General features: G+C 70.2%; 67 protein-coding genes (2 of these 67 cut by a window edge). 52 read left to right on the forward strand and 15 right to left on the reverse strand.

The window, feature by feature from the left end; all coding sequences use genetic code 11:
• A protein-coding gene (locus tag JN535_RS03945) for a hypothetical protein (protein WP_205202386.1) crosses the window boundary here: on the forward strand, positions 1–326 show its 3' portion. It extends 271 nt beyond the left edge of the window; the window shows 326 of its 597 coding nt (coding positions 272–597); the start codon falls outside the window, past its left edge; the stop codon is at positions 324–326.
• Positions 327–345: 19 nt separating this feature from the next.
• On the opposite strand, the gene JN535_RS03950 is transcribed toward JN535_RS03945, so the two are convergent.
• Positions 346–948: a pyridoxamine 5'-phosphate oxidase family protein gene (locus JN535_RS03950; protein ID WP_205202388.1), complete on the reverse strand. Its 603-nt coding sequence runs from the start codon at positions 946–948 to the stop codon at positions 346–348.
• 116 nt (positions 949–1064) lie between these two features.
• A complete protein-coding gene (gene rlmC, locus JN535_RS03955) occupies positions 1065–2189 on the reverse strand; it encodes a 23S rRNA (uracil(747)-C(5))-methyltransferase RlmC (protein ID WP_205202390.1) in 1125 nt (374 codons plus the stop codon).
• 198 nt (positions 2190–2387) lie between these two features.
• On the opposite strand from rlmC, the gene JN535_RS03960 reads away from it, so the two are divergent.
• Entirely contained in the window at positions 2388–4037 is a 1650-nt protein-coding gene (locus JN535_RS03960) for a glycoside hydrolase family 64 protein (protein ID WP_205202392.1), read from the forward strand.
• A gap of 84 nt (positions 4038–4121) precedes the next feature.
• On the opposite strand, the gene JN535_RS03965 is transcribed toward JN535_RS03960, so the two are convergent.
• From JN535_RS03965 to JN535_RS03975, 3 genes are all read right to left on the reverse strand, one after another.
• Entirely contained in the window at positions 4122–4409 is a 288-nt protein-coding gene (locus JN535_RS03965; RefSeq protein ID WP_064316845.1) for a DUF4287 domain-containing protein, read from the reverse strand.
• Between the two features lie 73 nt (positions 4410–4482).
• Positions 4483–4722: a three-helix bundle dimerization domain-containing protein gene (locus JN535_RS03970; protein WP_205202394.1), complete on the reverse strand. Its 240-nt coding sequence runs from the start codon at positions 4720–4722 to the stop codon at positions 4483–4485.
• Positions 4723–4899: 177 nt separating this feature from the next.
• Positions 4900–5484 carry a helix-turn-helix domain-containing protein gene (locus JN535_RS03975; RefSeq protein WP_205202396.1) on the reverse strand — a complete coding sequence of 195 codons (585 nt, stop codon included), beginning with the start codon at positions 5482–5484 and terminating at the stop codon, positions 4900–4902.
• A gap of 163 nt (positions 5485–5647) precedes the next feature.
• Between JN535_RS03975 and JN535_RS03980 the strand changes: the two genes are divergently transcribed.
• The 3 genes from JN535_RS03980 to JN535_RS03990 all read left to right on the forward strand — a co-directional run bounded on the left by JN535_RS03980 (position 5648) and on the right by JN535_RS03990 (position 8572).
• Positions 5648–7237: an MFS transporter gene (locus JN535_RS03980; RefSeq protein WP_205202399.1), complete on the forward strand. Its 1590-nt coding sequence runs from the start codon at positions 5648–5650 to the stop codon at positions 7235–7237.
• Between the two features lie 246 nt (positions 7238–7483).
• The gene (locus JN535_RS03985) at positions 7484–7726 is read left to right on the forward strand and encodes a hypothetical protein (RefSeq protein WP_205202401.1); all 243 of its coding nucleotides are present in this window, start codon (positions 7484–7486) and stop codon (positions 7724–7726) included.
• Between the two features lie 399 nt (positions 7727–8125).
• Entirely contained in the window at positions 8126–8572 is a 447-nt protein-coding gene (locus JN535_RS03990) for a hypothetical protein (RefSeq protein WP_205202403.1), read from the forward strand.
• Positions 8573–8635: 63 nt separating this feature from the next.
• On the opposite strand, the gene JN535_RS03995 is transcribed toward JN535_RS03990, so the two are convergent.
• The gene (locus tag JN535_RS03995) at positions 8636–8962 is read right to left on the reverse strand and encodes a hypothetical protein (RefSeq protein WP_205202405.1); all 327 of its coding nucleotides are present in this window, start codon (positions 8960–8962) and stop codon (positions 8636–8638) included.
• 219 nt (positions 8963–9181) lie between these two features.
• On the opposite strand from JN535_RS03995, the gene JN535_RS04000 reads away from it, so the two are divergent.
• Positions 9182–10252: a GTP pyrophosphokinase gene (locus tag JN535_RS04000; protein ID WP_205202407.1), complete on the forward strand. Its 1071-nt coding sequence runs from the start codon at positions 9182–9184 to the stop codon at positions 10250–10252.
• A gap of 55 nt (positions 10253–10307) precedes the next feature.
• Here JN535_RS04000 and JN535_RS04005 read toward each other — a convergent pair whose 3' ends face one another.
• The 4 genes from JN535_RS04005 to JN535_RS04020 all read right to left on the reverse strand — a co-directional run bounded on the left by JN535_RS04005 (position 10308) and on the right by JN535_RS04020 (position 17921).
• Complete coding sequence (locus tag JN535_RS04005; protein WP_205202409.1) at positions 10308–11768, reverse strand: DEAD/DEAH box helicase; 1461 nt, start codon at positions 11766–11768, stop codon at positions 10308–10310.
• Between the two features lie 352 nt (positions 11769–12120).
• Positions 12121–12510: a hypothetical protein gene (locus JN535_RS04010; RefSeq protein WP_205202411.1), complete on the reverse strand. Its 390-nt coding sequence runs from the start codon at positions 12508–12510 to the stop codon at positions 12121–12123.
• Complete coding sequence (locus JN535_RS04015) at positions 12507–17360, reverse strand: hypothetical protein (RefSeq protein WP_205202413.1); 4854 nt, start codon at positions 17358–17360, stop codon at positions 12507–12509. Before JN535_RS04015 ends, JN535_RS04010 begins: the two co-directional genes overlap by 4 nt.
• Positions 17361–17741: 381 nt before the next feature.
• A complete protein-coding gene (locus JN535_RS04020; protein ID WP_205202415.1) occupies positions 17742–17921 on the reverse strand; it encodes a hypothetical protein in 180 nt (59 codons plus the stop codon).
• Positions 17922–18214: 293 nt separating this feature from the next.
• On the opposite strand from JN535_RS04020, the gene JN535_RS04025 reads away from it, so the two are divergent.
• The 6 genes from JN535_RS04025 to JN535_RS04050 all read left to right on the forward strand — a co-directional run bounded on the left by JN535_RS04025 (position 18215) and on the right by JN535_RS04050 (position 23109).
• Positions 18215–18526 carry a hypothetical protein gene (locus JN535_RS04025; protein WP_205202417.1) on the forward strand — a complete coding sequence of 104 codons (312 nt, stop codon included), beginning with the start codon at positions 18215–18217 and terminating at the stop codon, positions 18524–18526.
• Positions 18527–18588: 62 nt separating this feature from the next.
• Complete coding sequence (locus tag JN535_RS04030; RefSeq protein ID WP_205202419.1) at positions 18589–19197, forward strand: hypothetical protein; 609 nt, start codon at positions 18589–18591, stop codon at positions 19195–19197.
• 576 nt (positions 19198–19773) lie between these two features.
• On the forward strand, positions 19774–20685 hold the full coding sequence (locus JN535_RS04035) for a hypothetical protein (protein WP_205202421.1): 912 nt from the start codon (positions 19774–19776) through the stop codon (positions 20683–20685).
• Between the two features lie 59 nt (positions 20686–20744).
• Positions 20745–21212 (forward strand): hypothetical protein, encoded by a 468-nt coding sequence (locus JN535_RS04040; RefSeq protein WP_205202422.1) that lies wholly within the window; start codon positions 20745–20747, stop codon positions 21210–21212.
• Between the two features lie 38 nt (positions 21213–21250).
• The gene (locus tag JN535_RS04045; protein WP_205202424.1) at positions 21251–22504 is read left to right on the forward strand and encodes a tyrosine-type recombinase/integrase; all 1254 of its coding nucleotides are present in this window, start codon (positions 21251–21253) and stop codon (positions 22502–22504) included.
• A gap of 65 nt (positions 22505–22569) precedes the next feature.
• Positions 22570–23109 carry an HNH endonuclease gene (locus tag JN535_RS04050; RefSeq protein ID WP_205202426.1) on the forward strand — a complete coding sequence of 180 codons (540 nt, stop codon included), beginning with the start codon at positions 22570–22572 and terminating at the stop codon, positions 23107–23109.
• Positions 23110–23423: 314 nt separating this feature from the next.
• Here the strand turns inward: JN535_RS04050 and JN535_RS04055 are convergent, their stop codons facing one another.
• The 4 genes from JN535_RS04055 to JN535_RS04070 are packed head-to-tail and all read right to left on the reverse strand — an operon-like array spanning position 23424 to position 26023.
• Positions 23424–24566 carry a tyrosine-type recombinase/integrase gene (locus tag JN535_RS04055; protein ID WP_205202428.1) on the reverse strand — a complete coding sequence of 381 codons (1143 nt, stop codon included), beginning with the start codon at positions 24564–24566 and terminating at the stop codon, positions 23424–23426.
• Positions 24566–25189, reverse strand: coding sequence for a hypothetical protein (locus JN535_RS04060; protein ID WP_205202430.1), 624 nt, complete (start codon positions 25187–25189; stop codon positions 24566–24568). Before JN535_RS04060 ends, JN535_RS04055 begins: the two co-directional genes overlap by 1 nt.
• A 6-nt stretch (positions 25190–25195) precedes the next feature.
• A complete protein-coding gene (locus JN535_RS04065; RefSeq protein WP_205202437.1) occupies positions 25196–25639 on the reverse strand; it encodes an ImmA/IrrE family metallo-endopeptidase in 444 nt (147 codons plus the stop codon).
• A gap of 12 nt (positions 25640–25651) precedes the next feature.
• Complete coding sequence (locus JN535_RS04070; RefSeq protein WP_205202439.1) at positions 25652–26023, reverse strand: helix-turn-helix domain-containing protein; 372 nt, start codon at positions 26021–26023, stop codon at positions 25652–25654.
• A 96-nt stretch (positions 26024–26119) separates the two neighbouring features.
• Between JN535_RS04070 and JN535_RS04075 the strand changes: the two genes are divergently transcribed.
• The 33 genes from JN535_RS04075 to JN535_RS04235 all read left to right on the forward strand — a co-directional run bounded on the left by JN535_RS04075 (position 26120) and on the right by JN535_RS04235 (position 46403).
• On the forward strand, positions 26120–26371 hold the full coding sequence (locus JN535_RS04075) for a helix-turn-helix domain-containing protein (RefSeq protein WP_205202441.1): 252 nt from the start codon (positions 26120–26122) through the stop codon (positions 26369–26371).
• Positions 26368–27249, forward strand: coding sequence for a hypothetical protein (locus JN535_RS04080; RefSeq protein WP_205202443.1), 882 nt, complete (start codon positions 26368–26370; stop codon positions 27247–27249). The genes JN535_RS04075 and JN535_RS04080 overlap by 4 nt, the downstream gene beginning before the upstream one ends.
• Positions 27246–27518, forward strand: a complete 273-nt coding sequence (locus tag JN535_RS04085; RefSeq protein ID WP_205202451.1) for a helix-turn-helix domain-containing protein — start codon at positions 27246–27248, stop codon at positions 27516–27518. The genes JN535_RS04080 and JN535_RS04085 overlap by 4 nt, the downstream gene beginning before the upstream one ends.
• 69 nt (positions 27519–27587) lie before the next feature.
• Positions 27588–27959 carry a hypothetical protein gene (locus JN535_RS04090; protein WP_205202453.1) on the forward strand — a complete coding sequence of 124 codons (372 nt, stop codon included), beginning with the start codon at positions 27588–27590 and terminating at the stop codon, positions 27957–27959.
• Complete coding sequence (locus JN535_RS04095) at positions 27956–28234, forward strand: hypothetical protein (RefSeq protein ID WP_205202456.1); 279 nt, start codon at positions 27956–27958, stop codon at positions 28232–28234. Before JN535_RS04090 ends, JN535_RS04095 begins: the two co-directional genes overlap by 4 nt.
• Positions 28231–28743 carry a hypothetical protein gene (locus JN535_RS04100; protein WP_205202458.1) on the forward strand — a complete coding sequence of 171 codons (513 nt, stop codon included), beginning with the start codon at positions 28231–28233 and terminating at the stop codon, positions 28741–28743. Before JN535_RS04095 ends, JN535_RS04100 begins: the two co-directional genes overlap by 4 nt.
• Positions 28736–29203, forward strand: coding sequence for a hypothetical protein (locus JN535_RS04105; RefSeq protein ID WP_205202466.1), 468 nt, complete (start codon positions 28736–28738; stop codon positions 29201–29203). Before JN535_RS04100 ends, JN535_RS04105 begins: the two co-directional genes overlap by 8 nt.
• Positions 29200–29709: a WhiB family transcriptional regulator gene (locus tag JN535_RS21150; protein ID WP_205202475.1), complete on the forward strand. Its 510-nt coding sequence runs from the start codon at positions 29200–29202 to the stop codon at positions 29707–29709. The genes JN535_RS04105 and JN535_RS21150 overlap by 4 nt, the downstream gene beginning before the upstream one ends.
• Positions 29706–29876 carry a hypothetical protein gene (locus JN535_RS04115; protein ID WP_205202476.1) on the forward strand — a complete coding sequence of 57 codons (171 nt, stop codon included), beginning with the start codon at positions 29706–29708 and terminating at the stop codon, positions 29874–29876. Before JN535_RS21150 ends, JN535_RS04115 begins: the two co-directional genes overlap by 4 nt.
• The gene (locus tag JN535_RS04120) at positions 29873–30886 is read left to right on the forward strand and encodes a DNA-methyltransferase (protein ID WP_205202477.1); all 1014 of its coding nucleotides are present in this window, start codon (positions 29873–29875) and stop codon (positions 30884–30886) included. The genes JN535_RS04115 and JN535_RS04120 overlap by 4 nt, the downstream gene beginning before the upstream one ends.
• Positions 30883–31176, forward strand: coding sequence for a hypothetical protein (locus tag JN535_RS04125; RefSeq protein ID WP_205202478.1), 294 nt, complete (start codon positions 30883–30885; stop codon positions 31174–31176). The genes JN535_RS04120 and JN535_RS04125 overlap by 4 nt, the downstream gene beginning before the upstream one ends.
• The gene (locus JN535_RS04130) at positions 31173–31331 is read left to right on the forward strand and encodes a hypothetical protein (RefSeq protein ID WP_205202481.1); all 159 of its coding nucleotides are present in this window, start codon (positions 31173–31175) and stop codon (positions 31329–31331) included. The genes JN535_RS04125 and JN535_RS04130 overlap by 4 nt, the downstream gene beginning before the upstream one ends.
• Entirely contained in the window at positions 31328–31753 is a 426-nt protein-coding gene (locus JN535_RS04135) for a hypothetical protein (protein WP_205202483.1), read from the forward strand. The genes JN535_RS04130 and JN535_RS04135 overlap by 4 nt, the downstream gene beginning before the upstream one ends.
• Positions 31750–32202, forward strand: coding sequence for a hypothetical protein (locus tag JN535_RS04140; RefSeq protein WP_205202485.1), 453 nt, complete (start codon positions 31750–31752; stop codon positions 32200–32202). Before JN535_RS04135 ends, JN535_RS04140 begins: the two co-directional genes overlap by 4 nt.
• Complete coding sequence (locus JN535_RS04145) at positions 32199–32870, forward strand: hypothetical protein (protein ID WP_205202487.1); 672 nt, start codon at positions 32199–32201, stop codon at positions 32868–32870. The genes JN535_RS04140 and JN535_RS04145 overlap by 4 nt, the downstream gene beginning before the upstream one ends.
• A gap of 40 nt (positions 32871–32910) precedes the next feature.
• A complete protein-coding gene (locus tag JN535_RS04150; protein WP_205202488.1) occupies positions 32911–33636 on the forward strand; it encodes a hypothetical protein in 726 nt (241 codons plus the stop codon).
• The gene (locus tag JN535_RS04155) at positions 33633–34253 is read left to right on the forward strand and encodes a hypothetical protein (RefSeq protein WP_205202490.1); all 621 of its coding nucleotides are present in this window, start codon (positions 33633–33635) and stop codon (positions 34251–34253) included. Before JN535_RS04150 ends, JN535_RS04155 begins: the two co-directional genes overlap by 4 nt.
• Positions 34250–34927 carry a WDGH domain-containing protein gene (locus JN535_RS04160; RefSeq protein WP_205202492.1) on the forward strand — a complete coding sequence of 226 codons (678 nt, stop codon included), beginning with the start codon at positions 34250–34252 and terminating at the stop codon, positions 34925–34927. Before JN535_RS04155 ends, JN535_RS04160 begins: the two co-directional genes overlap by 4 nt.
• A gap of 439 nt (positions 34928–35366) precedes the next feature.
• A complete protein-coding gene (locus JN535_RS04165; protein ID WP_205202494.1) occupies positions 35367–36464 on the forward strand; it encodes a hypothetical protein in 1098 nt (365 codons plus the stop codon).
• The gene (locus JN535_RS04170; protein ID WP_205202496.1) at positions 36464–37438 is read left to right on the forward strand and encodes a hypothetical protein; all 975 of its coding nucleotides are present in this window, start codon (positions 36464–36466) and stop codon (positions 37436–37438) included. Before JN535_RS04165 ends, JN535_RS04170 begins: the two co-directional genes overlap by 1 nt.
• Before the next feature lie 4 nt (positions 37439–37442).
• Positions 37443–37862: a DUF6221 family protein gene (locus JN535_RS04175; RefSeq protein WP_205202498.1), complete on the forward strand. Its 420-nt coding sequence runs from the start codon at positions 37443–37445 to the stop codon at positions 37860–37862.
• Between the two features lie 516 nt (positions 37863–38378).
• Positions 38379–38696, forward strand: a complete 318-nt coding sequence (locus tag JN535_RS04180; RefSeq protein ID WP_205202500.1) for an HNH endonuclease — start codon at positions 38379–38381, stop codon at positions 38694–38696.
• A gap of 112 nt (positions 38697–38808) precedes the next feature.
• Entirely contained in the window at positions 38809–39153 is a 345-nt protein-coding gene (locus tag JN535_RS04185) for a hypothetical protein (protein ID WP_205202502.1), read from the forward strand.
• On the forward strand, positions 39153–39452 hold the full coding sequence (locus tag JN535_RS04190) for a hypothetical protein (protein WP_205202503.1): 300 nt from the start codon (positions 39153–39155) through the stop codon (positions 39450–39452). The genes JN535_RS04185 and JN535_RS04190 overlap by 1 nt, the downstream gene beginning before the upstream one ends.
• Positions 39409–40908 carry a terminase large subunit domain-containing protein gene (locus tag JN535_RS04195; protein ID WP_205202504.1) on the forward strand — a complete coding sequence of 500 codons (1500 nt, stop codon included), beginning with the start codon at positions 39409–39411 and terminating at the stop codon, positions 40906–40908. Before JN535_RS04190 ends, JN535_RS04195 begins: the two co-directional genes overlap by 44 nt.
• On the forward strand, positions 40905–42545 hold the full coding sequence (locus tag JN535_RS04200; RefSeq protein WP_205202507.1) for a phage portal protein: 1641 nt from the start codon (positions 40905–40907) through the stop codon (positions 42543–42545). Before JN535_RS04195 ends, JN535_RS04200 begins: the two co-directional genes overlap by 4 nt.
• 3 nt (positions 42546–42548) lie before the next feature.
• Positions 42549–43280, forward strand: a complete 732-nt coding sequence (locus tag JN535_RS04205) for a VG15 protein (protein ID WP_205202508.1) — start codon at positions 42549–42551, stop codon at positions 43278–43280.
• 90 nt (positions 43281–43370) lie between these two features.
• Positions 43371–43532, forward strand: a complete 162-nt coding sequence (locus tag JN535_RS04210; protein ID WP_205202509.1) for a hypothetical protein — start codon at positions 43371–43373, stop codon at positions 43530–43532.
• Positions 43529–44128, forward strand: coding sequence for a hypothetical protein (locus JN535_RS04215; protein ID WP_205202511.1), 600 nt, complete (start codon positions 43529–43531; stop codon positions 44126–44128). The genes JN535_RS04210 and JN535_RS04215 overlap by 4 nt, the downstream gene beginning before the upstream one ends.
• A gap of 27 nt (positions 44129–44155) precedes the next feature.
• Positions 44156–45139 (forward strand): SU10 major capsid protein, encoded by a 984-nt coding sequence (locus JN535_RS04220; RefSeq protein ID WP_205202512.1) that lies wholly within the window; start codon positions 44156–44158, stop codon positions 45137–45139.
• Between the two features lie 2 nt (positions 45140–45141).
• Positions 45142–45663 carry a hypothetical protein gene (locus JN535_RS04225; protein WP_205202514.1) on the forward strand — a complete coding sequence of 174 codons (522 nt, stop codon included), beginning with the start codon at positions 45142–45144 and terminating at the stop codon, positions 45661–45663.
• A gap of 18 nt (positions 45664–45681) precedes the next feature.
• Positions 45682–46077, forward strand: coding sequence for a Gp19/Gp15/Gp42 family protein (locus tag JN535_RS04230; protein WP_205202516.1), 396 nt, complete (start codon positions 45682–45684; stop codon positions 46075–46077).
• On the forward strand, positions 46074–46403 hold the full coding sequence (locus JN535_RS04235) for a hypothetical protein (protein WP_205202518.1): 330 nt from the start codon (positions 46074–46076) through the stop codon (positions 46401–46403). Before JN535_RS04230 ends, JN535_RS04235 begins: the two co-directional genes overlap by 4 nt.
• Here the strand turns inward: JN535_RS04235 and JN535_RS04240 are convergent.
• On the reverse strand, positions 46382–46702 hold the full coding sequence (locus tag JN535_RS04240; protein ID WP_205202520.1) for a hypothetical protein: 321 nt from the start codon (positions 46700–46702) through the stop codon (positions 46382–46384). The genes JN535_RS04235 and JN535_RS04240 overlap by 22 nt on opposite strands.
• Positions 46703–46738: 36 nt before the next feature.
• On the opposite strand from JN535_RS04240, the gene JN535_RS04245 reads away from it, so the two are divergent.
• The 7 genes from JN535_RS04245 to JN535_RS04275 all read left to right on the forward strand — a co-directional run.
• Positions 46739–47092, forward strand: a complete 354-nt coding sequence (locus JN535_RS04245; RefSeq protein ID WP_205202522.1) for a hypothetical protein — start codon at positions 46739–46741, stop codon at positions 47090–47092.
• Positions 47092–47511 (forward strand): minor capsid protein, encoded by a 420-nt coding sequence (locus tag JN535_RS04250; RefSeq protein WP_205202524.1) that lies wholly within the window; start codon positions 47092–47094, stop codon positions 47509–47511. The genes JN535_RS04245 and JN535_RS04250 overlap by 1 nt, the downstream gene beginning before the upstream one ends.
• Positions 47504–48274 carry a phage tail tube protein gene (locus JN535_RS04255; protein ID WP_205202526.1) on the forward strand — a complete coding sequence of 257 codons (771 nt, stop codon included), beginning with the start codon at positions 47504–47506 and terminating at the stop codon, positions 48272–48274. Before JN535_RS04250 ends, JN535_RS04255 begins: the two co-directional genes overlap by 8 nt.
• Before the next feature lies 1 nt (position 48275).
• On the forward strand, positions 48276–48800 hold the full coding sequence (locus JN535_RS04260; RefSeq protein ID WP_205202529.1) for a DUF7426 family protein: 525 nt from the start codon (positions 48276–48278) through the stop codon (positions 48798–48800).
• 237 nt (positions 48801–49037) lie between these two features.
• Complete coding sequence (locus tag JN535_RS04265) at positions 49038–51845, forward strand: phage tail tape measure protein (RefSeq protein WP_205202531.1); 2808 nt, start codon at positions 49038–49040, stop codon at positions 51843–51845.
• Between the two features lie 2 nt (positions 51846–51847).
• Entirely contained in the window at positions 51848–52660 is an 813-nt protein-coding gene (locus JN535_RS04270) for a hypothetical protein (protein WP_205202533.1), read from the forward strand.
• A gap of 1 nt (position 52661) precedes the next feature.
• Positions 52662–53810 carry the 5' portion of a DUF5047 domain-containing protein gene (locus JN535_RS04275; protein ID WP_205202535.1) on the forward strand. It continues 15 nt past the right edge of the window, so only the first 1149 of its 1164 coding nucleotides appear in the window; its start codon is at positions 52662–52664; its stop codon lies beyond the right edge, outside the window.

A 53810-nucleotide genomic window follows, 5' to 3' on the forward strand; every position in this document is an offset into this window, starting at 1 on the left:
TCCGCCTCGCGGGGCCCGATCCGCGCGTCGCGCTGCGCGAGGACGCCGACCTGGACGCGGCCGCCGTCGAGCAGATCCGCGCCGCGCTGGACCGCAAGGACCGCGCCGCCGCCGAGCCGTGGACCCGGCAGTACCTCGAGCTGGTCGCGGCGCACGAGGGGGTCGTCGCGCGCGAGCTCGCCGCGGGGCTCGGGATGGCGCGCGACGACTTCAAGGTGCGCGTACGCCGCCTCAAGGAGCTGGGCCTCACCGAGAGCCTCGACGTCGGCTACCGACTCTCCCCGCGCGGCCGGGCCTACCTCGACGCGACGGCGCCCGGCGACTGACGCCGGGCGTCCCTGGCGGTCAGCGAGCCGTCTCGCCCGACGGCGACGAGGTGCCGACAGGTTCGGCGGGCTCGCCGATCGCCGGGAGGCCGTCGATGCTCGTGGAGTTCTTGGTGACGCGGTAGGCGTCGAGCTGCTCCGGGGTCTTGCGGTCGGCCCAGCGGTCGAGCAGGACCCGGTCCTCGACGAGCGTCATGCGGGGCACGGAGAACCCGCACGAGTCGGAGACCCGGGTGACGTCGATGACCACGGCACCCCGCTGTCCGGCCGTCTCCTGCTTGGGGAAGTGGGGCCGCAGCACGTCGAACTCCGGGGTGCCGGCCTCGACGTACCGGCCGGTCCCGTGGAAGCGGACGATGTTGGGCGGACCGTCGAACGCGCAGAACATCACGACGATCCGTCCGTTCTCGCGCAGGTGCGCCGGCGTCTCCGCGCCCGAACCGGTGTAGTCGAGGTAGGCGACGCGGTGCGGGCCCAGGACCGCGAACGTCCCTGCCATGCCCTTGGGCGCGACGTTGACGTGGCCGTCGGCCGCCAGCGGGGCGGTGCCGACGAAGAACACGGGCTGTGCGAGGACGAACGAGGCCAGTCGGTCGGTGATCTCTGCGTGCACGGTCGCCATGGCGCGAGTCTGGCACCGGCGCCGGTGGGCGGGGACCGCGTCCGGTGGATGAGCACACCATGGCGGCTCCGCCTCGGCGCCGCGCGGGCGTGCGGCCCTGACCGCTGGATCCGCTCTCAGGTGCGCTCGAGCAGGACCGCGACCTCGTAGTGCGACGTCTGCGGGAACATGTCGAGCACCCGGGCGGCGCGCGGGCGCAGGGACGGCATGAGCGCGAGGTCGCGCGCGAGCGACGTCGCGTTGCAGCTCGAGTAGACGACGTGCCCGACGCCGGACTGCTCGAGCCACGTGCTGAGCGTCTCGCCGATGCCGCGCCGTGGCGGGTTGACGACGACGAGGTCCGGCACCTCCCGCCGGGACAGCGCGAACGCCGTCGCGTCCTGCGCGAGGAACGTCGTGCGGTCGAGGCCCGCGTCCCGCGCGGTGAGCCGTGCGCTCGCCACGGCCTCGGCGCTCGTCTCGACGCCGACGACGTCGCGACCCGGCCCTGCGACGTGCAGCGCGAACCCGCCCACGCCGCAGTAGAGGTCCCAGACCGTGGCGGGCGCGGCGTCGTCCACCCACTCCTGTCCCTGGCGGTAGAGCGCGGCTGCGACGTCGGTGTTGGTCTGGAAGAAGCTCTGCGGGCGCAGGTGCAGATCGATCCCGTTGACGCGCATGCGCAGCGTCTCGGCCTCGGTGAGGACGATCTCGGTCTCGCCCTCGACGACGGCCTTGTGCTCGGGGTGCAGGTTCGCGGAGACGACGCGGAGCGAGGGCAGCGCGGCGAGCAGGCTCGGAAGGTGCTTGTGGATCCGCGGCAACGACTCGGTGGACCGCAGGACGAACCGCGCCATGAGGTCGCCGTCGGGGGAGAGCGTGACGAGCACGTACTTCAGCTCGCCGCGGCGCGCGCGCACGTCGTAGGGGACGAGCCGCGCGCGCGTCACGAACTCCGCGAACGCCGGGAACGACGCCTGGAGCGCGGGCGGGTAGAGCGGGCAGTCGGTGAGGTCGACGCCGCCGCCCTCGCCGAGGATGCCCAGCACCGGGGCGTCCGTCGTGCCCGTGACGACCATCTTCGCCTTGTTGCGGAAGCCCGACTCGGCCGACTCGACCGTGGGCAGCCAGGTCAGGTCGGGCGCGAGCGGCGCGAGGAGGTCGGCGCAGTGCTCCTGCTTGCCGGTGAGCTGTGCCGGGTAGGCGAGCTCGAGGAGGCTGCACGACCGGCACCGGCCGGCGTCGTAGTGGTGGCACTGCACTCGTTCGAGTCTAGGTCCCGGCGCGGTACGGGTACCGCGATCCCCGGGGACGACGCCGTGGGAGCGCTCCCTGGCGCGTTCGTCCGAGGTCGGCTACGGTCGTGGCAGCGCTCCCACATCGGTGTGGGCGGTGCTGTCGCCGGGCCGGTCCGGCGGGTGCGGTTACGACGGAGCAACCGAACAAGGAGCAGATCCGGCATGAGCCTCGACAGGCGGAGAAGAAGCAGGCGAGCATGGGCGGCGCTGTGCGCGGCGGTCCTCGCGGTGAGCGGGGCGGTCGTCGGTGCGGCGGCCCCCGCGAGCGCGGTCCCGGCGACCATCCCGCTCACGATCACCAACGACTCGGGCAAGGGACCGATCTACCTGTACGTCCTCGGCGAGCGCGACGGCGTCGCCGGCTGGGCCGACGCGGGCGGCGCGTTCCACCCGTGGCCCGGCGGGGTCGGGCCCGTGCCCGTCCCGGCGCCCGACGCGTCGATCGCGGGCCCCGGCCCCGGCCAGTCCGTGACGATCCAGCTCCCGAAGCTGTCCGGGCGCGTCTACTACTCGTACGGCCAGAAGATGACGTTCCAGATCGTGCTGGACGGACGGCTCGTCCAGCCCGCGGTCCAGAACGACTCCGACCCCAACCGGAACATCCTCTTCAACTGGACCGAGTACACGCTCAACGACGGCGGGCTGTGGATCAACAGCACGCAGGTGGACCACTGGTCCGCGCCGTACCAGGTCGGGGTGAAGCGCGCCGACGGCCACGTGCTCAGCACGGGCATGCTCAAGCCGGACGGGTACGAGGCCTTCTACTCCGGGCTGCAGTCCGCGGGCTGGGGCGGGCTGATCCAGCGTGCGCCCGACGGCAGCGTGCTGCGCGCCCTCAACCCGTCGCACGGGATCGACGTCGGGAAGATCTCCTCCGCGTCGATCGACTCGTACGTCACCGAGGTGTGGAACTCGTACCGCACGCGCGACATGGTCGTCACGCCGTTCTCCCACGAGCCCGGAACCCAGTTCCGCGGCCGGGTCGACGGCGACTGGTTCCGGTTCAGGAACGGGTCCGGCCAGGAGGTCGCGGCCTTCACGAAGCCGGACGCGTCGAGCGTCTACGGGTGCCACAAGGACCTCCAGGCGCCGAACGACCACGTCGTCGGGCCCATCGCGCGCACGCTGTGCGCGGCGCTCGTCCGCACGACGGCGCTGAGCAACCCGAACCAGCCCGACGCGAGCGACGCCGGCTTCTACCAGGACGCGCGGACCAACGTGTACGCCAAGCTCGCCCACCAGCAGATGGCGAACGGCAAGGCGTACGCGTTCGCGTTCGACGACGTCGGCGCGCACGAGTCGCTCGTCCACGACGGCAACCCGCAGGCCGCGTACATCAAGCTCGACCCGTTCACGGGCACCGCGACGCCCCTCGGCGACGGCGGAGGCGGCACCGAGCAGCCGAACCCCGGCGGCGGCCTGCCGACCGGCACCGGTGCCCTCCGGATCAACGACGCGCTGTGCCTCGACGTGCCGTGGGCCGACCCGACCGACACCAACCAGGTCCAGCTCGCGACCTGCAGTGGCAACGCGGCGCAGCAGTGGACGCGCGGGTCGGACGGGACCGTGCGAGCGCTGGGCAAGTGCCTCGACGTCGCGCGCAGCGGGACGGCGGACGGCACCGTCGTCTGGATCTACACGTGCAACGGGACGGGCGCCCAGCAATGGGTCTACGACGCCGGGACCAAGGCCCTGCGCAACCCGCAGTCCGGCAAGTGCCTCGACGCTCAGGGCGGAGCGCCGCTCCGCGACGGCCAGAAGGTCCAGCTCTGGACCTGCAACCAGACCGAGGCCCAGCGCTGGTCGTTCTGACGCCGCCCGGTCCCTGACCGAGCAGCACGCCCGGTGCCCGACGTCGCCGCTCGCGGACCGTCGTCGGGCACCGGTGTGCGGCAGTCAGGCCGGCTTGGTCGCCTTGCCGTCGAGCCACAGGGTGTCGGACTCGTCGCGGTGCGTGCCGTCGGACCCCACGTGCTTCGAGGAGATCTGGGGGCCCTTGGTGATGACGTGGACGATGGCCATGCCGTGCCCGCGCCCCAGGCCGTAGTCGTCCTTGAGCCACTCGAGGATCGGCGTGGCCTTCGTGGACTCGTCGAACCCGCGCTCGTGGGCGAGGTCGACGAGCTGGCGCGGGGTGAGGCCTGTCTTGTCCTCGACCGCGTCGAGATAGGCCTGGAAGGACATGCGTGCTCCTCGTCGTCGGGGGCGGGCCGCTCGACCCGCCGGTGAACCTACCGACGGTCGCCCACACGCGGACTCATCGCTCGGGCCGCGCCGTCCGGCGCGGCGGACGCGGCGGGCGGGTGCCCGACCGCAGCACGTCCGTCACGGCGTTCTCGACGAGAACGGGGACGAAGTCGCGCACGTGCGCGGTCTGGTACCGCCCGAGCTCCGCGAGCACCTGGTCGCGGACGTCGTCAGCCGGCACGTCCGGGAAGCGCGCACTGATCCGCTCGACCACGACGTCGATCTCGCGGTCCTCGTCCTCGATCGCCATGACCCGACGTTCCGGCCCGTACGCCGTCGAACGCAACCAACACGGGGTGAACAGGTGGCGGCCGAGTGGGTGACCCGGGTGTCGCGAATCAGTCGCGCGCCCCGAGGGCGCTCTCGACGGGCCGGTAGAGGCTCGGTGGCGACGGTCCACGCCTCGCTGTTCGGAGATCCTCGTCCACTAGCGGCGCGCCGCCGCGGCGCGGACATGGGCGCGCTGACCCTGCCGCCCGACGAGGCTGAGGTACTCGACCGGTCCTGCGCTGGTGGCCCCGAACCAGTGCGGGGTCCGCGTGTCGAACTCCGCGGCCTCTCCGGCGCGGAGCAGGAGGTCGTGGTCGCCGAGCACGAGCCGCAGCGTGCCGTTGAGCACGTACGCCCAGTCGTGCCCCTCGTGGGACCGCAGGTCGGGCACGTCGTCGTCGTGACCGGCGGGGAGCACGAACTTGTATGCCTGGATCCCTCCGGGGCGGCGTGTGAGCGGGATGATGACGGACCCGTCGGAACACGCCACGGGACGCAGGTCGACCCGGGGGTCGGCGGTGCGCGGGGCGTCGACGAGGGCGTCCAGCGTGACCCCGTAGTAGCGGGCGAGCGGGAGGAGCTGCTCCAAGGTCGGGCGCCGGAGCCCTGCCTCGAGACGCGAGAGGGTGCTGGTCGAGATCCCGGTGGCGGAGGCGAGCGCCGTGAGCGTGATGTCCCGGCGGAGCCGGAGGTGCTTGAGCCGCGGGCCGACGGTGTCGAGGGTCTGGTCGTCCTGGTCCATCCGATCATTTTTGCCGTTCAGCAAGGAAAGTTGCCATGCGGAGAGGGCCAGCGGAGCCTGGCACGGATCCGCCGTCGCGAACCTGTCGTGCGTCCCGCGGCGGCACCCGCCCGTCCGCGTTCGGCGGTCGCGGCGGTCCCGGACCGTGAGAGGAACCTCGCCCATGCTCCCCACCGCACCGTCCTGTCCCGGCGCGCCGCCGCAGGCCGTCGTCGACCCACGCCGGCAGCGCGCGATCCTGTGGACCGTCTGCCTCGCACTGATGGCCGTCGTCGCGTCGGTCTCCGGTCTGAACGTCGCTCAGCCACAGCTCGCGACGACCTTCGGGGTCTCCCAGGGGCAGGTGCTGTGGATCATCAACACGTACACGCTCAGCCTCGCGGCTCTCCTGCTGCCGTTGGGTGCCCTCGGTGACCGGGTCGGACGCAAGCCCGTGCTCCTCGCAGGCCTCGCCGTCTTCGGTGTCGCGAACGTCGCAGCCGCGGTCGCGCCGACCGCGGAGGTCATCCTCGGAGCGCGACTGCTGAGCGGCGTCGGCGCCGCGATGATCATGCCCGTCACGCTGTCCGTGATCACGTCCTCGTTCCCCGGTGCCCAACGCTCGCGGGCGATCGGCATGTGGACCGCGGTCGCCGGCGGGGGCGGGATCCTGGGTATGTACCTCTCGGCGCTCCTGGTGGACGTCGCGACCTGGCGCTGGCTCTTCGCGCTGCCGGTCGCCCTCACGCTGCTCGCGATCGGGATCGGGGTGCGGGCCGTGCCGAACTCGCGCGAGCCCGCCCGCGGGCGCTTCGACCTGATCGGTGCGCTCACCTCGGTCGTCGTCGCCGTCGGGCTGACCTACGCCCTGCACGAGGCGCCGACGCTCGGGTGGGGCGCCCCCGGCGTCGTCGTGGCGCTCGCGTCCGCCGCGCTCGGAGGCGTCGCGTTCGTCGTGCACGAGCTCCGGACCCCGGTCCCCCTGCTGGACCTCCGGCACTTCCGCACGCGCGGGCTGTCGTCGGGCACGACCCTCCTGCTCGTCCTGTTCGGCGTGCAGGGTGGCGTCTCTCTCGTGCTCTACCCGTTCTTCCAGGTCGTGCTGGGCTGGAGCGGCCTGCTCGCGACCGTGGGCATGATGCCGATGGCCCTCCTCATGATGGTGGCCTCCGGCCTCGCACCCCGACTGGCGACCCACGTCGGTCCCCGCGCGACGATGGTCACAGGGCTTGTCGCCGCTGCCGCCGGGGTGGTGCTCCTGGCGTCCCTCGTCTCCGTCACGGGCGGATATCTCAGCGTCCTACCCGGGCTCAGCGCCATGGGCTTCGGGGCCGGACTCGCGATGACCCCGTCGACCGAGGCCATCACCTCGTCGCTGCCGCGAGACCAGCAGGGCGTCGCCTCGGCGCTCAACGACCTCACGCGCGAGCTCGGGGCCGCGCTCGGCATCGCGCTGCTCGGCGGGCTGCTGGTCGCGGGGTACCAGGACGCGATCGCGGGCCGGCTCGCAGGGGTGCCACCGGAGCTCGTCGCGACCGCGAGCGAGGGGATCGCCAACGCCCACGCGGTCAGTCGGAACGCGAGCGGCTATGCCGAGCAGATCCTCACGGCCGCGCAGGACGCGTTCGTCGCCGGGTGGCAGCAGGCGATGTGGGTCGGGGCTGCTGTGCTGGCGGCGACGGCGGTGTTCGTGCTCCTCCGCGGACCGGCGGGTCGTCACGGGCCGGTGGAGGACGTCACCGACGACGCCGATACCGGGGCGCGGGCGCGGTGAGCGCGGGAGCCAGGGCTGCTACGAGCCACGACGGCAGGAGTGGGCCCCGTGGGGATCGAACCCACAACCTACGGATTAAAGGGTAGGTGTTCGCCTACGTGGGCCATCACAGTTCCACGCAGGGCAGCAGAGCGGGTGAAACTCAACCTCGATCACTCGGGGTGCTTGACAGTGATCGGGTTAGAGGGGGATAACAGGGGGACAGGCAAACGGCGTACGCTGTGGCCACCAACCCAGGGAGCAGTCATGGACCTCGCACACCAGCACCCGTCATCACCCAACCTCGACGTGTTCGTCATCCACGCCCAGCGGTGCACCCGCTACGACGCGGACGGACTCCCCGCCGAGTTCACGCCCGTCCCCGAGGGTGCCGCTACGTTCGACGACATCAAGAGCGCCATCGCGAAGGGCTGGACCAAGATCGGTGAGCACACCGTGCGCACCGCCACCGGCCTCGGGTTTGCGCACGTCCTCCAGGCGCCCGCGTGACACCGAGCCAACCACCTGCACGAGCGTCACCCCGTCCCACGGTCACACCCGCCGGGGCGGGGTGGCCCGTGTCTGCCACCAGCAACGGAGCACCATGACCGCCCGGCCTATCCGACCGCCATATCCAATCCCGGGCACGAAGCTCGCCACCATCGCCATCCCAGCAAGGCGCAGCCTCGACGAACCACAACCTGACGCCCCATGGTTCGGTGACTACGAGGACGTGAGAGCCGCCGAGGCCGCAGGCTGGAGGTGGGCGACGGAAGTTCAAGGCGAGAGCGTGGACGGCAGTCTCTGCTTCGTCGTGGTGCTCCGGGCGCCCACTGCCTAGACCAATCGGGCGGGTGAAGTGCGGCGCACGCCGTGACGTGGTCGTTGGGTGAGTCCTACGGTCAGATCATGCGCACAACGGCCAGTGCGGGCGCTTTGATCCTCACCCTCGCTATCGCCGCCTGCGGGACTGTAGACGACGGTACGCGGCAGGCGCAGGAAGCGTGCGCTCTAGCTGCGGCCGACCTCGCCATGGCGGACGAGCCGGAGAACCTCACGCCCGCCCAGGTGGCGGAAGACAAGAGCAAAGCAGACAGGGTGCAAGGCCTCGCAGCTTCCGCCGCGAAGCGAAACCAGGACTACAAGCAACTCTCGCTCGCCGCGACCGAGGCTGCCCGGTGGTACGCAGACCTCCAAGGCCGCCTTGCTGTGAATCTTGCACCCGCGGCCTTTGGGCAGGTGCCCACCTACCTGCCCCTGACGGAATGGCAGCCGGACACTCTGGAAGGGTTCGACGTCGACGCGCAGAGCCTGGACGAGCTCGACGCGGAGTGCCAGATCGTCAGCGCCGAGTAGTCGGCCCGAACAACGAACGAAGCCCCACACCGACAACCGGTGTGGGGCTTCGTGTATGCGCCTCTAGTGCGCGTGCCGGCGGCGGTCCTCCCACCGGTCCAGGGGTGCACCCAAGGCGCGCACCAGAAGGGCGTACGGGATGCCTGCGACGGGCGCTAGCAGGCAGGCGAGCAGCACGGACCACGCAAGCGCGCTTGCGACCTGGCCGACGTTCTCCAGGTCGACGAGCTGCGTCGAGAGCTGCCACACCAGGACGGTCACGAAGCCCGCGAGGCCACCCCACCACCAAGCACGCCGGCCACGGCGGCGGTCCGTCGCGACGTCGGCCCGGATACGCGCGATGACAACCTCGTCCAGTTCACTGTGCTCAACCGCATCCATGCCCACCACCGTCCCACCTCGCACCCACGGCGGGAAGGGCGAACCCCGCCGCCTACACCGAACACGCGGCGCGGGGGTGGGGGCCTCTTTTCCCATCACGAGTTGACCGGGGGGTTGTTTAAATCCGCGACTCCACTAGGGGTGGTACTGTCCGGACACGCGCTGCATTGCAGAATTCACCCTCCAACCCACTTCCCTCACCGTGTCGTGTAGGGCATCATGTCGCGCGTGGAGCCGAATGAGCCAAGTTACACACTGTCGGTCGAAGGTCTCGACAAGTTCGCTGTCCTTCTTCGCGGATTGATTGAAGAGCTCCTTCGGCACAACGACGTCGCTTTCCATAGCGTCGAGGCGCGCGTGAAAACCCATGACAGCGCAAAGAAGAAGCTATCGAGTCGGGAAAAGTACTCCGACTATGGCGACCTTACCGATCTTCTCGGGGTGCGGGTCATCACCTTCTTCGCCGACGATGTTGACCGGGCTGCTGCGGCGCTGGTCCCTGAATTTACAATCGACAAAAAGAACTCTGTCGACAAGCGGAAAGAGATCGGCGCGGACCGCTTCGGCTACCTCTCGCTCCACTACGTCGCGAGCCTCAGCGAGGCCCGCGCTCGCCTGACGGAAAATGCGCGCTTCAGGAACATGCGTTTCGAGTTGCAAATAAGATCCATACTCCAACACGCTTGGGCCGAGATCGAACATGACTTGGGCTACAAGTCTGGCATCTCGGTGCCGCAAGAGATCAGCAGGCGGTTCTCGCGGCTTGCGGGGCTGCTTGAGCTAGCAGATGACGAGTTCATGCGCCTTCGGAATGAGAGTAACGCGTATGAGGAGCAGATCCCCGCAAGGATCTCGGAGGATCCTGGTGAGGTTCTTGTAGACCAAGCGAGCATCGCAGAGTTGATTCGAGAGGATGCCACTATTGCGGAGCTCGATCAAGAGATCGCGATGATTGGCCACTTGCGGCTAACCAGCGACGGCGAGGGGTCAAAGTCCTACGCGAGGACGCGCGCACAAGATCTAGTGAGGCTTGGAATCACCGACGTTGGTCAGTTGCTTCGATTGTTGCAGGACCGAAGGGACGACCTCTTGGCCTTCGTCCAGGCATGGTACGAAGGCGAGCGTATCCCTAGCCCGATGCCAAAGGGGGGCAGCCTAAGCCTATTCATTTATTTGTTGGTCGCCGAGCGCGGCTACTCCGCATCTGATCTGGTGGAGGTGTTCGAATGGAGTGAGGGGCGAGCACGCGGCGCGGTGAGGGATGGCACGGCGGCTCTCAGTCGCATGCGGGAGGACTAGGTGTTACGACCCCCTAACTTCACCCCCTACATCGACCCCCTACACCCCTACATGCTCAACCCCACACGCCCATCACCTCGTGCGTGAGGATGCGGTCCTGCTCCTCAGCCCACCAATCACGCCCGCACGGCTCCTCCTGAGGCGCCCCAGACAGCACCTGCGACGCCACCGCCTCACGCCCAGCCACCACCCCAGCCTTCCTCCGGGCATCCGGAACATCCGGCAACACCGTGTGATGCACCACCCACGGGAACGGTGAACCCAGCCTCCGGATGCGGCCCTCCCGCTGCACCTCACGCGCAGGATTCCAAGAAGAATCCAACGACACCAACACCCCGCACGTCTGAAGATTCAGCCCACGCTCCAACACCGACGACCCCACCAGAACCCGCGGCCCAGCCGGATCACGAAACGCAGCCACCGCGACCGCGCGCCCCGCACGATCCACACCACCATCCACCCGAACAAACGACACACCCACCGAACGCAGCCGCTCACACACCACATTCAACACATCCTGAAACTCCGAAAACACGATCACCTTCGGAGTCTGGTGATAGTCAGCAGTGGTAACGAGACGTATGAACTCATTTGCGGTCGCGGAGCTGCCTGTGACGTACCTGGCGGCTTTGGCGCGCTTGTTGTGGCCGTAGAGTCCGGGCATGGTTGCGTAACGGTCGTGCTGCTTCTGCTGGGGTGGGGTGAGCGGGACGAAAGTGGTCTTGCGAACCAAGGTCGGGAGCGAAAGGCCGATGTCTTCTGCGGTGCGGCGGAGCGTTACGCCCCTGAGGTACTCGCGTAGGCGCCTCTCGGCGCCGGGGAGGAATCCGACGGCTCGGGGAGGCATGGGCTCACCGAGGATGTTCGTCCCAGTGGGTGCCCATTCGACGAACTCGCGGTCGAACGTCTCCTGATCCCACAGGTTGGGTGTGCCGACGGCGGCGAGGGCTGCCCATGTCTCGGTGGGCACGGTCTCAACGGGGGTGGCGGTGAGGCCGATGCACCGGGTGGCGCGGAGGGAGAGGGTGCGGACGGCCTCCCAGTTCGTCTTGCCGCCCTTGACGGCCATGAATTCGTCGAGGACGAGCACCTGGGGTCGCCAGTGCGACACGAGGGCGGTGTCGAGGCGGGTGCGGAGCGTGTCGTACGAGACGACCACCACGTGCAGGTTGGCGGCGAGGTCCGCCCACTCCTGGGTGGCCTTCTTGGACGGGTTGGTGGACCACGCGCGATGGGTGGACGCTTCGATGGTGAGGCTGGGCAGGAGGCGCCGCAGCTCGTCGACGGTCTGGCTGATGAGCGAGGCGTCGGTAACCCACACGACGGGCGGGCCGGCGGGTCGGCCCGGCGCCAAGAACGTGCCGCGGCGGGAAGCGCGCTCGATGACGAGCGCCGCCTGGATGGTCTTCCCTAGGCCGACCTCGTCGGCCAGGATCGCGCGGGGGTGGGTGTCGAGGAAGTCGGCACCCGCGACCTGGTGCGCGTGGGGGACGACGCCGAACGTCTGGTTGGTCATGGGTTCCTTACGGGGTGTTTGGGCACGCGCGTGCCGCGTGCCGCCGACCATGTGATGGCGTCGCGTGGGCGCGACGCTGTAGGCCGTGACGGTGGATGGTGGGGGAGCGGCGGCTCCGCCGGCCGCTCTGATTCCCGTGACGGGATGGGTCGAGGTAGCGGCTTCGCCGCTTGACCCGGGACGGTGATGGGTGGCCCCAAGACACCCATCACCTCGTGGTCCGTGACCGGTCCCGGAGATGGCACCAGAAATCTGGTGCCTAATAGGTTCTACTCAATGTAGTGAATCTCTCTCTGGTGGAGAGATTCACCATGGAGAGATTAGTGACTAGAATCCTGGTCTCTTCTTCGTACTAGATTTCTGGTGTCTTCAGGCTGGGGGTGGTCAGGACGTAGACCAGCTTCCGCCGGTCGAGGGTTCGCAACTCCTGCACTTCCGGGTACTCGTCAGGGTTGACCACGACGAGGAACCCCCAGTCACGGAGGCGTCGGATAGACCTCTGTGCGGACTGTCCGTGGCTTCTTGCACTGAGGCCCAGTCGTTCGTCGATGGTCGTGTTGCCGGGCCAGATGGGCCGCCGTGGTTCGGACGAGTTGGCGTACATGGCTAGGGCCGCGGCAGTGCCGATCACAGTCGGAGTCTTCCCCGGGGCTCGATGGTCGAGAAGTAGGTTGAGCCAGACGAGCGGCTGAACCGCTCGCCGGTCGGCCTCCGCCCGGGGCGTCTTCTTCGGGGTGCTCAACCGATCACCACCTCAGCCGACAGATCGTCTGCCGAGAGGGTGCGGTTCCAGATCGCCTCGAATCCGATGTCTTCGGCTGCGAGCTGCTGGCCCCACGTCTCCCACGCCTCTGCTAGCCCCGACTCCTGCGCCAGCTTGGAGTTGATGGATGTGATGCCGAGCCGGGCCATGGCGTCGCGGACCATCTGCCGGCCCTCCATGTAGTACTGAAGTTGCTTCATGTCGGAGCGTCGTGCGAGGTCGGGGTTGTCGCGGCTTGCGGTGAGCATGACGGACAGGAACCGGACCGCGTTGTCGCCCGTGAAGCCGGACTCGTACGCGTTCGCCCACGCAGGGTTCTCCTGCTTCAGTTCCGACAGGAAGTCGTCGCGGATGCGGCGAAACTCCTCCGCTCCCTTGGAGCGGATGGTGAGGTTGGCTTCGTCGAGCGAGAGGTTGAGCATGGTCTGGAACTTGTTCCAGTCGTTCCAGCCCTTGGAAACCTGGACCTCGTTGTACGCGTCGCCCGGGTCCTTGATCGTGCGCCACGTCTTCGACGTGCCCACACCGATCTTCTGACGCTTCTGCTGCTGGTACGCCCCCTGGGAGAACTCGCCCCCCAGGTTCGCCGCACCAGCGAACGCCCACCCGTACTCCGGCGTCTGCGCCACCAGGTCCCGGTACTTCTTCACCTCGTCCATCGCGGCATCCGACGCACGCACCCCCGTCTCGTTCAGAGACAGCGAGATGGTCATGTCGAAATAGTCCGGGTAGTCCTCACGGAAGCGGTCCTCCGCGTCGGCCCCGTACTCCTCGATGTACCGGTTCCACTCCTGCCGATACCACTCCAGGCGCCCCTGAGGGGACGTCGAGAACGGCGCCTGCGAGCCGAACGCCTTCATGATGTAGAAGTTCCGGGTTCGGCGGGCGACGAGGTCCATGGTCTCGGCCTTCGTCTTGGGCTCGCTCTCGCCTGTGGTCTGGGCTTGCATCTCCTCGGCCAGGAGCTGGGCGTAGGTCTGTGCGAACCGGTCTTCGCTCATGGACTGGTCAATGGCGGTGCGCGCGTTGCGCACCCACTGGGGTAGCGCCTGCTCGGCCGGGCTGTCGGCCGTCGGCCCGTAGGGGAGGAGCCACTTCCCGATGGGGTGATCGGCCCACTCGGAAGGCAGTGCCTGCACCAGCGCCTCGTTCGCCGGGATCGACATGAGCGGGCCTGGTCCCGGGAGCCAGAACGGTTCACCCTGGAAGATGACGTTCATGGACCCCTTGGACACGCGCACGTTGTCGTCCACGCCAGCCCAGTCCGCGAGGAACTTCGGGATCGGGATGTGGATGTACCCCTTCGTGGGGTCGGCCTCGTGGCCGATCACCTCGCCCAGGGACCCATCCTCGTTGACGCGCACCACGTCGCCGTTCGGCAGGATGCGGTTACCGTCCTCGTCCGTCACCTCGAACATCTTGTTCGGAGCCTGGTACGCCTTCAGCATCAGAGGCGCAGCCTCCCAATGCTCACCGAAGATGCGAGCCCACTTCGACATCGTGTCTTCCCACGCCGAGTAGAACGGCATCAGGAACCGCATGTGGTAGCCCAGGTTCGACTGCCGCGACGTATCGAACATGACCTTCGCCACGTCCCTACGTGCCAGCAGGTCCGCGCGGTTGCGGAGCTGGTGAACCTCCGCCCGGGTCAGCGTCGACTCCCCCCGCCCGGACTGCGACAGCAGCGCCTCAAACCGGCGCCCGAACGCATCCCGGTAGAACGGGTGGCGGCCCATGACGGTCTCGGGAATCTCGGCGGCGTACTTGAAGTAGGTGCTGCGCGCCTTGTTGTAGCCGTTGACGAGGGGGTTGCCCTGGTCGATGGCTTCCTTCAGGTTGTGGGGCACCACGGGTCGCGGTGTCCCTTCGGGGAAGGCGACCTCGATGTCCTCGGCGCGGAGGTTGCCGGCCATGGCGCGGTTGCGAATCTCCTCGGTGGGGAGGAGCGCGTCGACGTGCTCACGCTGGGCGTTGAGCAGGTCGAGTTCGCTGAGCCACTTGGTTTCGCCCTGCTGGTTCGTGGCGAACGCGGCCCAGTACTCGCGCCCCTCAGGGGTTTCACGCATCCATGCGAGGAGGGTCTGGTCGTCGGCCCCACCCGCGATGGACTTCAGAACGTGGTCGTTGCGCACGTGCCGGTTGACCGCGTCGAGGTAGGCGTCTGCCCAGCCGGGGTTCTTGGCGTCCACGAGCGCGTAGCGTCCGGAGGTTCGGAGATTGCGGAGCGAGAGGGTCCGCTGGGTCTCCATGAGTCCAAGGATGGAGGCGCGAGCGTCGGTGAGGTCGTGGATGCGGGTGTACGCCTCCCGTCCGCCCATGTACGGGTCGGTGATGGACGGGGCTGTGAACTCCCCGGTCTTCGCATCCAACCGCGCTGACGAGCCCTGGAGCGCCTTCAGGTCCGTAGACCCGCGGCGAACCTTGCCCTCGATGTCAGGCCGCTCGGCCTTGAAGTCGTCCAACGTCTTGTTGACGATGGCCTGCTGGCGGGCGCGCTCCGCGTGCGCCGCCTTCAACCGCTTACCCGTGAGGGTCGGGATCGTCTCGTCCAGCTCCTCCAGGCGGGCGTGCGCCAGCATCTTCTGCTGGTACAGCTCGACGGCAGCCTTGTCGACGCGCTCCAGGTTGCGGAGGCTGTTGCCCATCCCGCGCATCGCGGACAGGCCGTGCCGCATGACGCCGATGTGCGCCAAGGCGCGAGCCTGTGTGTCGACCTGGACGCGGACGGGGTAGCCGAGGGGGCGTAGCAGCGCGACGAACTTCCAGAGGTCGTTGAAGGAGGCCAGCCCGGCCTCAGCCCACTGGTATGCGCCGGTCGCGGTCTTGCGGATCATGCCGGGCGTGAGCCGGGTCCCGAGTGCGTTGTCCACGGCCTTCCAGTCCACGATGGATACGACATCCTGGAACTGGGACGTCGCGACGGACCGCGCGAGTTCGTCGGTCAGGGCGTAGATGCCGTCATCGGAGGCGATGGTTGTTGCGCGCTCAGCATCCAGCGCCTGCTTGGCGCTGAGACCAAGTCGCGCCATCTCCTCATTGCGGCGTCCGACGATGTCGCGCACAGCCCAACGAACCTCGGCCGCGGTCAGGCCGTTGCGCCCGGCGTGGCGGGACACCAGGTAGTCCTCCGCGAACTTGTTGAACTCGCGAACCACCTCGTGCCGCTGCGTGCGGGCAAGGCCCGGGTCGATGGCGGAGCGCGCGGACACGAACCGGTCCCGCAACTCAGCCAACTGGCCCAGCGCGGCATCGTTCCGGTCCTTGCGAAGCATCCGCTCCACACGACCCGTAGCCGCCTCGAACCCTTCGTACGCGTCATCCGACGACAGCTTCAACGTCTGCGGGATGTGACGGCCCGCAACCAGGTGCACCGGGTGCAGGGCCGGGGAGCCGGCGAGCGTCTTCACGACCGACGCCGCCTTCCGGTCGGCGCGGAACGACGCCACCTTGCCCGGCGTCTCACGCACCGTCGCGGCCTGCCCACGCTTCACCGTCTGCGACACGGCGTCCACGCCCAGGCCACCAGTGCCCGAGTCGATGACACGCTGGATCGCGCCCAGCTCGTCGCGAATCTGCTGCTGCTGCAACTCCACCTGACGCTGCACCAGGGTGTCCTTGTCCAGCAGGGCAAGGGACTCCTTGTGCGAGATGGCGGGGTTGCCCAGAATCTCAGCCGCCGCCGTGTCGGCGTTCGGCCCCACCATGCGCTCGAGTTCCAGGGACAGCATGTCGGACCGCTGGCGCAGCGTGTTCAACGCCTGACGGTCGCCCGCGCCCGCGTAGATCACCTGGTCCATGAGCGACTTGGCGTCCGCCTCGTCCGCACCAATCTCACGGGCGCGGCGCATCATGAACGCCACCGCCCCCGCATCCGTGGTCTGCGAGACGAGCGGGTCCTTCGCCACGGCGGCGAGCCCGCCCGGCTGGTTCAGGACGTCGTAGTACCGGTCCGTGGTCCGCTCAACAGCGGACTGGAACCGGTTCGCCTTGAACGACCCAGCCTCGACCGTCTCCGTCGCGGCACGGTTCAGGCGGGACGCGTTCGCGGCAGCCGCCACGTCCACCGCATCCACCTGCCGCGCAGCCTGCGCGACACGCGAACCACCCGCGGTCGCCAAGACCAGCGGGTCGGCGTAGATGTTGAACGCCGCATCCGCGATGCCCGTCACCCAGCGCTGACCCCCGCTGCCGAAATACTCGGCACGGGCGCCCACCAGGTCCGGGTCGTCCAGCAGCGGCAGCGTCGTACGCCCCGTCGCCGGGTCGAACGAGCCAGCGTTCTCACCCTCAGGCTGGAACGCGGCACGGCCCTGCTCCCACACGGCCTGCGCTACCGACGACTCGTTCTGGACCTCCTGCGTCCAGTAGTTGTCGCGGAACTCGGAGTCGGTGAACGCGAACCCGGGCAGTACCGCACCCAGCGACTGGAGCGCGTTGACCGGGCCACCCTGCGTCATCTGGTCGTTCTGGTAGCGGAAGGCCGCACCGTAGTAGTCGCCCACCCAGCGCACCGGGACACCCATTGCGGCAAGCAGGTGCTCGCCCGGGGACTTGGCCCCGCCCGTGTTCCCAGCCTTCGGCTGGATCGACGGCCGCGCCTTCGCCGTAGCGAACGACGAACCCCCACCCTGGAACGGGTCCCCACCGAACGACTGCCCCAGCGGCTGCTGGATGCCGAAGAACGAGGAGGGCTGTGCGAGTCTGCCCGCAGCAGTTGCCTGGTCTTGGTCGCGGGTGACCCTGGCGATGCCGACGGATGCACCCAGGGGTGCGCCGGCTTCGAATGCGGCGCCGATTCGGGTCATGAGGTCGTGCTTCTTGGCAGGCAAGTTTGGTCCTCCGTGTTGTTGGGAGTGTGCGGGCACGCCAAAGGCCCGCGTATTGCTGTCTGTACGGCGATCCTGTGCGCGTCTCAGCGCTTCCGGGTGTCTGTGGTGCCCGGGTAGCTGGCGCGCACTTTCGAACTCATCAGCGCTGTGCGTTTGAGAGCGAGCGCCAGCCGTTGGCACGCTCGCGAGGGAACTCGTCGACCTTGGGTCGGCATGCGGGGCAGGGCTCGTGCTGGAGTGAGGTGTAGCCGAGCTGGTGGCCGTAGGCGGCCTGGCTGGCGCAACGGTGGCAGAGGCCGTTGGCGAGGTAGAGGTTCTTGATCCGCTCCCAGTTCCGAGCCTGGGAGGGGGTCTCGTGCTGCTTCTGGCGGGCCGTCTCCGTCATACGGTCCCGCTCGTGTTCACGGCGTGCTTGTCCTCGTACGCCTCGACGTCGGCGAGGCGGTACCGGACATTGAATCCGATCTTGCGGTACACGGGTCCGCGCCGCTGCGAGCGGAGCGTGGCGAGCCAGCCCGGGTTGACCTGCCACCGGGCCGCTAGCTCTTTTTCTGTCAGCAAGTTGGAGGAGATGGGGGCAGCGTTAGTGCTTGTTGATGACTTCGCCATACCACATATCCTTACCGGCCCCTATGACACCACCCCCCTTTCTGGGGGCGATCTTGTAGCGTGCCATGGCTTCTCATATACAGCGTTGCGAGGCGACCAGCGCGTTTGCTCGCACAAACCTTCTTTGGTCACAATTCAGCAACGGGGAGGGACGCCCGGACAGTTCCCCACAATCCGGGCACGCCGGGGTCGTCGTCAACTCGACGCGCTGGACCGATCGTTCGAACCTGTGTTCGAATCTGCTCATGGCTGGGTTGGTCGAGTTCCTGCAAGAGCAGTTCGCGTCGGAAGAGTGGTTGGCGCAGGACGAGCGTGGCCGCATCACGCCCCCGCCGAGACCCAGGGGAGGGTTCTACCCGGCGCCCCTGCCTAGTCCGTTCCAGTACGTGTTCAACCCCGCGAGGGCTGAAGCCGACTGCACCATGCGGCGCACCCTCCTGCGCCTGGTCGAGTCCGACGACCTGTCGAGAGCGACCGTCCTCCGGGCGCTGGGGGAGGTCTACCGGTCGCACCCGGATTTCGACCCGACGTGGCTCCGAGCCGCCGAACCCGACTGACACGGGACTTCACCCCTGAGCGCCGCTTCGAACCCACGATGAGCCCAGTAGTCTCCTCGCTCATGGGGGACACTGCTGTGCCGCAGCCAGTAGCTGGCGTGCAAGTTGGTACGACCGCCGATGCCGGTGCGCTGATGCGTCTGTCGGGCCATGCACTGTGGAAGCTCGTGCGCTCGCCAGGCCTCCTGAACGTCACGTTCGTGATGATCGGGTTCGCGATCGTCTTCATGCTCGGGCTGCTCGGGCTCTCCGCCGGCTGGCTGACGTTGCTGCTGTTCCTGCCCGTGCTCGCCGTGATCTTCACCGTGGCTGCCGTCATCTTCGTAGTCGTGCTGCTCGCGTACTCGCTGCACGTCCTCAGCGACAAGCGGTCGGTCGTGTTCCTGGGCGAAGACGGCACCGCGACGGTGCGTGTCCGGCTGCGCCGTGGCGCATGGCACGTCCAGGACCACATGGCGGCGCCAGTCGGGCAGGGGCATGGCAAGCGGCTGCGGGAGGCGTTGGTGGGCCCGCTATTGGCCCAGGCGGACGCCACCGGGACGCGGGTCACCTTCGATGCGGTGGACGCGACGGCGAACCAGTACGACGTGGTCCCGCTCGGCTTCGTCGCGGGTGGTCGGTCATGGCAGGGGCGCCGGTACACGAGTGAGCCGGTGGCACAGCGTGTCTGATCCGTACTGGACGCCACAGCAGCTTGCGGAGGAGGCGGGCGTCAGCGCCTCCATCGTGCGCCGCTGGCTACGAGAGAACGCGACGCGAGTGGACGATGGCCCGTGGCGCCTCGACGACGAGACTGCGGAGCGGGTGCGCCAGCACTTCGCGGCCACGGCAGCCGCCCGCGAGCAACGCCCCGCCGTGTGCACCGTCGAGGAGTGCACCCGGGCTGCGGTCGGCCGAGGACTCTGTCGGATGCACTACAACCGCTGGGACCGACACGGATCGACTGAGAAGCGCGACGGTGCTGACCACCAACGCGCTAAGACGCACTGTCCGCACGGACACGAGTACACGGAAGAGAACACGATCGTCTACCCGTCGGACGGCCGCCGTAGATGCCGCGCGTGCCGAGGCCGCAGCTCTCTGCTGGCACAAGTGCCTGGGCCTGCCTGATCGGTCGCGATCGAGAATCACCGGCCGGCGAAGGGGTGAAGTCGTGACGCGTGTGGCGAAGGGCCGCGCGCTCCCCGCTACCCTTTCAGGCAGCGTCTGGTGACTCGTGATGTCGCCACTAGGCAGTTGGGGGTTCGGTGTCGAAGCTCAAGGAGAAGGTCGTTGCCTTCTACCAGGTCTACCTCAGTGCCAAGGCGATTTCGCGGACTCCTGTCATCGACTGGGGAGAGGCGCTTGCCCTCGTTGCGGAACTCCCCATGCGTGAGCGCACGCACGAGGAGACGATCTACGACCCACATCTCGACCCGGGCGCACTGCCGGTTCTTGGCGTACACGAGGTCCTGAACCCGGCCTTCATGTCCCGTATTGGCGATGAGGCGATCACCGATGTCATGGACGACTTGGAGGCTACTGACTCCGGTAGATTCGCCAACTCGACTGCGCTGGCGTTCCTTCCTATTGGCAACGTTGTCGCCGTCGTGACTGGGGACAACAGGTCTCCCAAGCCGCCGAAGGTCATCATCGACTTCCTCCGGCGGCACTTGCCCCAGGACCCCGGGGTCCACTGGGTGGCAAGGCCTGTCATGGACACTAACAAGATTGCCCGCCTCCGTGACGAGTCAGAGGGGGTGGTTGCGTTCGAATCGAGAATCAGAACCACCCGCGACCTCTTCAAGCCCGAAGACAGCGATGGCGTCGCGAAGTTCGTCGACGAGATCGCACAGCGCATCGGAGGCGACGTCATCGTCGACGTCTCAGTTCGCCTAGCGCCTCATGCCCGAAACCGGTCAGCCAAGCAGCGCTTCCGTGACGTCGTGGTGGCGGACCTTCCTCGTGTCGCCCACGACCCGGACAGCAGGACTAAGGCCCGGGCGGTACTCGGCGACGGCGTCGAGGAGGTCCTCGACCTCGTCGCGCACCGACTCGTGGCGACGTTCGATGTCGACGCCGCCGCTCGTGAGAGCCTGAGATTCTCGGCGCTGATCGAAAACCTCAAGGACGTCAGTGGCTCGATGGAGGATACGGTCAAGCAACTTCTTGAGGGGTGATCCACGTGTCGCGAGCATGGCGACTTCGAGCCGCTGACCTGCTTGCGGCGCACCCGCTCATGGACCAGGTCATCCCGATAGCGGCCACTGCGGCGTACGCCGGCGTGTTGTCCGACATGACGCCCGAAATCCCAGACGTACGAGTCGCCTTCTATGTCGGCATCTCCACCCTCGCTGCACTGGCGGTTGCAGCCGCAACCTTCGTCTGCACGATGACGTATCAGTCCACGGGTGAGCACATGAGGGCGGTTCGTCGGCACTACGGAGAGGTGTTGCGGCGCAACTGGACTTCCATCCTCGTCTCGACTCTCGTCGCAGCAACACTGCCGCTTCTCGCGATCCTGGTCGACACTCGCTGGAGGCAGGCGGCGATGCTCATCGCGGTCTACTCCCTCGTCCTGGTGGCCGTGCGCTTCGTCCGCTCGATCTACTGGCTACGAATCACACTCTTCCTTGAGCGGGCGGCCGATGAGCTTCCTGAGCCGATGGCAGTCAAACTTCCTCCCCGGCCCGCTCGGAGACGATAGACGTTTACTCATCCCCTTGATAAGCCTAGACTTGCTTCATGGCACGACCGCGGATGAAGCTCGGGGAGTGGGGCAACGTCGCCACCACCCCCCAACTCCTGGCCGACGACGGCAAGTACCGCGCCGCCCCGGCGGGGACGCGGAAGGCGGATCGTTGGCGTGCTCGCGCGAAGGTGCGCGACATGGACGGCATCGTCCGCGACGTTGAGCGCTACGGAGGGACGAAGGTTGAAGCCCGGCGCCTGCTCGAAGAGGCCCTACGCGAGCGCGTCACCCCGGTCACGAAGGGCACCATCACCCCGGCTACGACGTTCTCGGACCTGGCGGCAGCGTGGGAGGAGGAACTTCAGGGCGACGAGTCACGCTCGCCTAACACGAAGGCCGTCTACTCCTCGATCCTGCACCGGTACATCACGGGCAGCCCCACCGACCCGAAGTCGCGGGGTCCGCTCGCCGGCTGGACCGTGCGCGAACTGAACGTAGCGGCCATCAACCGGGCGCTCCAAGACATCAACAAGGAGGGCGGGCCGGCGGTCGCCAAGACCGCCCGCACGGTCCTGTCCGGCATCCTCGGTCTTGCGGTCCGCAACGGTGCCATCCCCGCCAACCCCGTTCGTGAGGTCGACCGCATCAAGCGCAAGGGCGCCCCGAAGAAGAAGGGCGCCGCCCGCGACACCACGCGCGCCTTCACGGTGGAGGAACGTGCCGCGGTTCTGACGTTCATGGACACCGACGAGCACGCGCTGTCGCACGACTTGGGCGACCTGATGGCGTTCCTAGCGGGCACGGGTGCGCGCCTGGGCGAGGCATGCGCTCTCAGGTGGTCGCGGGTCTCTCTCGACACTGGGCGGGCCACAGCGCGCATCGACGCCACCCTTGTGCGCGTCCCGGGGGAGGGCGTCTCCATTCAGGAGGGCACGAAGACGAAGCGGCACGTTTCCGACTCCAGTCGCCGCGTGGTGCAGTTGCCTGAGTGGTTGGCGGACCGGTTGCGCGTCCGTCGCGACACGATGAAGCACACCGGGCCGGATGACGTGGTGTTCCCGTCCCCGGGCGGGAAGCTCCGCGACCCGTCGAACACGACGAAAACGATTCGTCGCATGCTGGACCGGGCCGGGTTCGAGTGGGCCACGTCGCACACGTTCCGCCGCACCGCCGCCACGTTCATGGACCAGCGCGGCCTGACCGCGCGGGAGATTGCGGGCCAGCTCGGGCATGCGTCCCCGTCGATCACGACGGACGTGTACATGGACCGCCGCCCCGCGACGACAAGGGCTGCCGACGTCCTCTAGTTGTGTGAAGCGGGGCGGGCCGCGGGCCGCGCCTCGCACGTGAACGGCCGGGTAATCTCACGACCATGCCGAAGGTTTCCCGAGACATCCCGCGCCCTCTACGCAGACGCGTCTACGTAGAGGCAGGGCATCGGTGCGCGATCCCGACCTGCCGCGGGACCTCTGGGCTCGAAGTCCATCACATCACCCCGTGGGCAAGGGTGAAGGAGCACGAGTTCGACAACCTCATCCTGCTGTGCGCGGTCTGCCACCGGCGTGCCAATGACAAGGACATCGATCGCAAGGCGATGAAGGCATACAAGGCGAACCTGAGCCTGCTCAACAGCCGGTACGGCGACCTGGAACGCCGAGTCATCGAGAAGTTCGTGAACGATGTCGATCTTCGCGAGGTCGTGATCGACAGGAGCCACGCAGTGCTGCTCGACTATCTGGTGATCGACGGCCTTCTGGTGGAGGAAGGCCCCGCGGAAGGGGCCGTCATGTTCCAGACTGAGGCCGGCGATGGCCCTGGGCCCGCCGGGTACATGGGGCCCAGCCGTTGGCTGCTGACGCCCGAGGGTGAGGCTTTCGTGACGAGGCTCCGAGGCGCGACGAAGGTTCAGTAGCTGCCCCGGACTCGGCTGCCAGCGGGCAGGTAAGCGGGGGGTTTGCGGGGGATGAGGCGGCCGGAGTTCCCAGGTTGGTCGGCAATATCGTTGGTATTTCAGCGTTCCTGGTGGGCCCCGTGGGGTTCGAACCCACAACCTACGGATTAAAAGTGCGGTCCAGCGCGTGCAGGCCGGTCCAGCGGCATCACGCCCGGCGGGCCGTTCGTGCAGGTCAGGGCGCATTTCGGGCCTCCTCTCGCCGTTCGTGGTGCAGCCGCGTCCAGCAGCGTACACGGTCGTTCTGCCCAGCATCTGCCCAGCAGCGCGGCGCGTCATCGGACGACCCGGAGGTGCGCTCGGCGCGCGTCAACGGGGCGCCCGCCGTCGGGCCGCGGCGCTCGCGGCGGGCCGTCTCCGAGCGCGGCGAGCACGGCGTCCGACGGCTCGTCGGCCAGGTGTGCGTACCGCTGCGTCGTGAGCGGCGAGACGTGCCCGAGCAGCTTGCCGACCTCGGCGAGCGAGACGCCCCCCTGGATGAGCCAGGACGCGTAGGTGTGCCGCAGGTCGTGCACGCGCGCGTGCTCGACGCCGGCGTCGGCAAGGGCGCCGACCCAGACCTTCCGGAAGTTCGACTGCTCGAACCGGTGGCCGTCGCCCGTCGTCAGGACGAGCCCGCTCGTGCAGGTGCCGGTCGCGTGGTCGTACCCGCACGTGCCGGCGGACGGCTGGGGGATCTCGACCCACGAGGGGATCGGGACGAACCGGCGGCGCTTGCCCTTGGGGTACGGCTTCATGACGCCGCCGCGGTTGTCCCAGACGTCGGCGACCTCGATCACGCGGCGCTCGAGGTCGACGCGCCGGTGGTGCAGGCCAGTTGCCTCGCCCCATCGCATGCCGGTGCCGACGAGGAGGTCGACGACGGCGCGCTCGGCGTCAGGCAGCTCGGCGCGGATCGCGTCGACCTCGTCGCGCGTGAGGTACCGCTCGGTGCTGGTCTTGCCGGCGGACAGGCGCAGCTGCGCGGCGGGGTTCGCGGTGAGGATCTCGGCGTCGACGGCGGCGCGCAGGGACGCGGAGAGCAGGTGCACGATCCGCTGGACCGTCGTCGGCGCGAGGCCCGCCACGCGCAGGTCGGTCGCCCACGCCTTGACGTCGTGCCGCGTGATGTCGATCAGCGGAGTCTTGCCCCATCGGGGCGTGAGGTGCAGGTCGCGGCGGCCCTGGTCGGTCGCGAGCGTGGAGGGTTCCACGTCGCGTGTCGGCCACCACTCGGCGCACCAGTCGCCCCACGTGCGCGCCGCGGCGTCCGGCGATCGCCACCCGAGCGCGCGTGACGCAGCCTCGGCGGCCTCGCCGGCGCGCTCGGCTGCCTTCTTGTGCACGAAGGGCGAGCCGTCCGCGGTGCGCTTCTTCCCGTCGGCGTCGCGGTAGCGCGCGAGGTATCGCCCGCTCGAGGTGCGCTCTGTCCAGGCCATCAGGCGTCCCCCGGCACTACGGCGTCGACGGTGGCCTCAAACCGCGGCTTGATGATCAGGTCGGAGAACCGGGTCTTGATCAATGCGGGCTCAAGGGCTCGGTACACGATCCGTCCCGCGATGATGAGCAGCAGCCTGAGTTCCTCGTCCAGTTCGCCCCGGACCTCTGTGAGCAAGCTCGGCTTGGGAGGGCGGCCGTGGTGCACGCCGCCCTCGTGGTTCGCGTAGTGCCGGATCAGGTGCTGGAACGACGTCTGGCGTTTACCCGGTGAAGCTTCGCGCAGTACGGGCACGCCGAGGAACCTCTCGATCGAGCCTGAGTGCAGGATTTCGGGCTTCATGTCGAGCAGTTTGTCGAGGCCGAGTTCCAACGATAGGACCGGGTCGACGTATGGCGACGCGACTTCCAGACGTGTTTCGCCCACCGTGTGGAGAACGGACATGCGAAGCCAGCTAGCGACGGGATTTATGCCGAGGCTCTGAGCGTGGCGCGTCCCGACCTTGTCGAGGACGAGCATCCTCATCAGTCCAGCGGCTCGCACCTGGTCGTACTCGGTTGCGCTCAGGCTGCTCCGGTGCCGGAGATCCTCAAGGGCTTCGACGAACAGCTGGTCATTCTCCATCGGTGCTCACGCGGTCTCTCGGTCTCGGGCCCGCAGCCACGGTGCGCGGCCCCACGGGGTCGCGTAGGCGACTGGCGGGATGCGTCGGAGGACGTGCTGAAAGGTGGTCACGACGTCCTGGTGGACACCGAGCTCTTCGGCGAGGGCGCCGGGGTGTGGCCCGCGCAGCTTCTCGGCGCGGGCGTACTGCTCGGGGTCGATGAGGAGGCTTGCGGCGTGCTCGTCGGCGAGGCGTTCCTGCTCGGGGTCTCCGTGCGGGTCGTCGCCGTCGTAGGTGTGCTCGTGCCATGCGTGCCCGAGCTCGTGCGCGAGGGTGTATGGCCGCTGGACGTCGTCGAGCCATGCGTTGAGGACGATCGTGCGGACGCTGTGGTCGTAGTACCCGCCGGTCCACTCGTCCAGCTCGCGGCTGAACTCGACGTGCAGTCCGCGCTCGTGGGCGATCCTCATCAGCACACGCATCTACTCCCCCCGCTGCTCCTGCTCCTCGAAGATCGATCGCTTCGTGCGGTGCGCGGCCGCGCCGAGCGGGACGCCGGACGGGCGCGACTCGCTGCTGGGGAACTCAACGACGCGACCGCTGTGCTCTGCCGCCTCCCTGCGCTCCTGGCGGGCGAGGATCTGCTCGGCTCGCTCGACGATTTCGTGCGGGTGGATGTCGAACGCGGCCGCGAGTTCCGCCACCTGCTTGACCTTGATGTCGCGCTCAGCCTGCAGGACGCGCATGAGCGAGCTCATCGGGATGCCCGACCGCTCCGAGAGTGCTCGGACGGTCAGGCCAGCGATCGCGCGCTCGGCTTGGATCGCCTGCGCGGTGGCCTCGTTGATGTCCATTCGGGAAGCGTATACGCCAGAAGCGGGTACAGGTAACCCGGTACTGAGAACTTTCACCCCTTGCACGTTCCCCATCTGGGCACTAGCGTTCCCCATATGGACAGCACGGAGTACACCGAGGCGGTGACCGAGGCGATCGGCCAGGCCCGCGACGAGGCAGGGATGTCGGTGCTCGCACTCTCCCGAGAGTCCGGCATCCCCTACAGCACGCTCGACCGAAAGCTCAAGGGCCACGGCGACTTCACGATGCGCGAGGCCTTCAACCTGGCTGCCGCGCTCAAGGTCCCCGTCGCGCGCTTCACCAACGTTCCGGCACCCGAGCAGGCGCCCCTGGCGGTGTCGGCGTGAGCGCCGCGACCGAGGCCCGCGACACCGCGGCCCGCGCGATCGCTCGCCGTCGCAGCGAGGGTCTGCACGGTCGTGCGGCGCTCGCGGACGCGGTCGAGGTCATGCGGAACGTGGTGCGCATCTTGCTCCGCGAGCACGACGACGACGTGCACCGGTGGGTGCGGGCGCTCTGGCTCGTGGAGGCCCGGTTGGAGCGGCTCGATGCGTCGGCGCACGCGGACGAGCGAGAGCCCTCTCCGTATTGTGCGCAGCACCACCCCTTCGGGTCCTCCGAGTCGTGCGGGCCGTGCGGCGTTGCTCGTAAGCGGCACGCGATCTGGCGTGACGCCGGGGCCGGCTCGACGATCATCGAGCCCGCCCCGGCGCACCCGCACGCTTGGCGGGCCGACTTCTACGAGCTGCACGGCGACGACGACCCGCGACTGCTCGCCCTCTACGCGGCGGTCGGGTACCGGTGGACGCGGCTGCCGCGGACGGTGTCAGGCCTTCTCGCGGCGCTCGATCACTTCGAGCAGCGCGGAGACCGCGTTGTACAGGTGAGCGTTCTGCACGGTGAGGCGACGAAGGGCGAGGTGGGTGTCGACGTCCTCGACCTCACTGATGCGGATCATCGTTGTCGGGTCCCCGTGGGCGGCCTTGTTGGCGAGCGTGAGCTGAGCGCCAGCACGTCGCAGGGCTTCGGTGACGGCCGGGTCGGAGCGGAACAGGCTCAAGGATCTTCCCCTTCGCTGAGCCAGGGTGCGGCTGCTACCGCGACCCCTGGCGACGGTGACGACGCGGCTGCTACCGCGTCGTCGAGCGGCCCCAGCGTAGGGGAGCAGGTGCGCCCCCTCGGTGAAACGCCGGACGAGGCCGACACGCCGGGAGCTGACCAGTGACCGCCCGCGCGCTGACGCCGGCAGCAGACCTGCCGAAGCGTCCCGTCCGCCTCACGGTCGAGGAGGCCGCGGCCGACGCTCGCGTGCACCCCGAGACGATCCGCGACGCGTGCCGCTCGGGCGAGCTCCACGGCTCGCAGCGCGTCAAGCGCGGCCGCTGGACGGTCGAGGTGCCGTGTCTCGCGGCGTGGCTCGCCGGCGAGGAGTGCGAGCACCAGCGCGCCGCCGCGACGTCGACCGTCGTCCCGTTCCGGCGCCGCGGCGCCTGACCCCACTTGCTTCACCCGCGCGGCGCTTCGGCCGCGTGGCTTCGTGCACCCCCGGGAAGGACCGAGACCGTGCAGACCGAGTTCCTGTGGCTCCTGTGGATCTTCGCCGCGGCGATCGTCGCCGGTGCCGTCATCACCCTCGTCGCCTACGGCGCCGGAATCGCCGCCGGCGTGGTCGTCGAGACCTACCACGCGCAGCGTGTGCGCTCGCGTCGGGCGTGGGTCCGGCGCGCGATCGAGCGCGAGGAGCGTGCTGTCGTGCGTGAGCTCGCACTCCCGCGTTCCGCCCCGCAGCGGCTGACCGCGCTGCCGCCCCTGCCCACCGGCCCGGCGCTCGCGGCCCGTGCGTGCCCCACGCCGTCGGGCACCGTGCTCCGGTTCGAGAGGGACCGTGCCGGGCTCATGGCCGTCGCCGACGCGACGCACGAGGAGCGGACGTGACGCGCGCCCGCGGGATCGACGAGCACAAGGACAACCTCGCCCGGATGCGGGCGACGGGCGTGCTCGTCGACGTCCCGCGCGGGCGGTGCGAGACGCACGACCTCCGCCTCACGTCGGCCGGCACGTGTGGGGGGTGCCACGGCGACCACCACGCCGGCGTTCACGGCCCCGACGAGCACGGCGTCCGCCACCCCAAGCGCACGTGTGGGCACTGCTACCCGGCCCCTGTCCCCGCGATCACCCACCAGCCCTACGCAGAGAGGACCTCGCGATGAGCGAGACGACACAGACCACGACGGCGACAACGGCGACGAAGCCGCTCGCCGGGCTCGACGAACTGCTCCCGCCCGGAGCCGCCCAGCGGGTGCGGGCCGAGCACGATGCCGCCGTCGGGACGCTGCAGGCGCTTCTCGCCGAGGCGCGCCAGGACGCCGACCGCTACGCCGAGCTCTACGCGGTGACGCAGGACCGCGTCGAGGTGCTGACGGCCGAGCTCGCGGACGCGCGGGAGTGCGTCAACCTGCCGACCGTCCAGGACATCGCGCTCGCCGACGTCGTCGACGCCGCGCGGGCCGTCGTCGACGCCGGCCGCGGCACGCCCGGCTCGACGGAGCGCCGCAAGCGCCTCGAACGCGCCCTCGCGACCGTCGTCGAGCCTCTCGCCGTGGTCGTCGCGTCCGCGCGTTGGACCGACCGGTACGGCCGGGTCGGCGCCGTCGAGGCGCTCACCGCGCTCGAGGACGCCGTGCGCGCCCTGCCCGCCGAGGAGGTGCGCCGTGGCTGAGCTCGTGAGGATCGGCCGTCCGCGGGTCGTCGTGGAGCCGCTCGACCCCAACGACCGCCGGGGCCTGTGGTTCGCGCGCTGCGAGCACTGCCCGTGGGTGTGCGGGCCAACTGCCAAGTCCTGGCTCGATGAGCACGAGGCGCGCCTGCACCGGGCGCGCCACCGCGGCGCCGAGGTGCCCGTGTGCGCCGTCGAGGTCGTCATGACCGAGTCGGGGGAGGGCTGGACCTGGCGGTGCGCGTGTGGCACCTCGGTGCCCGTCGCCTGGCACGGCTCGCCGTTCGAGCACGCGGCCGCCGACCCCGCGCTCGACGCGATCTCGCACGGTCACCGCGGGCCGATCACGTGGCCCGACCGGCTCCCGGTCGCCGTCGTGCAGGCCGCGGACAAGTACGTCGACGCGCGCCGCGCCGAGCTCGAGGCCGACTACCTCGCCGCGAAGCTCCGGAGGGCCGCATGAGGAGCGACGCCGGCGTTGGGCGCACCAACCGCCCCGCCGCGGGGCGTGGCAAGTACGACCCGCAGGCGTGGGCGAACCGCGCGGCCTGTCTGGACGAGGACCCCGAGCTGTTCTTCCACCCTGAGGGGGAGACGGGCAGGGCTCGCCGCGACCGTGAGGCCGGAGCAAAGCAGGTGTGCGCCGGGTGCGACGTCCGCGAGGTCTGCCTCGCGTCGGCGCTCGACCGCCGCGAGCGGTTCGGCGTGTGGGGTGGCACGGGGGAGGAGGAGCGCGCCGCACTGCTGCGTGCTCGCCGCTCGCCGAGGCAGGGGAAGGCGGCGGGCGGCAGGCCCGCGCGCGAGGTCACCCAGGCCGACGTCGAGACGATCCGCCGTCTGCACGGCGAGGGCCGGTCCCAACGTGAGATCGCCGATCACCTCGGCTGGTACCCGTCGCGGGTGTGCCGCCTCATGGCGCGTCTGGGCATCGACGCGCGCACGGACGCCGCCGTGAAGGTCGCCTCGTGAGCGCCGAGCAGGGCACCGCGGTCGCCCTGTGGTGCCACGTCTGCAAGCGGCTCGTCGAGCACCACGCGGACTACGTCGACGCGCGGAAGGGCTCCGCTCGCGTGCTGCACGTGACGCCCGCGGTCCTCGCGAAGCACCGTGCGACTCACGAGGGCGGTGCCGCGTGACCGCGCTGTTCCACGCCGACGAGCAGGTCACGCTCTGGCACGGAGACGCCGCGGCTGTGCTCGCGAAGCTCGAGCCCGGCTCGGTCGACTGCGTCGTCACCAGCCCGCCCTACTTCGGGCTGCGGGACTACGGCGTCGACGGGCAGCTCGGGCTCGAGGAGTCCCCGGCCGAGTACGTCGCCGCGCTCGTCGAGGTGTTCCGCGAGGTGCGGCGCGTGCTCGCCGACGACGGCACGGTCTGGCTCAACCTCGGCGACTCCTACGCCGCGAAGGCACGCGGGTCCGACGCCGGGTGGGACAAGTCCCGGCTCACGAACCCGGGCACCGTCCAGAAGGCGCAGGCCGCCGCGCTGCGCAAGACCGGTGAGCGGCACCGCGGACAGCGCGCCGGCATCGGGGAGAAGAACCTCTTCGGCATCCCGTGGCGCGTCGCGTTCGGCCTGCAGGACGACGGCTGGACGCTGCGCAACGACATCATCTGGGCGAAGCCGAACGCGATGCCCGAGTCCGTCACCGACCGGCTCGCGAACCGGCACGAGCACGTGTTCCTCCTGACGAAGAGCCCGCGCTACGCCTTCGACCTCGACGCCGTGCGCGAGCCGCACGCCGACGTCTCGGTCCGCCGCGCCGCGCCGCACCGCGCCGACCCCGGCCGCGCGCACCGCGAGGGCAAGCCCTACGCCGACGGCAACGCCCAGACGCTACGCCTCGACCAGATGAACCACCCCGGCGGGCGCAACCCTGGCGACGTCTGGGTGATCCCGACGCAGCCGTTCCCCGGCGCGCATTTCGCCGCGATGCCGCTCGCGCTTGCCGAGCGGTGTCTTCTCGCCGGGTCCCGCCCTGGGGGGACCGTGCTCGACCCGTTCTCCGGGTCCGGCACGACCGGCCTCGCCGCGACCCGGCACGGGCGCCGGTACGTCGGGATCGACCTGAACGAGGACTACCTGCGGCTCTCGATCGAGACGCGCCTCGCGCAGCCTGGCCTCGCCTGGGAGGTGACCGCGTGAGCGCGATCTTCGACGCCGCGGTCGAGCAGTGGAAGCGGGTCCGCGCCGAGTACGAGCTCTACCGCGAGCAGCAGTACGCGGCCGCCGTCGAGGCGTGCAACACCGTCCTGCTCAACCGCGAGGCGCTCGCGGCCGGTATCGACAAGTTCGCGCTGTTCAAGGGACGTCGCGACCACGCCGAGAAGTGGGCGTCCGAGGAGCTCCTCGCCTGGTGGCGCGAGCACGGCCGCATGACGTTCGCGGACTTCGAGCGGCAGTACCTCGAGCGCATGTGGGGTGAGGCCGCGTGACCGCCGACGACCTGCTGCAGCCGATGCCGTACTCGCCGGACTGCGCCCAGGGCAAGCACCGCGCGTGCGCCGGCACCGCGTGGGACTTCGTCGCGGACGAGCTCGTCGCGTGCACGTGCGGCTGCCACGCCGAGCCTGAGGCGGTGGCGGCGTGACGGTCATCGTCCTCGAGATCCCCGGTACCCGCTTCCCGGGCAAGCCCCTCAACGTCAACGACCTGCGCGGCCACACCCGCAACCTCGGCCGCCTCGTGACGCCCTGGCGCGAGCTCGGGGCCGGCCTCGGCCGTGACCGCCGCTTCCCGCACCCGTTCACGAGCCCCGTGCGGGTCTGGGCCGAGTGGCGGTTCCCGACCGACCACCGCCGAGACACCCCGAACCTCTACCCGACCATCAAGGCCCTGATCGACGGCCTCGACGACGCCGGCGTGCTCGACGGCGACCACGACGGCCGCGTCGAGGGCCCCTGGCTCAAGCGCACCTACCCGAACGGACCGCTCCGCCTGCGCCTCGTCCTCGTCCCGCTCCCCGGCGGCGACGGGCTCGGCACGCCCTACCCCGAGGAGAACCCAGCATGACGACCACCCTGCCCGCCCCGACCACGCGGCCCGACATCGTGCTCCCGCGCAAGTGCGGGCGCACCCCGGCCTCGTGGCTCCCGTCGTGGCCCATGGAGCCCCTTGCGCCCACGCTCGCCGACCTCGACGTCGTCCTCGGGCACGTCCTGATCGGCGCTGAACTCGACGCGATCCGCGACGACGTCGCCGGCATGCGTGACGACTTCGACGAGATCCGCGCGGCCGCCCGCGTCGAGGAGTTCCTCGCGTCGATCGAGACCAGCCTCTACCTGACCACCGCGCTCGAGTACGAGCTCACCGAGGACGACGTCGTCGCGATCGCCGCCCGCGCCCTGCACCTCGGGCGCCCGGGTGGCATCGCACGCCCCGACGAGGCGCTCGACCTCGCCCTCGCCGCACTCCGCGGCTGGGCCCACCGCCAGGCGCTCGCGGCCGGGGGCGCCCGGTGAGCACCATCCGAGACTCGCGGTTCATCGAGTACCGCGGCTTCCGCTTCCGTACCGTCGGCAAGGGGATCGTGCACTGCCAGGCGTGCTTGCGGATCACCTACAGCTACGTCGGACACGTCGCGTGGCACGAGACCGGCGTCGGCGACGTCGGCCTCCCGGTCGTCTCGCCGCTCGAGCCCGCACCCGTCCAGGCGGCCGCCTTGACCGGCATGGATCAAGTCTCGGACGTCGTTCATTCACGACATTGTCAGGTTGTCGGGCATTCCCGACGCGCCGCTCCGCGGGATATCCCGTCATTCGCGACCGGACCTGCGACGTTATCCGCCCCGGCCCGCGCCACCGAGGCGCTGGACGCTGCTACCGGACTCGGAGACGACATCGGGCAGGACGCGCTGCGCGCCGTCGCGTGCTCCACCGTGTCCGCCGCCCTGCACGACCGAGTGGCGATCCGAGCGGCGCTCCGCACGGCTGACGACGACTACCAGGCGCGCGAGCACGAGGCCAACGTCGGCCGCGGGCCCGAGCCCGGCGACTGGTGGCTGTTCATGGTCAACGCGATGGCCGACCACCTGCTCGGGCAGGGCCACGACGTCGAGGAGGCCGATCGGTGCGCGTGGTGCGGCGTCGGGAACGACCCGCGGTGCCCGTACTGCGGGAGCGACCAGTGAGCGCCCGGGCCGTGCGGGCCGCGATGCTCGGGACCTCGTCGTGACGGCACTCGAGGTCCTCGTCGGCCGGGCGTCGGTGCGGTGCGCGCTGGCCGCGGTGTTGCCTCACGTGGGCGGCACGGAGACGACGTCGCGGGTCCGGTTCACGTTCGAGTCGGGGACGCGCCTGCTGGTCTCGGCGACGGACGGCAGCACGCTCGCGGTCGCCCGGGCGCACGTGACGGGCGTCGTCGCGTTGCCCGAGCTCGCCGTCGTCGACGTCGAGCCGCGCTCGGTCCGTGAGGTGCTCGCGGTGTTCACGCCGCCGTCGGGCAAGGACGACCGTGCGATGTGGAACGAGGAGTCGTTCGGCCTGACGGTGACCGAGGACGAGGTGTCCTGGGTCGAGCGTTCGGAGATCCTCGACGGGCGCTCGCTGACCGTCCCTCGTCTGCCCGACCTCGGGGATGACCGGTCGTACCCGGACGTCCCGCACCACCTCACGCGATTCCTGCAAGCACCGCTCTCGGCCCGGCCTGACGCGACCGCTGCCCCGAAGCTGCTCGCCCGGTTCGTCACGTCCGCGAAGGCGTGGGGCGACGACCTGCAGCTCGACCTCGCGTACCGCTCCGGCCCGTCCGGCTTCACCGTCCAGGTCGGTGACGACTTCGCCGGCGTCTTGCTCCCGATCCACCGCGACGAGGAGCGCAACGAGTTCGTCGCGAGGTACCGCGACGACTGGATAACCACCTTGACCCCGCTCGCCCGACCCGAGGAGACCCGATGATCACCCCGACCAGCCCGTCCACGACCCCGACGCCGGCGCGGTACCGCAAGAAGCCCGTCGAGGTCGACGCACTGCTCTTCGACGGGACGAACGGCGCGGAGGTCGCGCGCTGGTGCGGCGGTCAGTTCTACGCCGAGTCGAAGGCGAGCGACCCGACCGACGTCTCCCAGGTCGTGAAGATCCCCACGCTCGAGGGGACGATGTTCGCGCGCGTCTGCGACTTCGTGATCCGCGGCGTGCAGGGCGAGTTCTACCCGTGCAAGCCCGACATCTTCGGCGCCACGTACACGCTCGTCGAGGAGGCACCCGCCGAGTACCTCGCTGGCACCGTTCGTACCGGGACGCTCGGGACGTGGCGCGAAGAGCCCGGCGACGTGCGCACGTTCGAGCTGCACCGCGACGTCGACGTCTCCGGGATCTCGGGCACGGGCGTCGTCGCCGACGGCGCGGTGTTCCCCGACGGGACGACCGTCGTGCGGTGGCGCGACGTCGACGGACCGGCAGCCGAGCGCGGCGTCCGCCCGACGACGGTCGTGTTCCCGACCGTGGAGGCCGTCGAGGCGCTCCACGGTCACGCCGGCGCGACCCGCCTCGTCTGGACGGGGGTCGCGGCATGACGTTCACCGTCCGCTCCGCCGAGGGGAAGGCCGCGCTCCCGCCCGGCACCGTCGTCCGCTCGGCCGGAGGCTCGATCGCTGGCCGCTACGACGCAGAGCACGCTGTCGTCCTCGGCGATGACCGCGCGTTCCCGTGGCAGCGCCTCGAACTCCCGCTCACCGTCCTGTGGCCGAAGGAGTGCCCCACGTGCTCCGGGCCTCGACGCGAGACCGTGAACATGGTCTGCCAGACCTGCGGCACCGACTACGCCGCCCCTCCCACGCCCGAGCAGACCGCCCCCGCCGAGCTCGCCGAGCTCCGCCAGGCGCTCGCGGACGGCGAGGCGTCGGACGGCTTCCACACGCACGCCGAGCTGTACGCCTACCGGCGCGTCTACAACGCCGCGCTCTTCAACGAGTGGCACCGCCTCGGTGAGTGGGACGTCGTCAAGTCGTGGCGCCACTCCGACGGGGAGCTCGCGTTCGGCGGCGGCTGGTTCATCGTCGTCGCGACCCTCCCCACGGGCCAGATCTCAAACCACTATCAGTCCGAGCACTGGAACCTCTTCCAGATCCCCGAGTGCGACCTCGCGCCCGACTACGACGGCCACACCCCGGCCGAGGCGCTCGAACGCCTGCAGGAGTTCATCGGCCCCGACGTCTACGCCCGCGGCGGGATGTACCGCCGTGGCTGACACGAAGGAAGCGCCGCCGTCGGACCGCGTGAACCTGTGGTGCGCCGACTGCAAGGCGTTCGTCGAGTACCGCGCAACGTTCGTCGACGACGGGATCCGCCGAAGCCGCAATGGCAAGAGGGACCTCCGGCTCCCTCGAGTCCTGCACGTGACCCCCGAGGCGCTCGCGGCTCACCACGCGTCGCACGCGGCCGCGCCGGCATCCCAGGCGCGGCCGCGACGCCGGGGTCGACGCGGTGGGCGCGGCCGCGGCGGGGCGACGTAGTGCACGGCGCGCCCGACGAGTACCAGCTGCTCGAGTGCGCGCGCTGCGGCGGCTGGTACACGACCCGGCCCGGCGCCCGCGACGCGCACCACGCGGCGCTGGGCCACTGGCCGCGCGAGCTCGCTCCGACCCCCCGACCTGACCCGACGACGACCCGAGGAGGGGCCGCACCCCATGACGTGGCTGCGACTGACCGACACCTACGCGACGCACCCGAGGGTGCTCGCGGTGCTCGAGCACCCGGACGCTGACGAGCGTTCGGTCGACGAGGTGTGCGGGTTCATGACGCGCCTGTCGACGCAGGCGGCCCAGCACTTCACGGACTACGTCGTGTCGTTCGGGACCGCGGTGACGGTGGCCGGCACGAGAGCGCGCGCCGAGAGGCTGCTGCTGCTCGCCGAGTTCGCCGGGTACGGCGTGCTCGAGCAGGACGACGAGACGGGACGGCGCCGCTTCAAGCTGGTCGACGACCCCGAGTTCGTCCACATGATCACGGCCGAGGAGTACGCCTGGCAGAAGCAGCGCAAGGCCGACAACGCGAAGCCGGAGATCATCGCGCCCGTGCGGTGCCGCGACGGCGACGTGTGCCGGTACTGCTGGAACGTCGTCAACTTCGAGATCAAGCGCGGCAAGAAGCGCGGCACCTACGACCACCGCCCGCCCGGCAAGCCCGGCTCGGCCGAGACGACGGTCGTCGCGTGCGGTGAGTGCAACGCCAAGCGCGGGAACCGGCCGCTCGCGGTTGCCGACCTGGAGCTCCCGCTCCTCGACGCCCCCGACGAGCCGTACTACAACGCCAAGACGCGCGACTGGCTGCAGGGCTACGCGCAGATCCTCCGACAGCACGGGATGGTCCCGCCGCCTTCGGCGCCGGACCAGAAGAACCTCGTCGCGGGCCGTCCTGCCCCTGGCGCGCCGGCAGCTCTTCGTGAGCGCCGCGCGACGGGCACCACGGCCCAGGCAGCAGTGGACACCGCACCCTCGCGTGTGCGACCCGCAGCGCCCGCGAAGGACCCGCGCACGGCCCAGCGCCGACCGCGTCCGGCAGAACCCGGCAGAAACCCGCAGAAACCCAGTCTCCAGGATCCGGATTCGCCGGGTCGGGTCGGGACGGGTCGGGACGGGTCTCCTCTGGATGGGTCTCCACCAGCACCACCCCCAGCCGCCAGACCAGCCCAGCCCACCGCCCGACCGAGTGCGAACCCCCAGCGCCGAAACCGCCGCGGCCGTCGAGGCGGACGCGCGCGCACGCCCCAGCGAGGAGACACCTGATGCCCACGCCCCAGCAGGCGATCGCCACCTGCACCGCCCACTCGTGGATCGAGACCACGACCTACGACAACGCCCGGCGCGTGTACGCCTGCACGAGCTGCCCCGAGACGACTACCGGCTGCCAGGACTGCGACCGCCCGCTCGTGGCGACCGCGCTCCCAATCTGCAAGCGGTGCCTCGACCGCGCCTACGGCCTGCTCGACGACATCGCGACCTACCTCGCCGAGATGACCGACGTCGCCAAGGTCGCCGTCGGGCTGCGCGCCGTCCGGTACGACCTCACCGGTACGAGCTCGGCCGCGAACGCAGACCGGCTCCCGCACGGCCTCGACCCCGCATACCGTGAGGACGCCTTCCGGTCCGGGCCGTCGTCGATCCGGACCCAGGACGGCGCGCTCGACCTGCTCGAGGCGTGGGTCGACGACTGGTGCGAGAAGGTCGGCGACACCGAGGGCGCCTGGGACACGCTCGAGTACTTGCGCTCGCACACGGTCTGGGCCGCCCAGAACCACCCGGCGTGGTCGACGTACCTCGACGAGCTGCGCACCACGCGCGCCGTCGTGCGCAGGCTCGCGGGCCTCGCTCCCGAGCGCGAGGCCGCCCCGTGCTTCCACTGCGGCGGCGCCATCGTGCGCGACTGGCACGTCGCCGAGGGGCTCTCCGACGTCGTGCGCTGCACGAGCTGCCGGCGCTCGTGGGCGAGCGAGGCACACCTCGCGCTCGCAGCCCGCTGGCACGTGCACGCACTGCCCCACGAGCGACCCGACACGCTCGTCACCGCCGAGCAAGTGCGCACGATCTTCCCGGACCTGAACCCCTCGACCTGGCGGTCGTGGATGCGTCGCGACCGGGAGGTCTCCGTGCCGTTCGCCCAGCGCATCCCGGTGCGCGGGTTCGACGACCGCGGCCGCGAGCTCTTCGCCGTGGCCGACGTCGCGGCCCGGCTCGAAGCGAGGCGTCGTGAGAGAGGATGAGCTCATGACGCTGACGGACTTCCTCCTCGCGCGGATCGCCGAGGACCAGGCTTCGGCGCTCGAGGTACGCGAGCACGGCGCGTGGTGGGTCGAGGCTTACGACGACTACGACGGCCGAAGCCCCGAGCTGGTCGAGTACTTCGTCGTCGCCCCACCACCTGCACCTGGTGTACCGAGGGACGACCAAGGCGACCCCGACGACCCGCGCCACGTCACGTCCGTGCAGGGCGACCCCGCGCTCGCTGCCGCGCTTGCTCGGTGGAGCCCTGCCCGCGTGCTGGCGGAGTGCGAGGCGAAGCGACGCATCGTGGAGTCCGCGCGCCGTCTCGGCTCGCGCGACGGAGTGACGCCCGAGGAGTTGCTTGGCAACCTCGCGCTGCCCTACGCCGACCACCCGGACTACGACGAGACGTGGAGGACGTGACTCGCGTGCCGCTCGCACGACAGGCTGGCGACCGGCTATAGTCGCTGCAACGCTTCTGAGGTTCTCGCATGCCTCGGACCAGGACCGCCCGGTTGAGCCCCCTGCTCCCGGGCGGTCTTTGCGTTGCCAGACACCCGGGGTGGGGCTCCGGGTCGGCCGAGACCCGCCGCGCGCCTTCCTTCCCGCGCGGCCGAGGCAGGCCAGAGGCCGGCGGCGATCGAACGCACGCGGTCGCCGCCGGCCCCACACTCTCCCCGCCGTCGCCCGGACCGTGCGGCACACACAGACCACGGGATCTCGGCACGGGTCACCGGCGACGACGGGGGAGGTGCGCGGGGTGCGGATCAGGCTCAAGCTGCAACTCGACATCACGCGACGCGTGGGCACGCGACGAGAGCACGACGGGGGCGAGGTTACGGGCGTGACCGAGCTGGACGCCCTGATAGAGCACGCCGACCCGCGACCAGGGCCGGAGTACCCGCTCGGCTTCCGCACGAACGACGCGGACGACGACTGATGCCGAGCCCTGGGCGCAAGCGCAACGGGCACCGGTGGCGGGAGGTCGAGAGGCGGGTCCTCGCGGAGGAGACCCACTGTGCCCTGTGCGACGAGCCGGTCGACAAGACGCTCGACCGAACGCGTGACCCGCGATCGGCGGCGATCGACCACGACGTGCCGCTCGACCGCGGCGGTCCGGAGTACGACAGGTGGAACGTTCGCCTGATGCACCGCGGCTGCAACCGGTGGAAGTCGACGATGACGTTGGAGGAGGCCCGGGCCAAGCGCGCGGGTTTCCTGGCGCGTCCCGCGATCGTCTCGTCTCCCGGTTGGTGACCCCGGGGGACACCCCCTCCCCCCTGGGGGGAGGCCACCCCGGGGGGATACGGCCGATCCCTCCCCCCGACGTTTTTTCCACACGATTTGCCACCTGACCTGGGAGGATGCCGTGAACCTTGCCGAAGCGACCGACCTCGCGAGGAGCGGCAAGACCGTCACCGTCGTCCACGAGACCCGGGTCGCCGGCGTGCAGCTGCTCGAGCGCCTGCCCGACGGCGCGCTCGACAGCGCAGCGAGGATCAACCGCACCAACGGCGACCAGTACGTCCGGTTCCACGGCGGCGGCATCCTCCGGTTCCTCAACGTCCACCAGGTCCGGGTGGGCTACGCCCGCGGACGCTCGACCGACGTCGTGCTCGTCGACGCGGCGGTGCCGCTCGACGGCCGCCTCCTGCTCGAGCTCGGGCCGCTCGTCGCGCCCGACGGCGCCTTCGCCGTCGCGCCGCTCAGCTGATGACCGTCCCGAACGACGTCGTCGAGCCGGCGTCCGCTGACGAGCCGGCCACGATCCTCGACGCGACGGAGGTCGGCGACTCGCTCGCGATGCTGGTCGCGCTGCGCCGTCGCCTGGCGAAGGCCTGCGACGACGAACGCACCGCTCCGCGCGACCTGGCCGCTCTCTCGCGCCGCCTGGTCGAGGTCGACCGCGACATCAAGGCCCGTGAGGCGCAGGAGGAGGCCGAGGGCGGGCCGAAGGAGGGCGGCGACGGTGACGAAGACGGCGACGAGGACTTCGACCCCGAAGCTGTCTGAGGTTGCCCGGCACGTCGTCTACCCCGAGGGCATCGTCACCACCGCGTGGCGGCCCGTCGTGAAGAAGTGCGCCGAGCTCGGCGTGACGTTCGACGAGTGGCAGCACGGCATCGGGCGGATCGCCCTCGGCAAGCGCGCCGACGGGAAGTACGCCGCGACCGTGGGCGGCGTGGTCCTGTCCATCCCGCGCCAGGTCGGCAAGACGTTCCTCGTCGGCATGATCGTCATCGCGCTGTGCCTGCTGAACCCGGGCCTGACGGTCCTGTGGTCCGCGCACCGCACGAAGACGTCGACGAAGACGTTCGGCTCGCTCAAGGGCATGACGTCGCGCCGCAAGATCAAGCCGCACATGCTCGAGCCGCGCAACACCAACGGCGAGCAGGAGATCCGGTTCCGCAACGGGTCGGTCATCATGTTCGGCGCGCGTGAGGGCGGGTTCGGTCGCGGATTCGACGAGGTCGACGTCGAGGTGTTCGACGAGGCGCAGATCCTCACGGAGAAGGCGCTCGAGGACATGATCGCGGCGACGAACCAGACCCGGCGGCCCGAGGGCGCGCTGCTGTTCTTCATGGGCACCCCGCCGCGGCCTTCGGACCCCGGTCAGGAGTTCGCGAACCGGCGCAAGAAGGCCCTCGCGGGTACGTCGAAGAACATGGTCTACGTCGAGTTCTCCGCGGACCCGCAGACCGGCAAGCCGGGTGGGCCGTCGCTGGACAACCACAAGCAGTGGAAGAAGGCGAACCCGTCCTTCCCGAACCGCACGCCGGTCGAGTCGATCGAGCGCCTACGGGAGAACCTGACCAACGACGCGTCGTTCCGCCGCGAGGGCCTGGGCATCTGGGACGAGGACAACCCGTCGTCGCGCCTGATCACCTCGGACCAGTGGTACAACACCCGCGTCCGCAAGGCGCCGGACGGTATCAAGTCGTTCGGCGTGGCGTTCTCCCTCAACGGTGACCGCGTCGCGCTCGCGGGTGCGCGCAAGCACGCCGGCGGTGTGCACGTCGAGCTCATCGACGCGATGTCGGGCGGCATCGACGACGGGATGGGCCCGCTCGCCGAGTGGCTCGCCGCGCGCTGGCGCCAGACGGCGGAGATCGTCATCTCGGGCAGGTCGGGCGCGGCCGCGCTCAAGGCGGCGCTGCGCAAGGCAGGCGTCCCCGAGCGCGTGATCCGCCTCGCGACCACCGAGCAATACCTCACGGCGTGCTCGACGTTCCACGAGGCGATCCGGTCGGGCAACGCGACGCACCTGGACCACGAGGGCCAGGCCGCGCTCGACGACTCGATCGCGGTCTCGGACAAGAAGATGCGCGGAACGTCTGGCGCGTGGGGCTGGATCGCGACCACGCCGGACGGCGACGAGACCCCTGCCGAGGCCGTGAGCCTGGCGTACCACGGCGCACTGACGACGAAGCGCAACCCGAATCGCAAGGCGAAGGCGGTGGTCATGTGACGAAGGGCTCGGGCCTCGCGTTCTTCCCGGCGATGTGGGCCACCCCGCAGGTGCTTGGGCTCAACCCCGAAACGCAGCAGGTCCTCAACGAGCTCGGCGAGCAGTGGGCTCGGTGCCTGCCGCGCAACATCGAGCGGATGCTGTACCTCGACGCGAAGAACCGTCTCAAGGACCTCGCCGTCTCGATCCCGCCGAACATCCTGGACAAGCTCGAGACCGTGCTCGGCTGGCCCGCGAAGGCGGTCTACGAGCTGTCGAACCGGATCGTCTTCGAGCGCGTCGCCGGCGTCGACGACACCGACCGCGACCCGTTCGGGATCTCGACGCTCCTCGAGGACAACCGGTTCGAGATCGAGTTCCCGCAGGCCGTGAGCAGCTCGCTCGCGCAGTCCGTCGCGTTCGTCTCCACGACCAACGGCGACGCCGCGGCCGGCGAGCCGGACGTCCTCATCGCGTTCCACTCCGCGCTGTGGGCCACCGGGCTGTGGAACCGCCGCACGCGCGCGCTGCGCGCCGGCATGCTCGTCAACGACGTCGACGAGCTCGGCGCGCCCACGATGCTGACCGTCATGGTTCCGGGCGAGACGATCGTCTGCCTCAAGGGCCCCGGCGGTTGGTACGTCGGTGACGTCTACCGCAACCACCTGCGCGGGCGCATCCCGATGGAGGCGATGCCGTTCCGGCCCACGCTCGAGCGCCCGTTCGGCCGCTCGCGCATCGACCGGCCCGTCATGTCCGTGACCGACCGCGCGATGCGCGCCTCGGCCCGCCTCGAGGTCCACTCCGAGCTGTTCTCGGCGCTCAAGCTCATCCTCCTCGGCGCGGACGAGAAGGCGTTCCAGAGCAGCGACGGTAAGGCCATACCGCTGTGGTCGTTCTACATGGGCCGCCTCAACACGCTGTCCAAGGACGAGGACGGCGACCTGCCCAAGCTCGAGCAGATCGCCGCGCAGTCGCCCGAGCCGCACATCGCGGTGCTGCGCCAGCTCGCCGCCGAGTTCTCCGGGCACACCGGGGTCCCGCTCGGCTCGCTCGGCATCTCGACCGACAACCCGGAGTCCGCCGGCGCGAAGCAGGAAGCACGCCAGGACATCGTGGGCGACGCCGAGAACCAGCACATCGTGTACGGCGCAGCGCTCAAGCGGACCTTCGCCAACGCCGTCATGCTGCGCGACGGGCTCACCGAACCGCCCGCCGGCATGCGGGACCTCAAGCTCCGGTTCCGGCCGCCGTCGAAGCCAACGCTCTCCGCGCTCGCGGACGCTGGGTCGAAGCAGCTCGCCGCGCTGCCCGAGCTCGCGCAGGACGAGGTCGGGCTCGAGCTCGCCGGCCTCGACTCCGGGCAGATCGAGCGTGTCATGGCCGGTCGTCGTCGCCGTCAGGGGCGGGCCGCGCTCGAGGCGGTCGCCGCGGTCGGCGCCGCACGGGAGCAGGGCCAGTCCGCGGCCGCCACGGCGACCGAGGACGCGCAGCGGCTCAAGGTCCAGTTCGAGGCGCTTGGCCTCGGCGTGCGCGCCGGCGTCGACCCCGACGAGGTCGCCGCCCGGGTCGGCCTCCCGGGGATCAAGTTCACCGGCGCCGTGCCGGTCGCTCTGCGCATGCCCGAGAGCGAGGCCCGAGGGCTCGAGGAGAAGTAGCTGATGGTCACCCAGGCCAAGGCCGCCGAGCTCCGCCACGCCCAGGCCGGCCTCCTGACGCTGCTCTCGCGTGACCTCGCGGCGTTCTTCGCGTCGCTCGACCTGGACAAGCCCGAGCGCGCGCGCGACGCGCTCCTCGAGTACCTGCCGCTGCTGGTCGCGCAGTACGGCGAGGCGGGCGCGGCGGCCGCGGCCGACTGGTTCGACGAGGTCCGCGCGGAGGAGCGGGTCCCGGGCCGGTTCCGTGCCGAGGCCGCCGAGCCCGTCGAGCCGGAGATCGTCGAGGCGTCCGTCCGGTACTCCGCGGGGCACCTGTTCACCGCGGCGCCCGGGCTCGCGCTGCCGTCGCTGCAGAGCGCGGCGAGCAAGCAGGTCCTCCTGCCCGCTCGCCAGACGATCGTCCGGGCGACCGGGCGCGACCCCCGCGCGAGCGGGTGGGGACGCCTCACCCGTTCCGGGGCCTGCGACTTCTGCCGGTTCCTCGCCCAGCGCGGAGCGGTCTACAAGGAAGCGACGGCGCACTTCGCGTCGCACGGCGACTGCAACTGCGCTGCCGTCCCGTCCTGGGACCAGGATGCGCCCGAGGTCGACGTCGACGCCTACGTCGCCTCTCAGCGCATGGAGTCCGTGCGCCGACGCGCGGCCGCCGGAGACGCCGCGGCCGCGAGGCAGCTCGAGGAGCACACGGCGCGCGTGCGCGACTACATCGACGCGTTCATCGCCGTCGACGACTGATCTTCCGGCCGCACGGCCGGGACACCCACCCATCCACCACCGCGGACCCGCACGGGCGCCGCGGCGATCCCGCACGGGAGGACAACCCAGATGAGCACCGAGAGCGAGCCGCAGGCCAGCACTGCCGACGTGCTCGGGAAGTTCCGCAAGGAGCTGATCGAGCAGGGCTTCAACGAGGACGAGGCGTTCACCCTGGCCCGCCAGGCCGCGCAGTCGATCTTCGAGCACGACTACCTCGTGGTGAAGGCATGAGCGGCGCACCGACCCCCGCGGCCCCGGGAACGCCGACCCCGCCCACGCCCACCTCGGCCCCACCGCCGGCGGCTGCACAGCCCCCGGCACCCGCGCCCGCCCCGACGCCGATCCCGGCCGACCCGCCGGCTCCTGCACAGGAGCCGGACTGGAAGGCCGAGGCGCGCAAGTGGGAGGACCGGGCGAAGGCGAACAAGGCCGCGGCCGAGGAGCTCGAGCGGATCAAGGCCGAGAAGATGACCGACGAGCAGAAGGCCGCCAAGGCGCTCGCGGACGCGCAGGCCGAGCTCGCGCAGTACAAGACGCGCGAGCAGGTCGCGACGTGGTCGGCCGAGATCGTCCAGGGCTCGAGCGTGCCGGCGTCCGCGCTGCGCGGCTCGACCCGCGAGGAGCTCGAGGCGCACTTCGAGGAGCTCAAGGCGCTCATCACCCCCCAGCCGCCCGCCGCCCAGCCGGTGCCGACCGTCACGCAGACACCGCCGACACCGCCCGGGAACGTGCCGCTCCGCGACCAGATCGCTGCCGCCGAGAAGGCCGGCAACTTCGAGCTCGCGGGGCAGCTCAAGGCGATGCAGCTGGGGTCCGTCTCTCCGTAACCACGACCCCCAGAAAGGGGTGACCCGATGCCCGGTATCACCGGACAGGGAACCACGTTCAACCTGCCGAACTACGTCGGCGAGCTCTTCGCCGCGTCCCCCGAGGACACGCCGCTGCTCTCCTCGATCGGCGGTCTCACCGGCGGCGAGTCTGTCGGCGCGACGCTGTTCGAGTGGCAGGGCTACGACCTGCGCGACGCGCAGGACGACCGTCAGCGGCTCGAGGGCGCGGACGCGCCCACGGGCGAGGCGCGCGTGCGGTACAACGCGTCGAACGTCGTCGAGATCCACCAGGAGGCCGTCTCGATCTCCTACACGAAGCAGGGCGCCACGAAGCAGCGCGGCGCCGGCGCGACGGCGGTGACGGTCGGCTCGACAGTCATCCCGGCCGACGAGCTCGCGTGGCAGCTGCAGCAGCAGTTCAAGCAGATCGCGCGCGACGTCGAGCTGACGTTCTGGACGGGCACCTACGCCCGCCCGGCGGACAACACCGCGCCGCGTAAGACCCGTGGCCTCATCGAGGCGACCACGACGAACGTCGTGACCGCCGAGTACGCCGCGGGCGCGACCCCCGGCTCCGCGCTCACCGAGGAGCTCGTCCTCGACCTCATGCAGGAGGTCTGGGAGAACGGCGGCATCCAGGAGGGCGAGACCCGCACCGTCGGTGTCAACGCTGGCCTCAAGCGCGTCCTGACGAAGATCTTCATCAAGGACCGCGGGTACGAGGAGCAGTCGCGCAACGTCGGCGGTGTGAACCTGCAGACGTTCGAGACCGACTTCGGCCGGGTGAACATCATGCTCAACCGGTACATCCCGACGAACGTGCTGCAGGTGGCCTCGCTCGAGGAGCTCAAGCCGGCGTTCCTCGAGATCCCCGGCAAGGGGCACTTCTTCGCCGAGCCCCTCGCCAAGACCGGCGCCTCCGACAAGGTGCAGATCTACGGCGAGATCGGCCTGAACTACGGCAACGAGCGCAAGCACGGCAAGATCGTGCTCACCGAGGGGGCCTGATCATGGGTGTCATCGTCCGGTCCGAGAAGTACAAGGGCCTGATCGTCGGCGACGTCGGCGTGCGGTTCGTCGACGGCGAGCTCGAGGTCGAGGACCCGAAGGTCCTCGCCCGGCTGCGCCGCCTCGCCCACCTGGGCGTCGTCGTCCCTGACGATGCCCCGAGCGGGCGCCGCAGCGGGTCGCGTGGCGGCTCCAAGGCGGGTCAGGGTGCGAAGGGCAAGGGGAAGGCCCCCGAGCCCGCCAACGACCCGCAGAAGCCCGCCGATGTGCCCGAGGGTCGCGTCTCCGAGCCGAAGGGCAACGCCTCGCGCGAGGAGTGGGCGGCCTACGCCGCGCACCTCGGCGTCGACGTGCCCGAGGACGCGGGTCGCGACGCGATCAAGGAGCTCGTCGAGGCCGCGGCCGCGGACGGCGCGTCCGAGGCCGAGCAGCCCACGGACGCCGACGCCGAGGAGTCGGAGGACGACGAGTCCGACGACGTCGCGGACGACGGCGACAAGGCCGACGGCGAGACCGACTGGTGAGCGAGGGGAGGCCCGGTCATGGCATACGCACTGGTCTCTGACCTGAAGCTGCGGTGGCCGGGCCTCCCCGACACCGACGAGGCCAAGGCACGAGCGCGCACGCTGCTCGACGACGCGGCCGCGGTCCTCGACGCCGAGAAGGCGCCCGTGGTCGTCGACGGCGCCGTGACCGACGTCGCCGTGCGGCGCATGATCTCGTGCGCCATGGTCGAACGCGCGATGCGCTCAGACAGCACCAGCCAGCCCGGGGTCACGCAGCAGGCGACGACGATGGGCCCGTTCTCCAAGTCGCTCACGTTCGCGAACCCGACCGGCGACCTGTACCTCACTAAGCAGGACCGCCGCCTGCTCGGCGTCCTCAAGCAGCGCGCGGCGTCGATCGACCTTCTCGCCTGCCCGGAGGACGTCTCGTGATCGCAGAGCTGCTCCCCGACGAGTTCACCCCGCACACGGTCCTCGTGCGCGACTTCCTCGAGGACACGGGCATGGGCTCGACCTACGGCCCGCCGCGCCCCGTCGCAGCGTTCGCGGAGGACGAGCAGAAGATCGTCCGCAACCGCGACGGCGCCGAGGTCGTCTCGACGTCACAGGTCCACGTCAACTTCGTCGAGGCGATCCCGCTCGGGTCCCTCGTCACGGTCTGGCCCGGGATGCCCGGCGAGCGCGAGGCTGAGGTCCTCGCGATCGGGCGCCACCAGGCGCCCGGCTGGCCGGCGTTTCAGACGCTGTCGCTCGAGTGACCGCGCACCTGCGCCTGTAGTGCGGCGAGCTGCGCGGCCTGGGTGGCCTCGCGGTTCGCGGCCGCGCGCTTGCTCGCCATGACGAGGAGCGTGATCGCCCCGGCGACGAGCGCGACGCCGAGGAACGGCGCAACGCGAGCCACGAAGAACACCAAGCCCGTCCCGGGTGCGTCGCTGGCGCTGGTCGCGGCCCCGATCGTGAAGAGCGGCCACACGATGAGCAGCACCAGGATGCCGGCGGCGAGCAGCGGCCATCCCCACGCGCGGAGCGTCCCGGTCGGTCGAATCCCCTGATCCATGCGCTGAGGCTACGCGAGCCGAGGAGGTGGTCTTGGGTGAAGTTCTATCTCCCGATCCTGTCGACGATCGAGCAGGCCGCGCAGGACGGGCTACGCGCGGCAGGTGATGCTCTGCTCGAGGAGTCGAACAGCCGCGCGCCGGAGAACCTCGGGGACCTCAAGGAGGCCGGCGAGGTGCAAGTGGAGGACCTCACGGTCGCCGTCACGTACCAGACGCCGAAGCGCGCAGGGCACAAGAACCGGTACCCGTACATCGCGCGCCAGCACGAGGACATGACCTACGAGCACGAGGGCGGCGGGCCGAAGTTCCTCGAGTCCGCCGGTCAGGACATGCGCGGCGAGCTCGCGCAGATCCTCGCGGCCAAGATCCGAGAGGAGCTCGGCGGCTGATGGACGACGCGGCTCTCACCAAGGTCCTGCTGTGGATCCTCGCGGCTCGGTGCGGCTGGGCCTGGATCCCGGACGGCATCAACCCCTCCGCGGCCGTGCGCCTGTTCTACGGCGTGATCGGGACCACCCCGGACGAGGCCGTCGGCGTGACCGTCTACGGCGGCTCCGACGAACTCGAGAACGGCCTCACGGCCCGCCGCGTACAGCTCTGGCACCGCGGGCCCACGAACGCCCCGGACGGGGCTGACGCGCTCGCGGGCGCCTCGTTCGCGGCGCTGCAGGGCCTCTCCCGCGTGGGAGGCATCAACACGGCGTTCCGCCTGAACTTCGCGCACCTGGGCGCGGACGCCAACGGCCGTCAGGAGCGGTCGGACAACTACCAGATCATCATCGACAACCCGGAGGCTTCCCATGCCTGACGCTCCCGCACTCCCGGCCGGTGCCACACTCGGCAAGTCGTTCGAGTACGGCATCCAGATCGACCTCGGCTACCCGGGAGGGACCGAGAACTGGGTGAACATCAACCGGATCTCGGACTTCAACCCGACCCCGACGCCCGTCACGCAGGACGTGCAGACCTACGACGACTTCGGCGCGCCGAACGAGGACAAGACCTCGGAGTCGTGGGCCGTCGCGTTCTCGGTCCTGGGCAACCGCATCGCCGGCACGGGCAAGTTCGTGCCCGACGTGCAGAAGCTCGTGGACTCGACCCGGCCGGAGACGACCGGTGAGGCCGCGGTCGTGCGCGTCCGGTACTTCCACAAGCCGGAGTCCATCACGCCCGACCCGGACGACGCCTACGAGGGCCTCGCGACGGCCTCGCTCGCCCGCCAGAACGCCGGCGCGGACGGCGCGGCCGAGCGCATCGGCGTGACCCTGACCGGCAAGGGCAAGCGCAAGTCGATCGTGAACCCGTTCACCGGTTGGGGCGCGACGGCCCCGACGATCACGGGCGTCACTCCCGAGGGCGCTGGCGACGGCGACCTCGTCACGATCGTGGGCTCCGGCTTCATCGGCGTCACGGGGATCACGATCGACGGCGCCCCGGTGACCGAGTTCGTCGCGGTCAACGCCGCCACGATCATGGCCGTCGTGCCGGTCGGTGACGCTGGCGACGTCCCGGTCATCGTGACGAACGCGGCCGGCGCGTCGGACGCGTTCGTCTACACGCGCGGCGCCTGACGTGTCGGTCGATTTCTCCGCCTGGGCGGTGCCCTCGCTCGACCTCACCCTGGGCGGGCGGACCTTCACGGTCCGCCCGCCCAGCGTGGGCGACATGGGCAAGGTCCTCGCATGCGCCGTGCGCGGCGAAGTGAACCTCGGCATCGCGAAGGGCCCGATCCCCGCCGACGTCCAGGCCGTCCTCGACACGATCGGCCCCGACGACCACCCCGCGCTCGGCAACGAGACCTTCCGCGAGATGGTCGACGCCGGCGTGCACCCGACGACGATCAACCGCGTCGCGTACTACTGCGTCTTCTACTGGGCGCGCGGCAAGGACGTCGCCGACATCTACGCCACCTGGCTCTGGTCCCCGCGCGACGCCGCGGCCGCCGAGCAGGCGCCAGCCGAGGAGGACGACGACCTCCCAAAAGCGCCGCCGACCTCACGCCGGAGCAGTGGGCACGGTTCGGGGTCGGCGAACCGATCGGCGAAGACGAGCAGGGCATCCCGATCTTCGCGGACTACCGGATCCCGCAGCGGCTGAACGAGCCCGAGTCGGCATCGTCCGCTCGGCCGAAGAAGCCCCAGCCCGACACGTCCTGGACGGCGATCACGCGGTTCTGGGCGCTGGTCCTGGCGGACCTGTCGGAGCTGCACGGCATCGACCTGTACGACCCCGCCGTGCGCGACCGGCCCATGCTCGGCGTCCGAGGGCTGATCTTCGACCTGGTGCACGACCCGCGCAGCCGGCTGCACCACGCACTCCCGAGGAGGTGACCCGGTGGCCCTTCGCGCCGGTGAGCTCGAGTTCCTGTTCAAGGCCGACACCAAGCCGGTCGAGAAGGCCGAGAAGGACGTCAAGCAGATCGGGCAGCGCATCGAGCGCAACCCCGCGAAGGTCAAGGTCGACGCCGACGTCAAGGGCGCGCTCGCCGGCATGGACCAGGTCGAGGCCGACGCGAAGAAGCTCGTCTCCCAGGACGTCGTCACCCGCATCGAGGCCGACATCTCCCAGGCCGAGCAGCAGTCCGAGAAGATCCGCAGCGAGCTCGAGTACCTCAACTCGGTCAAGGGCGAGCTCCAGGTCGACGCGGACATCCAGCGCGCCGAGGGCAAGCTCGAGCGCGTCGAGCGCACCCTCCAGGGGCTGCGCTCGGCCCGCGCCACGATGGAGGTCGACGCCGACACTGCGGCCGCCGAGTCCGAGCTCGACGACCTCGCCGACGACGCCGGCGACGCTGGCGCCGAGGGCGGGCGCAAGGCAGGCGCCGGGCTCGCCGACGGTATCGTCGCCGCGCTCGCGACCGTGCCCATCGCCGGAGCCGTCGTCGGCATCGGCGTCGCCGCCGGCAAGGCGCTCGCGGACGCCATCCAGGACGGCCTCGGGGTCGAGCAGCGCCAGGACCGCCTCCAGGCGCTCACGGGGATCTCCGAGGGCGAGGCGGCGAAGCTCGGTCGCGCGGCCGGCGAGGCCTACGCCGACACGTTCGGCGAGTCGATCGAGTCGAACATGGACACCGCGCGCATCGCCGTCCAGCAGGGCCTCCTCGACCCGAAGGCGACGACCCGCCAGGCCCAGCAGGTGATCTCCTCCCTCGCCGGCATCGCGGACGTCCTCGACGAGGATGTCCGCCCCGTGTCGGTCGCGGTGACGCAGCTCCTGCGCACGGGGCTCGTGAAGTCTGCGGACGAGGCGTTCGACCTCCTCGCCACGGGCGCGCGCGAGGGCGTCAACGCGCAGGAGGACCTCCTCGACACGTTCACCGAGTACCCCTCGCTCTTCCAGCGCCTCGGGCTCTCCGGTGAGGAGGCGCTCGGTCTGATCAACCAGGGCCTCGCCGCCGGCGCCCGCAACTCCGACCTCGCCGCGGACGCGCTCAAGGAGTTCCAGATCCGCGCGACCGACGGGTCCAAAGCGTCGGCCGAGGGCTACCAGCTCATCGGCCTCAGCGCCGAGGAGATGACGGCGAAGATCGCCGCCGGCGGCGAGTCCGCGCGCGAAGGCCTTGACATCGTCCTCGACCGGCTCCGTGCCGTAGAGGACCCTGTCGCACGCAACGCCGCGGCAGTCGCCCTGTTCGGCACCCAGGCCGAGGACCTCGGCGAGGCGCTGTACGCGATGGACCTGACCAACGCGGTCGACCAGCTCAACGGCGTCGAGGGAGCGGCGCAGCGCATGTTCGACACCCTCGCGGACAACGACGCGACCAAGATCGAGGAGGCGAAGCGCAACATCGAGGTCGCCGCCGACGGCATCAAGGGAGCTCTCGCGGCCGCCTTCTCCGAGCCGATCGGCGACCTCGCCGAGTTCGTCTCGGAGAACCGCGCCGAGGTCGTCGGCTTCATGCTCGACGTCGCCAACGGCGGACTCGACATCGGTCGCGGCGTCGTTGAGGGTATGGCTGCCGGCACCGAGGCGATCGGCGACTTCGTGTCGGGCCCGATGGCAGACCTCATGGTCAGCATCGCCGACGCGATCGACGCCGCCGACGAGTGGCTTCCCGGTGCCCAGGACAGCGCCGCCGTGCGCGACATCGCCGACGGCATGCGCGACTTCAAGGACTCGACGACGGACGCCGCGGACGCGATGCGGACCAACCTCATCGAGAACGGGATCGACCCGGCTCAGCAGAAGCTCAACGAGTTCGGGATCCCGCAGGTCCTCCAGGCCGAGTTCCACGACGCGAGCATGCGGGCGGCGCAGTCGCTCGACCAGGTCGGGTACGCGGCCGACGGTGCGACGCAGCTCGTCGACGCGTTCACCGTGGCGCAGGACGGCACGGTCACGGCCGGCTCCGAGCTCGAGCAGCAGTTGAAGAACGCGGTCGCCGCGCTTGACGCGGAGGCCGCGGCCGGGGCCCGGGCCGGGGAGACCCAGGACTCGCTCGCGCAGAAGTACGAGACGGGCAGGCAGGCGCTGCACGCCCAACTCGTGCAGATGGGCCTCACCGAGGAGCAGGCGTGGGACCTCGTCGACTCCTACGGCGCGGTCCCGGAGAAGGTCAACACAGCGATCTCGTCGAACGCTGGCGCGGTCACGGTCGAGGTCGGTGGCCTGGCGTACAAGGTCGAGAACCTGCCGGACGGGTCGTTCACGGTGACGGCGACAGGGAACGCCTGGGACGCGGTCACGACCGTGCGTCAGCAGCTCGACCTGCTCGACGGCCGACGGATCAACGTCAACGTCCAGTACAACGCGTCAGGCGAGCAGATCACCGGGGTCGGGTACAACTCCCGGCGCATGGCGACGGGTGGTCGCGTCACGGGCGGAATCCCCGGCCAGGACTCTGTCCCGATCCTCGCCATGCCGGACGAGTTCGTCGTGAAGGCGACGTCAGCGCGCAAGCACGCGCGCCTCCTCGAGGCCATCAACAACGACCGCCTCCCCGGGTACGCGAACGGGGGGCAAGTGCTCGCGACCGGGCCGACACCCGCTCCGCGCGCCGTCCCCGTCGGGGGTGTCACACGTGCGGACCTGGCCGAGCTCGCGGACCGGATCGTGGCGGGCATGCTCGCCGGCGCGAACGGCGTCGTCGCCTTGCACGGTGCCGCGCAGGATCGTGCGTCGCAGTACCCCGGGAGGTGGTGAGCGTGCCGACGAGCCCCGATGGAATCCTTGAGGCGGAGTTCGACGCGGTCCAGAACCTGGTCAGGATCACGGTGGACGGCGGCATGTGGCCGTCTCCGGTCGCGCGCCTGACGGTCACCCGGTCGTCGGCCGGTGCGCCGCAGGAACCGGTGCGCACGGCGAACAACGTGCGGAGCGCGGGCGGCTGGTGGATCGGCGTGGACGACGCGGCGCCGATGGACACGTCGTGCACGTACCTGGTGACCGGGTGGAATGCGGCCGGCGCGTTCGTCCGGACCTCCGCCGTCTCCGTGGCGACGTCGGGGGCTGCGTGGGGGCTGTGGCTCAAGGCCCCGGGGCGCCCGCAGCTCACATGCCAGGTGCCTCTCGCGCAGGTCGGGGACGCGACGTCCCCGACGCAGGGCGGGGTGTACCAGGTGCCCGCTGGCGGGTCGATCCCGCAGTGGTCCGGCACGGACACGGACGCTCTGACGATCGTGCTCCTACCCCGCAACGACTCTGAGGTGGCGCGGCTGACCGCGCTGCTCCGGACCGAGCGCGTGCTCCTGATTCAGACGGGCGACCCGGGCGAGCCGCTCCTGCCGTCCGGGTACTACTACGTCGAAGGCGTCGGCCGGTCCAACCCGGCCCAGGTCCGCGTCGACGTGTACGGGCGGCGCACGTTCGCGCTCCAGCTCACCGCCACCAGCGCGCCCGCCGGTGAGGGGCAGGGATACACGGGCACGACCTACGAGACGGTGCGCCAGACCTACGCCACCTACCAGGACATCGTCGACGGCAACGGGACGTACTTCGACGTGCTGCAGGGAGGCTGACGTGTGGGCGGTCTCTGACGCGTACCGCGAGGCGATCGCGCGCCCTCACCAGATGATCTTTCGCGCGACCGTGGCCAAGGGCGGTGTGCCGCTGTACGGGGGGCGGGCGCTTCCGGTGACGGGCGGGAGCGTCACGGTGTCCTCGCGCCAGCACGTGCGCCGTACCTGTGACCTGACGATCGCACCGCGTCTTCCTGGTGCGCTGTTCCGCGACGAGCCCGCGTTTCCTGCCACCCGGACCGGGGTCGAGCCGATCGGGACGGATGGGCAGGAGATCACGGTCCGCGCGGGCCTCGTCTACGCCGGCGGCCGGGTCGAGTGGGTGCCGCTCGGCGTGTTCCGCATCGACGAGGTGGTGGGCTCGCTGCTGGACCGCAGCGGGGTGCGGGCCTCGGGGGTCTCTCGGGAGGCGTGGGTGATCGACGACCGGCTCCACGTGCCGCGTACCGTGTCGGGCCCGTCCGCGGTCGCGATCATCCGGTCTCTGATCCTGGAGTCGTTCGCGGCTGCCGAGGTCGCCGTGAGCACGCGCGCCGACCGGCGCGTGGCCCCGACGGTGATCGAGCGCGACCGGTGGGCCGACGGTGTCGCGGCGCTCGCCGAGTCCATCGGGTGCGCCGTGTACGCCGACCCGACAGGCCGGTTCGTGATCGCGGACGCCCCGACGCTCGACACGGCGCCGGTGTTCCGGTTCCAAGCGGGTCCGGGCGGGGTGCTGCTGGACGCTGCCGGGCAGCAGTCTCGGGGGCCGGTGTCCAACGCGTGGGTCGTGACGGGCACGACGCCGGAGGGTTGGAACGCGCCGGTGGGTGCGGAGGTGCGGGACGTGAACCCGCGCTCACCGACCCGGTATGGCGACCCGTCGACCGGGGCGTGGGGTCGCAAGCCGCGCTTCGTGTCGATCCCGTCGCTGACGTGGCGTGGGCAGTGCGAGACCGTCGCTCGCGCGGGGCTCGCGAGGACGACCGGGGCCGGGTCGTCTCTCAACATCTCGAGCGTTCCCCTGTACCCGCTCGAGGCGGGCGACGTGGTCGATGTCGTGACCGATCACACCCGGGTCGCGCAGTCGATCAGCCGGCACATCGTGGACGAGATCACGCTGCCGCTCGTCGCGGGCGGGGACTTCCGCGTGTCGACGCGTGACCTGGGG

The organism is Cellulosimicrobium cellulans (assembly GCF_016921195.1).
In the GTDB taxonomy this organism is placed as follows: Bacteria; Actinomycetota; Actinomycetes; order Actinomycetales; family Cellulomonadaceae; genus Cellulosimicrobium; species Cellulosimicrobium cellulans_F.

Coding starts and splice junctions, on each gene's coding strand:
- JN535_RS04225 (WP_205202514.1), top strand. CDS start 45,142: ATGGGTGTCATCGTCCGGTCCGAGAAGTACAAGGGCCTGATCGTCGGC.
- JN535_RS03985 (WP_205202401.1), top strand. CDS start 7,484: ATGGACCTCGCACACCAGCACCCGTCATCACCCAACCTCGACGTGTTC.
- JN535_RS03990 (WP_205202403.1), top strand. CDS start 8,126: ATGCGCACAACGGCCAGTGCGGGCGCTTTGATCCTCACCCTCGCTATC.
- JN535_RS03970 (WP_205202394.1), bottom strand. CDS start 4,722: ATGGCGATCGAGGACGAGGACCGCGAGATCGACGTCGTGGTCGAGCGG.
- JN535_RS04175 (WP_205202498.1), top strand. CDS start 37,443: ATGACGCTGACGGACTTCCTCCTCGCGCGGATCGCCGAGGACCAGGCT.
- JN535_RS04205 (WP_205202508.1), top strand. CDS start 42,549: ATGGTCACCCAGGCCAAGGCCGCCGAGCTCCGCCACGCCCAGGCCGGC.
- JN535_RS03980 (WP_205202399.1), top strand. CDS start 5,648: ATGCTCCCCACCGCACCGTCCTGTCCCGGCGCGCCGCCGCAGGCCGTC.
- JN535_RS04055 (WP_205202428.1), bottom strand. CDS start 24,566: ATGGCCTGGACAGAGCGCACCTCGAGCGGGCGATACCTCGCGCGCTAC.
- JN535_RS04210 (WP_205202509.1), top strand. CDS start 43,371: ATGAGCACCGAGAGCGAGCCGCAGGCCAGCACTGCCGACGTGCTCGGG.
- JN535_RS04170 (WP_205202496.1), top strand. CDS start 36,464: ATGCCCACGCCCCAGCAGGCGATCGCCACCTGCACCGCCCACTCGTGG.
- JN535_RS04065 (WP_205202437.1), bottom strand. CDS start 25,639: ATGAGGATCGCCCACGAGCGCGGACTGCACGTCGAGTTCAGCCGCGAG.
- JN535_RS04180 (WP_205202500.1), top strand. CDS start 38,379: ATGCCGAGCCCTGGGCGCAAGCGCAACGGGCACCGGTGGCGGGAGGTC.
- JN535_RS04230 (WP_205202516.1), top strand. CDS start 45,682: ATGGCATACGCACTGGTCTCTGACCTGAAGCTGCGGTGGCCGGGCCTC.
- JN535_RS21150 (WP_205202475.1), top strand. CDS start 29,200: ATGAGGAGCGACGCCGGCGTTGGGCGCACCAACCGCCCCGCCGCGGGG.
- JN535_RS03975 (WP_205202396.1), bottom strand. CDS start 5,484: ATGGACCAGGACGACCAGACCCTCGACACCGTCGGCCCGCGGCTCAAG.
- JN535_RS04100 (WP_205202458.1), top strand. CDS start 28,231: ATGAGCGAGACGACACAGACCACGACGGCGACAACGGCGACGAAGCCG.
- JN535_RS03950 (WP_205202388.1), bottom strand. CDS start 948: ATGGCGACCGTGCACGCAGAGATCACCGACCGACTGGCCTCGTTCGTC.
- JN535_RS04050 (WP_205202426.1), top strand. CDS start 22,570: ATGCCGAAGGTTTCCCGAGACATCCCGCGCCCTCTACGCAGACGCGTC.
- JN535_RS04250 (WP_205202524.1), top strand. CDS start 47,092: ATGGACGACGCGGCTCTCACCAAGGTCCTGCTGTGGATCCTCGCGGCT.
- JN535_RS04025 (WP_205202417.1), top strand. CDS start 18,215: ATGGCTGGGTTGGTCGAGTTCCTGCAAGAGCAGTTCGCGTCGGAAGAG.
- JN535_RS04190 (WP_205202503.1), top strand. CDS start 39,153: ATGACCGTCCCGAACGACGTCGTCGAGCCGGCGTCCGCTGACGAGCCG.
- JN535_RS04155 (WP_205202490.1), top strand. CDS start 33,633: ATGATCACCCCGACCAGCCCGTCCACGACCCCGACGCCGGCGCGGTAC.
- JN535_RS04240 (WP_205202520.1), bottom strand. CDS start 46,702: ATGGATCAGGGGATTCGACCGACCGGGACGCTCCGCGCGTGGGGATGG.
- JN535_RS04070 (WP_205202439.1), bottom strand. CDS start 26,023: ATGGACATCAACGAGGCCACCGCGCAGGCGATCCAAGCCGAGCGCGCG.
- JN535_RS04165 (WP_205202494.1), top strand. CDS start 35,367: ATGACGTGGCTGCGACTGACCGACACCTACGCGACGCACCCGAGGGTG.
- JN535_RS04160 (WP_205202492.1), top strand. CDS start 34,250: ATGACGTTCACCGTCCGCTCCGCCGAGGGGAAGGCCGCGCTCCCGCCC.
- JN535_RS04060 (WP_205202430.1), bottom strand. CDS start 25,189: ATGGAGAATGACCAGCTGTTCGTCGAAGCCCTTGAGGATCTCCGGCAC.
- JN535_RS04220 (WP_205202512.1), top strand. CDS start 44,156: ATGCCCGGTATCACCGGACAGGGAACCACGTTCAACCTGCCGAACTAC.
- JN535_RS03965 (WP_064316845.1), bottom strand. CDS start 4,409: ATGTCCTTCCAGGCCTATCTCGACGCGGTCGAGGACAAGACAGGCCTC.
- JN535_RS04045 (WP_205202424.1), top strand. CDS start 21,251: ATGGCACGACCGCGGATGAAGCTCGGGGAGTGGGGCAACGTCGCCACC.
- JN535_RS04215 (WP_205202511.1), top strand. CDS start 43,529: ATGAGCGGCGCACCGACCCCCGCGGCCCCGGGAACGCCGACCCCGCCC.
- JN535_RS04075 (WP_205202441.1), top strand. CDS start 26,120: ATGGACAGCACGGAGTACACCGAGGCGGTGACCGAGGCGATCGGCCAG.
- JN535_RS04040 (WP_205202422.1), top strand. CDS start 20,745: ATGGACCAGGTCATCCCGATAGCGGCCACTGCGGCGTACGCCGGCGTG.
- JN535_RS03960 (WP_205202392.1), top strand. CDS start 2,388: ATGAGCCTCGACAGGCGGAGAAGAAGCAGGCGAGCATGGGCGGCGCTG.
- JN535_RS04140 (WP_205202485.1), top strand. CDS start 31,750: ATGACGACCACCCTGCCCGCCCCGACCACGCGGCCCGACATCGTGCTC.
- JN535_RS04030 (WP_205202419.1), top strand. CDS start 18,589: ATGGGGGACACTGCTGTGCCGCAGCCAGTAGCTGGCGTGCAAGTTGGT.
- JN535_RS04255 (WP_205202526.1), top strand. CDS start 47,504: ATGCCTGACGCTCCCGCACTCCCGGCCGGTGCCACACTCGGCAAGTCG.
- JN535_RS04005 (WP_205202409.1), bottom strand. CDS start 11,768: ATGACCAACCAGACGTTCGGCGTCGTCCCCCACGCGCACCAGGTCGCG.